Source organism: Amycolatopsis sp. NPDC051061 (assembly GCF_040682935.1).
Taxonomy (GTDB): Bacteria; Actinomycetota; Actinomycetes; order Mycobacteriales; family Pseudonocardiaceae; genus Amycolatopsis.
Map to the genome: position 1 here is coordinate 51,035 of NZ_JBFBBZ010000029.1, position 57,046 is coordinate 108,080.

At 71.4% G+C, this 57,046-nt stretch carries 50 protein-coding genes and 1 riboswitch (1 of these 51 only partly in view); of the genes, 26 read left to right on the forward strand and 24 right to left on the reverse strand.

What is annotated here, in order from left to right; translation table 11 throughout:
* Nucleotides 1–98: 98 nt before the first annotated feature.
* A complete protein-coding gene (locus tag AB0N03_RS33100) occupies nt 99–2,804 on the reverse strand; it encodes a GH92 family glycosyl hydrolase (RefSeq protein WP_364379889.1) in 2,706 nt (901 codons plus the stop codon).
* Nucleotides 2,805–3,021: 217 nt separating this feature from the next.
* Nucleotides 3,022–3,681, reverse strand: coding sequence for a YigZ family protein (locus AB0N03_RS33105; protein WP_364379892.1), 660 nt, complete (start codon nt 3,679–3,681; stop codon nt 3,022–3,024).
* Nucleotides 3,682–4,238: 557 nt separating this feature from the next.
* Between AB0N03_RS33105 and gltB the strand changes: the two genes are divergently transcribed.
* Together gltB and AB0N03_RS33115 are read left to right on the forward strand one after the other, a co-directional pair.
* Nucleotides 4,239–8,810: a glutamate synthase large subunit gene (gene gltB, locus AB0N03_RS33110; protein WP_364379895.1), complete on the forward strand. Its 4,572-nt coding sequence runs from the start codon at nt 4,239–4,241 to the stop codon at nt 8,808–8,810.
* A 65-nt stretch (nt 8,811–8,875) separates the two neighbouring features.
* Nucleotides 8,876–10,327, forward strand: coding sequence for a glutamate synthase subunit beta (locus AB0N03_RS33115; RefSeq protein ID WP_364379898.1), 1,452 nt, complete (start codon nt 8,876–8,878; stop codon nt 10,325–10,327).
* Nucleotides 10,328–10,383: 56 nt separating this feature from the next.
* Here the strand turns inward: AB0N03_RS33115 and AB0N03_RS33120 are convergent, their stop codons facing one another.
* Nucleotides 10,384–11,256, reverse strand: a complete 873-nt coding sequence (locus AB0N03_RS33120) for an SDR family oxidoreductase (protein ID WP_364379901.1) — start codon at nt 11,254–11,256, stop codon at nt 10,384–10,386.
* Nucleotides 11,257–11,337: 81 nt separating this feature from the next.
* Here AB0N03_RS33120 and AB0N03_RS33125 point away from each other — a divergent pair, with 81 nt between their 5' ends.
* A complete protein-coding gene (locus tag AB0N03_RS33125) occupies nt 11,338–11,910 on the forward strand; it encodes a helix-turn-helix domain-containing protein (protein WP_364379904.1) in 573 nt (190 codons plus the stop codon).
* A gap of 155 nt (nt 11,911–12,065) precedes the next feature.
* Here the strand turns inward: AB0N03_RS33125 and AB0N03_RS33130 are convergent, their stop codons facing one another.
* Complete coding sequence (locus tag AB0N03_RS33130; protein WP_364379907.1) at nt 12,066–13,052, reverse strand: winged helix-turn-helix domain-containing protein; 987 nt, start codon at nt 13,050–13,052, stop codon at nt 12,066–12,068.
* Between the two features lie 266 nt (nt 13,053–13,318).
* Here AB0N03_RS33130 and AB0N03_RS33135 point away from each other — a divergent pair, with 266 nt between their 5' ends.
* Nucleotides 13,319–13,951: an RICIN domain-containing protein gene (locus AB0N03_RS33135; RefSeq protein WP_364379910.1), complete on the forward strand. Its 633-nt coding sequence runs from the start codon at nt 13,319–13,321 to the stop codon at nt 13,949–13,951.
* A 228-nt stretch (nt 13,952–14,179) separates the two neighbouring features.
* The gene (locus tag AB0N03_RS33140; protein WP_364379913.1) at nt 14,180–15,577 is read left to right on the forward strand and encodes a Dyp-type peroxidase; all 1,398 of its coding nucleotides are present in this window, start codon (nt 14,180–14,182) and stop codon (nt 15,575–15,577) included.
* A gap of 126 nt (nt 15,578–15,703) precedes the next feature.
* Here AB0N03_RS33140 and AB0N03_RS33145 read toward each other — a convergent pair whose 3' ends face one another.
* Complete coding sequence (locus AB0N03_RS33145) at nt 15,704–16,603, reverse strand: ROK family protein (RefSeq protein WP_364380088.1); 900 nt, start codon at nt 16,601–16,603, stop codon at nt 15,704–15,706.
* Between the two features lie 197 nt (nt 16,604–16,800).
* On the opposite strand from AB0N03_RS33145, the gene AB0N03_RS33150 reads away from it, so the two are divergent.
* Genes AB0N03_RS33150 through AB0N03_RS33160 form a run of 3 tightly spaced genes read left to right on the forward strand, consistent with a single transcriptional unit; the run spans nt 16,801 to nt 17,986 of the window.
* Entirely contained in the window at nt 16,801–17,010 is a 210-nt protein-coding gene (locus AB0N03_RS33150; protein WP_286002977.1) for a CbtB-domain containing protein, read from the forward strand.
* Between the two features lie 18 nt (nt 17,011–17,028).
* Nucleotides 17,029–17,784, forward strand: coding sequence for a CbtA family protein (locus AB0N03_RS33155; protein WP_364379916.1), 756 nt, complete (start codon nt 17,029–17,031; stop codon nt 17,782–17,784).
* Between the two features lie 52 nt (nt 17,785–17,836).
* Nucleotides 17,837–17,986 carry a hypothetical protein gene (locus AB0N03_RS33160; RefSeq protein ID WP_364379919.1) on the forward strand — a complete coding sequence of 50 codons (150 nt, stop codon included), beginning with the start codon at nt 17,837–17,839 and terminating at the stop codon, nt 17,984–17,986.
* A 3-nt stretch (nt 17,987–17,989) separates the two neighbouring features.
* Here AB0N03_RS33160 and AB0N03_RS33165 read toward each other — a convergent pair whose 3' ends face one another.
* On the reverse strand, nt 17,990–19,471 hold the full coding sequence (locus AB0N03_RS33165; RefSeq protein WP_364379922.1) for a cobyric acid synthase: 1,482 nt from the start codon (nt 19,469–19,471) through the stop codon (nt 17,990–17,992).
* On the reverse strand, nt 19,468–20,400 hold the full coding sequence (locus AB0N03_RS33170) for a cobalamin biosynthesis protein (RefSeq protein WP_364379924.1): 933 nt from the start codon (nt 20,398–20,400) through the stop codon (nt 19,468–19,470). The genes AB0N03_RS33165 and AB0N03_RS33170 overlap by 4 nt, the downstream gene beginning before the upstream one ends.
* Before the next feature lie 36 nt (nt 20,401–20,436).
* On the opposite strand from AB0N03_RS33170, the gene AB0N03_RS33175 reads away from it, so the two are divergent.
* Genes AB0N03_RS33175 through AB0N03_RS33190 form a run of 4 tightly spaced genes read left to right on the forward strand, consistent with a single transcriptional unit; the run spans nt 20,437 to nt 23,576 of the window.
* A complete protein-coding gene (locus tag AB0N03_RS33175) occupies nt 20,437–21,078 on the forward strand; it encodes a bifunctional adenosylcobinamide kinase/adenosylcobinamide-phosphate guanylyltransferase (protein ID WP_364379927.1) in 642 nt (213 codons plus the stop codon).
* A 13-nt stretch (nt 21,079–21,091) separates the two neighbouring features.
* Nucleotides 21,092–22,105: a nicotinate-nucleotide--dimethylbenzimidazole phosphoribosyltransferase gene (cobT, locus tag AB0N03_RS33180; protein WP_364379930.1), complete on the forward strand. Its 1,014-nt coding sequence runs from the start codon at nt 21,092–21,094 to the stop codon at nt 22,103–22,105.
* Between the two features lie 23 nt (nt 22,106–22,128).
* Nucleotides 22,129–22,848: an adenosylcobinamide-GDP ribazoletransferase gene (locus tag AB0N03_RS33185; protein ID WP_364380091.1), complete on the forward strand. Its 720-nt coding sequence runs from the start codon at nt 22,129–22,131 to the stop codon at nt 22,846–22,848.
* Between the two features lie 29 nt (nt 22,849–22,877).
* Nucleotides 22,878–23,576 carry a YafY family protein gene (locus AB0N03_RS33190; RefSeq protein WP_364379933.1) on the forward strand — a complete coding sequence of 233 codons (699 nt, stop codon included), beginning with the start codon at nt 22,878–22,880 and terminating at the stop codon, nt 23,574–23,576.
* Here the strand turns inward: AB0N03_RS33190 and AB0N03_RS33195 are convergent.
* The 5 genes from AB0N03_RS33195 to AB0N03_RS33215 form a co-directional block, all read right to left on the reverse strand.
* Nucleotides 23,560–23,916 carry a VOC family protein gene (locus AB0N03_RS33195; RefSeq protein ID WP_364379936.1) on the reverse strand — a complete coding sequence of 119 codons (357 nt, stop codon included), beginning with the start codon at nt 23,914–23,916 and terminating at the stop codon, nt 23,560–23,562. The two genes, AB0N03_RS33190 and AB0N03_RS33195, sit on opposite strands and share 17 nt — an antisense overlap.
* An 84-nt stretch (nt 23,917–24,000) precedes the next feature.
* A complete protein-coding gene (gene cobC / locus AB0N03_RS33200; RefSeq protein WP_364379939.1) occupies nt 24,001–25,017 on the reverse strand; it encodes an Rv2231c family pyridoxal phosphate-dependent protein CobC in 1,017 nt (338 codons plus the stop codon).
* Complete coding sequence (locus AB0N03_RS33205; protein ID WP_364379942.1) at nt 25,010–26,341, reverse strand: cobyrinate a,c-diamide synthase; 1,332 nt, start codon at nt 26,339–26,341, stop codon at nt 25,010–25,012. The genes cobC and AB0N03_RS33205 overlap by 8 nt, the downstream gene beginning before the upstream one ends.
* Nucleotides 26,335–26,949, reverse strand: coding sequence for a cob(I)yrinic acid a,c-diamide adenosyltransferase (cobO, locus tag AB0N03_RS33210; RefSeq protein ID WP_364379945.1), 615 nt, complete (start codon nt 26,947–26,949; stop codon nt 26,335–26,337). The genes AB0N03_RS33205 and cobO overlap by 7 nt, the downstream gene beginning before the upstream one ends.
* Nucleotides 26,949–28,889, reverse strand: a complete 1,941-nt coding sequence (locus AB0N03_RS33215) for a putative cobaltochelatase (protein WP_364379948.1) — start codon at nt 28,887–28,889, stop codon at nt 26,949–26,951. The genes cobO and AB0N03_RS33215 overlap by 1 nt, the downstream gene beginning before the upstream one ends.
* A gap of 68 nt (nt 28,890–28,957) precedes the next feature.
* On the opposite strand from AB0N03_RS33215, the gene cbiE reads away from it, so the two are divergent.
* From cbiE to AB0N03_RS33245, 6 genes are read left to right on the forward strand one after another with little or no spacing between them, the layout of a single operon-like run.
* Nucleotides 28,958–30,109, forward strand: coding sequence for a precorrin-6y C5,15-methyltransferase (decarboxylating) subunit CbiE (gene cbiE, locus AB0N03_RS33220; protein WP_364379951.1), 1,152 nt, complete (start codon nt 28,958–28,960; stop codon nt 30,107–30,109).
* On the forward strand, nt 30,106–30,867 hold the full coding sequence (cobM, locus tag AB0N03_RS33225; RefSeq protein WP_364379954.1) for a precorrin-4 C(11)-methyltransferase: 762 nt from the start codon (nt 30,106–30,108) through the stop codon (nt 30,865–30,867). The genes cbiE and cobM overlap by 4 nt, the downstream gene beginning before the upstream one ends.
* On the forward strand, nt 30,864–31,889 hold the full coding sequence (locus AB0N03_RS33230) for a Gfo/Idh/MocA family oxidoreductase (protein WP_364379956.1): 1,026 nt from the start codon (nt 30,864–30,866) through the stop codon (nt 31,887–31,889). The genes cobM and AB0N03_RS33230 overlap by 4 nt, the downstream gene beginning before the upstream one ends.
* Nucleotides 31,886–32,605: a cobalt-precorrin-6A reductase gene (locus tag AB0N03_RS33235; RefSeq protein WP_364379958.1), complete on the forward strand. Its 720-nt coding sequence runs from the start codon at nt 31,886–31,888 to the stop codon at nt 32,603–32,605. The genes AB0N03_RS33230 and AB0N03_RS33235 overlap by 4 nt, the downstream gene beginning before the upstream one ends.
* Nucleotides 32,602–33,261 (forward strand): 5,6-dimethylbenzimidazole synthase, encoded by a 660-nt coding sequence (bluB, locus tag AB0N03_RS33240; RefSeq protein WP_364379961.1) that lies wholly within the window; start codon nt 32,602–32,604, stop codon nt 33,259–33,261. The genes AB0N03_RS33235 and bluB overlap by 4 nt, the downstream gene beginning before the upstream one ends.
* Nucleotides 33,262–33,279: 18 nt before the next feature.
* Nucleotides 33,280–36,372 carry an arabinosyltransferase domain-containing protein gene (locus tag AB0N03_RS33245; protein ID WP_364379964.1) on the forward strand — a complete coding sequence of 1,031 codons (3,093 nt, stop codon included), beginning with the start codon at nt 33,280–33,282 and terminating at the stop codon, nt 36,370–36,372.
* A 1-nt stretch (nt 36,373) separates the two neighbouring features.
* On the opposite strand, the gene AB0N03_RS33250 is transcribed toward AB0N03_RS33245, so the two are convergent.
* The 9 genes from AB0N03_RS33250 to AB0N03_RS33290 form a co-directional block, all read right to left on the reverse strand.
* Nucleotides 36,374–37,150, reverse strand: a complete 777-nt coding sequence (locus tag AB0N03_RS33250; RefSeq protein ID WP_364379966.1) for an ESX secretion-associated protein EspG — start codon at nt 37,148–37,150, stop codon at nt 36,374–36,376.
* The gene (locus AB0N03_RS33255; RefSeq protein WP_364379969.1) at nt 37,147–38,355 is read right to left on the reverse strand and encodes a hypothetical protein; all 1,209 of its coding nucleotides are present in this window, start codon (nt 38,353–38,355) and stop codon (nt 37,147–37,149) included. Before AB0N03_RS33255 ends, AB0N03_RS33250 begins: the two co-directional genes overlap by 4 nt.
* Before the next feature lie 91 nt (nt 38,356–38,446).
* Complete coding sequence (locus tag AB0N03_RS33260; protein WP_364379972.1) at nt 38,447–39,028, reverse strand: DUF3558 domain-containing protein; 582 nt, start codon at nt 39,026–39,028, stop codon at nt 38,447–38,449.
* Nucleotides 39,029–39,072: 44 nt separating this feature from the next.
* Nucleotides 39,073–39,558, reverse strand: a complete 486-nt coding sequence (locus AB0N03_RS33265) for a hypothetical protein (protein WP_364379975.1) — start codon at nt 39,556–39,558, stop codon at nt 39,073–39,075.
* Nucleotides 39,559–39,782: 224 nt separating this feature from the next.
* Nucleotides 39,783–40,523 (reverse strand): GNAT family N-acetyltransferase, encoded by a 741-nt coding sequence (locus AB0N03_RS33270; RefSeq protein WP_364379978.1) that lies wholly within the window; start codon nt 40,521–40,523, stop codon nt 39,783–39,785.
* Nucleotides 40,502–41,992 carry a precorrin-2 C(20)-methyltransferase gene (locus AB0N03_RS33275; RefSeq protein WP_364379981.1) on the reverse strand — a complete coding sequence of 497 codons (1,491 nt, stop codon included), beginning with the start codon at nt 41,990–41,992 and terminating at the stop codon, nt 40,502–40,504. The genes AB0N03_RS33270 and AB0N03_RS33275 overlap by 22 nt, the downstream gene beginning before the upstream one ends.
* Nucleotides 41,989–42,612 carry a precorrin-8X methylmutase gene (locus AB0N03_RS33280; protein ID WP_364379984.1) on the reverse strand — a complete coding sequence of 208 codons (624 nt, stop codon included), beginning with the start codon at nt 42,610–42,612 and terminating at the stop codon, nt 41,989–41,991. The genes AB0N03_RS33275 and AB0N03_RS33280 overlap by 4 nt, the downstream gene beginning before the upstream one ends.
* Nucleotides 42,609–43,685, reverse strand: a complete 1,077-nt coding sequence (locus AB0N03_RS33285; RefSeq protein WP_364379987.1) for a precorrin-3B synthase — start codon at nt 43,683–43,685, stop codon at nt 42,609–42,611. Before AB0N03_RS33285 ends, AB0N03_RS33280 begins: the two co-directional genes overlap by 4 nt.
* 4 nt (nt 43,686–43,689) lie before the next feature.
* Nucleotides 43,690–44,004: a DUF6191 domain-containing protein gene (locus AB0N03_RS33290; protein WP_364379990.1), complete on the reverse strand. Its 315-nt coding sequence runs from the start codon at nt 44,002–44,004 to the stop codon at nt 43,690–43,692.
* Nucleotides 44,005–44,243: 239 nt separating this feature from the next.
* Here AB0N03_RS33290 and AB0N03_RS33295 point away from each other — a divergent pair, with 239 nt between their 5' ends.
* The 3 genes from AB0N03_RS33295 to AB0N03_RS33305 are packed head-to-tail and all read left to right on the forward strand — an operon-like array spanning nt 44,244 to nt 46,255.
* Complete coding sequence (locus AB0N03_RS33295) at nt 44,244–45,170, forward strand: ABC transporter ATP-binding protein (protein WP_364379993.1); 927 nt, start codon at nt 44,244–44,246, stop codon at nt 45,168–45,170.
* Complete coding sequence (locus tag AB0N03_RS33300) at nt 45,167–46,018, forward strand: ABC transporter permease (RefSeq protein WP_364379996.1); 852 nt, start codon at nt 45,167–45,169, stop codon at nt 46,016–46,018. The genes AB0N03_RS33295 and AB0N03_RS33300 overlap by 4 nt, the downstream gene beginning before the upstream one ends.
* A 3-nt stretch (nt 46,019–46,021) precedes the next feature.
* Nucleotides 46,022–46,255 (forward strand): helix-turn-helix transcriptional regulator, encoded by a 234-nt coding sequence (locus AB0N03_RS33305; RefSeq protein WP_155541712.1) that lies wholly within the window; start codon nt 46,022–46,024, stop codon nt 46,253–46,255.
* On the opposite strand, the gene AB0N03_RS33310 is transcribed toward AB0N03_RS33305, so the two are convergent.
* Genes AB0N03_RS33310 through AB0N03_RS33320 form a run of 3 tightly spaced genes read right to left on the reverse strand, consistent with a single transcriptional unit; the run spans nt 46,252 to nt 48,005 of the window.
* Nucleotides 46,252–46,977 (reverse strand): hypothetical protein, encoded by a 726-nt coding sequence (locus tag AB0N03_RS33310; protein ID WP_364379999.1) that lies wholly within the window; start codon nt 46,975–46,977, stop codon nt 46,252–46,254. The two genes, AB0N03_RS33305 and AB0N03_RS33310, sit on opposite strands and share 4 nt — an antisense overlap.
* 4 nt (nt 46,978–46,981) lie before the next feature.
* Nucleotides 46,982–47,152 (reverse strand): DUF397 domain-containing protein, encoded by a 171-nt coding sequence (locus AB0N03_RS33315; protein WP_364380002.1) that lies wholly within the window; start codon nt 47,150–47,152, stop codon nt 46,982–46,984.
* Complete coding sequence (locus AB0N03_RS33320; RefSeq protein ID WP_364380004.1) at nt 47,145–48,005, reverse strand: helix-turn-helix transcriptional regulator; 861 nt, start codon at nt 48,003–48,005, stop codon at nt 47,145–47,147. The genes AB0N03_RS33315 and AB0N03_RS33320 overlap by 8 nt, the downstream gene beginning before the upstream one ends.
* 161 nt (nt 48,006–48,166) lie before the next feature.
* A riboswitch (cobalamin riboswitch) is annotated at nt 48,167–48,240 on the forward strand.
* A gap of 49 nt (nt 48,241–48,289) precedes the next feature.
* Between AB0N03_RS33320 and cobN the strand changes: the two genes are divergently transcribed.
* The 5 genes from cobN to AB0N03_RS33345 all read left to right on the forward strand — a co-directional run.
* Complete coding sequence (gene cobN, locus AB0N03_RS33325; RefSeq protein ID WP_364380007.1) at nt 48,290–51,853, forward strand: cobaltochelatase subunit CobN; 3,564 nt, start codon at nt 48,290–48,292, stop codon at nt 51,851–51,853.
* Nucleotides 51,854–51,897: 44 nt separating this feature from the next.
* On the forward strand, nt 51,898–53,721 hold the full coding sequence (locus AB0N03_RS33330) for a glycosyltransferase family 39 protein (RefSeq protein ID WP_364380010.1): 1,824 nt from the start codon (nt 51,898–51,900) through the stop codon (nt 53,719–53,721).
* Nucleotides 53,722–53,756: 35 nt separating this feature from the next.
* Complete coding sequence (locus AB0N03_RS33335) at nt 53,757–54,413, forward strand: response regulator transcription factor (protein ID WP_364380013.1); 657 nt, start codon at nt 53,757–53,759, stop codon at nt 54,411–54,413.
* Nucleotides 54,410–55,495, forward strand: a complete 1,086-nt coding sequence (locus AB0N03_RS33340) for an ATP-binding protein (protein WP_364380016.1) — start codon at nt 54,410–54,412, stop codon at nt 55,493–55,495. The genes AB0N03_RS33335 and AB0N03_RS33340 overlap by 4 nt, the downstream gene beginning before the upstream one ends.
* A gap of 349 nt (nt 55,496–55,844) precedes the next feature.
* Nucleotides 55,845–57,046, forward strand: partial view of a chitinase gene (locus tag AB0N03_RS33345; protein WP_364380019.1) — the 5' portion only. 7 nt of this gene lie beyond the right edge of the window; the window shows 1,202 of its 1,209 coding nt (coding positions 1–1,202); it begins with the start codon at nt 55,845–55,847; its stop codon lies beyond the right edge, outside the window.

Consider the following 57,046-nt stretch of genomic DNA (forward strand, 5'->3'; position numbering starts at 1 on the left):
GGCCTGGTCCGGCCACCCCCCCGAGCGCTCGGGGGGGGGGGTGAGTGTGGCCGTTGCGGCGCCTATTCCCCCCGCCCAACCCCCCCACGACCGGTGGGTCAGCGGTAGACCTCGAACTCGTAGATCCGGGCCGCGCCGTTGCCGTCGTTGGCCGGGGTGGTGAGGTTCAGCTTCACGTACCGGGCCGATCGGGTCGTGATCGGGCTGTACGTGCGGCTGGCCCGGGAACCGGACACCGAAGCGACCGTCGTCCAGGTCGTGCCGTCGGTCGACGTCTGGATCGTGAAGGCGCCGGTGTTCCAGCCGGTCGTCTCACCGCCGAGGCCGGCGTGCTTGACCACGAACGACGACACGTTCTGCGCCGACCCGAGGTCGACCTGCAGGAACTTGGTCGCCGCGGTCGAGCAGAACTTGCTGTTGTTCGCCAGGCTGCCGTCGACCGCGTTGGCCGCACCCTCGGCCGAGTTGCACGCCGCCGAGCCCGTGGCCGCCTTGCCCTGCGCCAGGTTCGTGCCCAGGTCCGGCGCCGCGGGCGGCGGCGTGAACCCGTCGTTGTACGACGGCGGGACGTCCGACGCGCTCGTGCCCCAGGCACTCGGCGACGAGCCCATCGTGTAGTTCAGCGTCGACGCGCCCGCGATGTCGCCGTAGCGGATCCACGACTTGGTCGTCGAAGTCCCGTTGACGCTGAGGCTCTGCACGTACTGCGCACCTTGGCCCGCACCGCTGCCGTTGATCTGGATCGTGCCGCTCGGGCGGACGATCGAGACCGACGGGAACAGCGGGCCGTGCAGGGCCAGCACGTCCGCACCCGGCGTCGCCGGGTACATGCCCAGGGCGGCGAAGACGTACCACGCCGACGTCGCGCCGAGGTCGTCGTTGCCGGGCTCGCCGCCCGCGCCGGTGGTGAACGACTCGTTCATCACGCGCCGCACCGCCGAACTGGTGCCCTGCGGGTGGGCGGCGTAGTTGTACGCCCACGGCACGCCGTGCTCGGGCTCGTTGCCGATGTAGAAGTACGGCTGGGTCAGGCCGCCGTTGAGCTGCGTGAAGTGGTGGTCCAGCCGCTGGACGGCGGTCTTGGCGCCGCCCATCAGGTTGATCAGGCCCTGGTAGTTGTAGGGCACCATCCACGTGTACTGCGAGGGGTTGCCCTCGGTGTAGCCGCTGTTGCTCGACGGCACGACCGGCCAGGCCCACGTGCCGGTGCTGCCGCGCGGCTGGATGTAGCCCGAGTCGGGGCCGAACACGTTCTGCCACCACTGGGCGCGCTGCATGTAGGTGTTGTACTTCGTCGTGTCGCCGACGGCCTTCGCGAACTGCGCGACCGCGAAGTCCGACGCCGAGTACTCGAGCGAGTCCGATGGGTCCTCGGTGACGTAGTGGCGGCTGACGTACCCGGACTGGCGCCCACGGATCGACTGGCCCTGCGCGGTGCCGCCGTTGGAGCTCTTGTCCATCAACGTGAGCGCCGTCGCGGTGTCGAAGCCGCGGACCCCGAAGGCGTACATGCTGCCGACGACGATCGGCCCGGGGTCACCGGTCATCACGAAGTGCTCGTTGTTGTTGTGCGACCACTTGGGCAGCAAGCCGCCTTGCTGGCCGTCCAGCACCATCGACTTCGCTATGTCACTCGCTTCGGCCGGCGCGACCAGCCCGATCAGCGCGGCCCACGACCGGTAGATGTCCCAGCCGGAGTAGTTCTGGTAGACGGTGTGCGTCGCGGTGTGGATCGCCTGGTCGAACCCGCGGTACTGGCCGTTGGTGTCGCTGGCGATGTTCGGGTTCTGGAACACGTGGTACAGCGCCGTGTAGAACTTCTGCAGGTCCGCGGCCGCGCCCCCGGTCACCTGGACGCGGTTGAGGATCGTGTTCCAGCTCGTGTCGGCCGCGGCGCGGGTCGCGGCGAAGTCGAAGCCGGGGTTCTCGGCGGCGAGGTTCGCCTGCGCGTTGGCCAGGCTGACGAACGAGATGCCGACCTTCGCCTGCACGGTCGTGTTGCTCGAGGTGTCGAAGGTGACGTAGCCGCCCGCGTTCGTGCCGCTGGTGTTCGCGGACCCCGCGTTCACCGTGCCGCCGAGCCAGGTGCCGAACCCGCTGGGCGCGCGGTCGAACTGGATCACGTAGAAGATCTGGTACGTCTTCGACGAGCCGCAGAAACCGCCGCCGGTCGCCGAGCCGGTGAGCTGGCTGCCGCTGATGCCGATGGATCCGGTGCGGTTGCCGGTCGCGCTGCGGCCGGGGTTGACCAGCAGCCGCGCGGACGTCGTGTTCGGGTAGGTGAGCTTCATCGAGCCGGACCGCTTGGTCGCGGAAAGTTCGACGGTCGTGTTGTAGTTGTCGAGCTTGTTCTTGTAGTAGCCGGGCGCGGCCGATTCGTTCGCCTTGGTGTAGCGGCCGGCGTACCCGGTCCAGCCGGTGCCCGGCGACGTGCCGATGGCGCCGGTGATCGGCAGCAGGCCGAGGTCCTCGTTGTTGGGGCAGCCGGCGCCGTTGAAGTGGGTGAGGCTGAATTCTTCGATGCTGGTGTCGCTGTAGCGGTAGCCCGACGGCGACCCGGACGGGGTGTCCGGGCTGAACTGCGTCATCCCGAACGGAACGGAGGCACCCGGGTAGGTGCTGCCGCCGGCGCCACCGGGCACGGGGTTCGGGGAGTTGCTGTTGTCCGTGCCGATGAAGGGATTCACGTACTGCGTAAGGGCTGACGTCGCCGCGCCGGCTTGTGTCGTGGTGACGAGCCCCGCGCCCGCGAGAAGCACCGCGAGTGCGGCTCCGCGCAACCGTCTGGCGAATGGTCCGGACATGGAACCTTCCCTCCTTGTCGCGCGCTTCCGCCGGGCGACAACGTTGTCGGACAAGCGTTTCTGACAACGTTGTCAATTCGGTGAGAGCCGCGTCGACGACGTTGTGGCGATCGAAGTGGTACCGGAACTCGGTGGCACGACATGGTGCCACGGGCGGACTCGTTCGCGGAAGCACCAAAAGTCCGTTGTGCGCCAACCGGTTCCGGTACCAGACCACTCAGTGCCCTTGGTCCACCCCGGGCCGCGTTCCGCCGGAGGTCACCCAGTGATCGCCGAGTTCGGTTGTCGTGGCTTCGCCGTTCGTCAGGTTCGCCAGCCGGCCCTCGAAAGCCGGAACCTCGTCCGGCGCCAGCCCGATCTCGAAGCGGGCCGATTCGTCGAAGCGGGTCGCGTGCACCAAGTACGACGACGCCCTCAAGTCGTTCTCGAGCCGGCCCGCGCGGTCGTAACTCACCGCCACCTCCACGAGCCTGAGACGCCGGTGTTCTAGTACACCAACCACTTCCAGCGCGTCCGAAACGGACTGACCGTACGCGCGGATCAGTCCGCCCGCCCCGAGCAGCACTCCCCCGAAGTAGCGCGTCACCACCGCGACCGTCTCGGTGATCGAACGGCGCCGCAGCACTTCCAGCATCGGCGTGCCCGCCGTACCCGCCGGCTCACCGTCGTCACTGGACCGCCTAGTACGCCCATCAGGCCCCAAAACGAACGCGTGGCAGTGGTGCCGCGCCCCCGGTTCGGCGCGCCTGCGGGCCGCGATGAACTCGCGCGCGGCCTCTTCCGACGTCACCGGAGCCAGCGCGCAGAGGAACCGGGAGCGCTTGATCTCGATCTCGCAGCCGCCGGAACGAGCCACGGAGAGATAACGATCAGTCATCGGACGAGTCCGCCATGCACTCAGCTTGCCACCCCGCCGACGTACCACGACACGTGCCCCAGACCACTTGGGACAGACGTTTCCGCAGGTCACGAGCCTCGTAGCCCGACGGGTGGGAGCCCCAGCCCGGCATATGGGACTACCCTGGGGCGCGTCAACGCAAGCGTGGCATTTCCCACCCGGGGACAACGACGTATGTCGATAACAGCGAATTCACACTATCGTCATAAGACCCGGCGAACCCGGGAGTAACACCGCGCGCTCGAGCTGACCCCCCACCACAGTGGTCCACCCGTGCGCGCACGCAGGACCGACATGTTCGGCTGCCCAGTGTTGTGCGGCCTCCCAGATGACCCGCGTCCGGTTTCCGGCGTCAGCAAACGAGCACTGTGAGGCTCGGCCGACGCTTCGCGGCATCTTGCACTTCGACAACGCCGACAACAGCAACTGTTCTCGACTGACCATCGCGGTACCGGACCACTTCGTTAACCGGTTCAGCTCGAACCACTCGACGGAGTGAGTACCGGTCGCGCCAACGCCTTGGGAGGCGGCCAGCCGTGACCCACCGTGCCCGTTCCCTGCCCCGCGCGGGGCAGCAGCTCAGCAACGCCGAGGCCGAGGGCCTCTACCGGAGCGACTACGAACACGACGCCTGCGGTGTCGCCTTCGTCGCCGATCTGACCGGGCGTCGAGATCATGCGATCGTCGCCAAGGCCCTGGTCGCGTTGCGCAACCTGGAACACCGTGGAGCGCGGGGTGCTGAACCGGACACCGGCGACGGCGCCGGACTGCTGATCCAGATCCCGGACGAGTTCTACCGCGAGGTCGTGGACTTCGAGCTCCCCGAGCCCGGCACCTACGCCGTCGGCACGGCTTTCCTGCCGCAGGACGAAAAGCGCCGCGGCCGGGCCATGACGACCATCGAGCGCATCGCCGCCGAGGAGGACATGCGCGTCCTCGGCTGGCGCGAACTGCCGGTGCACACCGAGCACTGCGGGCCCACCGCCGCCGAGACCATGCCGCACTTCACGCAGCTGTTCCTCACCGCGCGCCGCCCGAAGCCGGAGCACTCGGACCCGCTGCACATCGAGCGCAGCGCGTTCTGCGTCCGCAAGCGCGCCGAGCACGAGCTCGTCGAAGAGGACGTCTACTTCCCGAGCCTCTCCTCGCGCACGATCGTCTACAAAGGAATGCTCACCGAGGGCCAGGTCGAGCGGTTCTTCGCCGACCTGACTGACGAGCGCGTCACCAGCGCCATCGGCCTCGTGCACTCCCGCTTCTCCACCAACACCTTCCCGTCGTGGCCGCTGGCGCACCCGTACCGGTACGTCGCGCACAACGGCGAGATCAACACCTTGCGCGGCAACCGCAACTGGATGGACGCCCGCGAAGCCCTCCTCGAAACCGACCTGGTCCCGGGCGACCTCAAGCGGATCTACCCGGTGATCACGCGCGGCGCCAGCGACTCGGCGAGCTTCGACGAGGTCCTGGAACTGCTGCACCTCGGCGGCCGGTCGCTGCCCCACGCGGTTCTCATGATGATCCCGGAAGCCTGGGAAAACCACCAGGAAATGGACCCGGCGCGACGCGCCTTCTACGAGTTCCACTCGACGCTGATGGAGCCGTGGGACGGCCCGGCGCTCGTCGCCTTCACCGACGGCAGCCAGATCGGGGCGGTCCTCGACCGCAACGGCCTGCGCCCCGGGCGCTACTGGGTGACCGACGACGGCCTCGTCGTGCTCGCCTCCGAGGTCGGCGTGCTCGACATCGACCCCGCCACGATCGTCCGCAAGGGACGCCTCGAGCCCGGCCGGATGTTCCTCGTCGACACCGTCGAGGGCCGGATCGTCGAGGACGACGAGGTCAAGACCGGGCTGGCCACCGCGCACCCGTACGACGAGTGGGTCGAGGCCGGCCTGCTGAACCTCGAAGACCTGCCCGAGCGCGACCGCGAGGTGCCGCTGCACGCCGCGCTCGTCCGCCGTCAGCAGGCGTTCGGCTACACCGAGGAAGAGCTCGAGGCCATCCTCGAGCCGATGGCCCGCACCGGCGCGGAGCCGATCGGCTCGATGGGCAACGACTCGCCGATCGCGACGCTGTCCAGCCGCCCGCGGCTGATCTTCGACTACTTCATCCAGCTGTTCGCCCAGGTGACGAACCCGCCGTTGGACGCCATCCGCGAGGAGCTCGTCACCGCGCTCGGCACCCAGATCGGCGCCGAGCCGAACCTGCTCGTCGGCAACGCGGCGTCCTGCCGCCGGATCGCGCTGCCGTTTCCGGTGCTCGACAACGACCAGCTCGCCAAGCTGGTGCACGTCAACGACGACGGCGACCTGCCGGAGTTCCAGGCGGTCACCGTGCTCGGCCGCTACAACGTCCACGGCGGCGGCGAAGCGCTGGTCCAGCGCCTCGACGAGATCCGCGCCGAGGTGTCGGAGGCGATCGAGGACGGCGCGCGGCTGATCGTGCTGTCCGATCGCGGCGTCGACGAGAACCACGCGCCGATCCCCTCGCTGCTGCTCACCGGCGCGGTGCACCACCACCTCGTCCGCGAGAAGACGCGCACGCAGGTCGGCCTCATCGTCGAGGCCGGGGACGCGCGCGAGGTGCACCACGTCGCGCTGCTGATCGGCTACGGCGTCGCCGCGGTGAACCCGTACCTGGCGATGGCGACCGTCGAGGAGATGGCCCACCAGGGCCTGATCCCGGGCGTGACGCCGAAGGAAGCGACGTACAACCTGATCAAGGCGCTGGGCAAGGGCGTCCGCAAGACGATGTCCAAGATGGGCGTCTCGACCGTCGCGTCCTACACCGGCGCGCAGATCTTCGAGGCGATCGGGCTCGGCGAAGAGGTCATCGACAACTGCTTCACCGGCACGACGTCCCGCCTCGGCGGCGTCGGGTTCGAGACGCTCGCCGACGAGGTCGCGAAGCGGCACGAGCACGCCTTCCCGGCCGACGGCGTCCGGCCCGCCCACCGCGAGCTGGAGACCGGCGCGGACTACCAGTGGCGCCGCGAAGGTGAGCCGCACCTGTTCAACCCGCAGACGGTGTTCAAGCTGCAGCACTCCACGCGGTCCGGGAAGTACGAGGTCTTCAAGGAGTACACGAAGGCCGTCGACGACCAGTCCGAGAAGCTGCTGACGCTGCGCGGGCTGTTCGACTTCAAGTACGGCAAGCGTGCGCCGGTGCCGATCGAGGAGGTCGAACCGGTCTCGGAGATCGTCAAGCGGTTCGCCACCGGCGCGATCTCCTACGGCTCGATCTCCATGGAGATGCACCAGACCCTCGCCATCGCGATGAACCGCCTCGGCGGCAAGTCCAACACCGGTGAGGGCGGCGAAGACGCGGAGCGGCTCTACGACCCGGAGCGCCGAAGCGCCGTCAAGCAGGTCGCGTCCGGCCGGTTCGGCGTCACGAGCGAGTACCTCGTCAACGCCGACGACATCCAGATCAAGATGGCGCAGGGCGCGAAGCCCGGCGAGGGCGGGCAGCTGCCCGGCGCGAAGGTGTACCCGTGGATCGCGAAGACGCGGTACTCGACGCCGGGCGTCGGGCTCATCTCCCCGCCGCCGCACCACGACATCTACTCGATCGAGGATCTCGCCCAGCTGATCCACGACCTCAAGAACGCCAACCCGAAGGCCCGCATCCACGTGAAGCTGGTGTCCGAGGTCGGCGTCGGCACGGTCGCGGCGGGCGTCTCCAAGGCGCACGCCGACGTCGTGCTCATCTCGGGCCACGACGGCGGGACGGGCGCGTCGCCGCTGTCGTCCATCAAGCACGCGGGCGGCCCGTGGGAGCTCGGCCTGGCCGAGACGCAGCAGACGCTGCTGGCCAATCGGCTGCGCGACCGGATCGTCGTGCAGACCGACGGTCAGCTCAAGACCGGGCGTGACGTGATCGTCGCGGCGCTGCTCGGCGCCGAGGAGTTCGGCTTCGCGACCGCGCCGCTGGTGGTGTCGGGCTGCATCATGATGCGCGTCTGTCACCTCGACACGTGCCCGGTGGGCGTCGCGACGCAGAACCCGAAGCTGCGCGAGAAGTTCAGCGGCAAGGCCGAGTACGTCGTCAACTTCTTCGAGTTCATCGCCCAGGAAGTGCGCGAGTACCTGGCGGAGCTGGGCTTCCGGTCGATCGCCGAGGCCGTCGGCCACGCCGAGTTCCTCGACAAGCGCAAGGCCGTCGACCACTGGAAGGCAGCCGGGCTGGACCTCTCGCCGATCTTCCACGTGCCCGCGATAGCCCCGGCCGGGCTGCGGCTGCAGCAGACGGTGCAGGACCACGGGCTCGAGAAGGCCCTCGACAACACGCTGATCCAGCTGGCCGAGGGTGCGTTGAACTCGGGTGACAAGGTGCGGCTGGAGCTGCCGGTCCGCAACGTGAACCGGACCGTCGGCACGATGCTCGGCTCGGAGCTGACCCGGCGGTGGGGTGGCGAGGGCCTGCCCGACGACACCATCGACGTCACCTTCACCGGGACCGCCGGCCAGTCGTTCGGCGCGTTCGTGCCGAAGGGCATCACGCTGCGGCTCTACGGCGACGGCAACGACTACGTCGGCAAGGGCCTCTCCGGCGGCCGGCTGATCGTGCGCCCGGCGAAGGACGCGCGGATCCCCGCCGAGGACCACATCATCGCCGGCAACGTGATCGCCTACGGCGCGACCAGCGGCGAGATCTTCATCCGCGGCAAGGTCGGCGAGCGGTTCTGCGTGCGCAACTCGGGCGCGCTGGCCGTCGTCGAAGGCGTCGGCGACCACGGCGGCGAGTACATGACCGGCGGCCGGATGGTCGTGCTCGGCCCGGTCGGGCGCAACTTCGCGGCCGGCATGTCCGGCGGCGTCGCCTACGTGCTGGACCTGCCCGCGCACCGCGTCAACCCGGAGATGGTCGATCTCGACCCGCTCGACTCCGAGGACGCGGACTTCCTGCGCGAGACGCTGGAAAAGCACTACGACGAAACGGAATCCGCCGTCGCGCGGGAGCTGCTGGCCGACTGGGACGCGGGCGTCGACCGCTTCGGGAAGGTCATGCCGAAGGACTACAAGCGCGTGCTCGCGGCCCAGGTTCAGGCCGAGCGTGATGGGCGCGATGTGAACGAGGCGATCATGGAGGCAGCTCATGGCTGAAAATCGCGCAGCCAGTCATGAGTGCCGACCGGGTGCGGGTGTCCCGCAAGAAACGGAGGCCGCACATGGCTGACCCCAAGGGCTTTCTGACCACCACCCGCGAAGAGCCGAAGCGCCGTCCGGTCGACCTCCGGCTGATGGACTGGCGAGAGGTCTACGAGGACTTCGCGTCCACGAAGCTGGAGAAGCAGGCCGGCCGCTGCATGGACTGCGGGATCCCGTTCTGCCACCAGGGCTGCCCGCTCGGGAACCTCATCCCGGAGTGGAACACGCTGGTATGGCGGGAAGACTGGCAGCAGGCCATCGAACGGCTGCACGCGACCAACAACTTCCCGGAGTTCACCGGCACGCTGTGCCCGGCGCCGTGCGAAACCGCGTGCGTGCTCGGGATCAACGACGACCCGGTGTCGATCAAGCGCGTCGAGATCTCCATCGTCGACCGCGCCTTCGAAGAGGGCTGGGTGACGCCGCAGCCGCCGTCTTCGAAGACGGGCAAGAAGGTCGCGGTCGTCGGGTCGGGCCCGTCGGGACTCGCCGCGGCGCAGCAGCTCACGCGTGCGGGCCACAGCGTCGTGGTCCTCGAGCGGGCCGACAAGATCGGCGGGCTGCTGCGCTACGGCATCCCCGAGTTCAAGATGGAGAAGCACCGCCTGGACCGCCGGCTCGGCCAGATGGAGGCCGAGGGCACGGAGTTCCGCACGTCGGTGAACGTCGGCGTCGACGTCACCGCGGCCGAGCTGCAGTCGTCCTATGACGCGGTCGTGCTCGCGGGCGGGGCCACCGACTGGCGCGACCTGCCGATCCCCGGCCGTGAGCTGGCCGGCATCCACCAGGCGATGGAGTTCCTGCCGCCGGCCAACCGGGTCGCTTCCGGCGACCTCGACGAATCTCCGTTCTCTGCCAAGGGCCTCGACGTCGTCGTGATCGGCGGCGGCGACACCGGCGCGGACTGCGTCGGGACGTCGCACCGCCAAGGCGCGCGTTCGGTGACGCAGCTGGAGATCATGCCCAAGCCGCCGGAGGCTCGTTCCGACGCCCACCCGTGGCCGACCTACCCGATGATCTACCGGGTGTCCTCGGCGCACGAAGAGGGCGGCGAGCGGCTGTACGCGGTGAACACGCAGGAGTTCCTGGGCGACGACTCCGGCCGGGTCCGGGCTCTGAAGCTGGTCGAGGTGCGCAACGAGGGCGGCAAGTTCGTCCCGGTCGAAGGGTCGGAGCGCGAGCTGCCGGCGCAGCTCGTCCTGCTCGCGATGGGCTTCCTCGGGCCGCAGAAGAAGGGCCTGCTCGAGGACCTCGGCGTCGAGCTGGACCCGCGCGGCAACGTGGCGCGCGACAAGGCGTTCAAGACGAGCCTGGACAACGTGTTCGTGGCCGGCGACATGGGCCGCGGCCAGTCGCTGATCGTGTGGGCGATCGCGGAGGGCCGCAGCGCCGCGGCCGGCGTGGACGCCTACCTGACCGGGCGTGAGGTCCTGCCCCGCCCGATCGCGCCGACGGACCGGCCGATCGCGTAAGACCCGGCGCCGGCGGAAGTGTCACTGTCGCCACCTCCGCCGGCGCTGTACCACCTTCAGTCGTAGTAACCCTTTTCGAGGTCGTCGAGTAGTCCCGGGTGCGCCGGCTGCCAGCCGAGCAGCTCCCGGGTTTTTTCCGCCGACGCCGGCTGGTCGATCGCCAGGAGCGCGCCGAGGAAACCGAGCTCGTCGGCCTCGACGGACGTGACCGGCAGGCCGAGCCGGCGCCCGGCCACCTCCGCGACGTCGCGGATGGCCACGCCCTCGTCGCCGACCGCGTGCAGCACCGAACCCGCGGGCGCCTGCTCCAGCGCCAGGCGGAACAGGTGCGCCGCGTCCAGGACGTGCACCGCCGGCCAGCGGGCCGTCCCGTCGCCGACGTAGGCCGCGATCCCCTTCTGCCGTCCCGCGCCGATGAGACGCGCGATGAGGCCGTGGACGTCCCCTTCGCCGTGCACGGACCGCGGGAGCCGGACGAGGGACGCGCGGACGCCGCGTTCCGTGGACTTCAGGACGGCGCGGGCGATGTCCGCCCGGCCGGCCACCGGGCCCCCGAAGACGGCGTCGTCCTGCTCGGTCGCCGCCCGCCCGGGCACGAACGGCGTCCCGGAAGCGGCGATGAACGGCTTGCCTTCGAGCACGGCCGTCATGGCGTCGACGGCGGCCGCGTCGGTCCGGATCGCGGCGTCCATCCGGCTGAAGTCGTGCCCGAAGGCGAGGTGGACGACGCCGTCGGCGTTCGCGGCGCCGGTCTTGAGGGTTTCGAGGTCGGCCAGGTCGCCGCGGAGCACCTCGGCGCCCATTTTCCCGACGGCCGCCGCGGAGGCGTCCGACCGGGCGAGGCCGACGACCTGGTGGCCGGCGTCGAGCAGCTCGGGTACGAGGGCCGAGCCGATCCAGCCGTTCGCCCCAGTGACGAAGACACGCATGAGAACCTCCCTGTGATGACACCTGGTGCCATTAACCTAGCACGTATGACGACACCAGGTGTCATCGCTTAAGCTGGGGACATGAGCCGCTGGGAGCCGAACGCACGCGAGCGGCTGGTGCGCGCCGCGGTGGAGTCGTTCCTCGAACGCGGCTACGACGAGGTGACGGTCGCGGAGATCACCGAGCGCGCGGGCCTGACGAAGCGGACGTTCTTCCGGCACTTCGCCGACAAGCGCGAAGTGCTGTTCGCGGGCCAGGACATCCTGAGCCGCACGTTCGCGGAGGCGATCGCCGCGGCACCGGCGTCGGCGACCCCGATCGAGGCGATCGCGGCGGCGCTGACGGCCACCGAAGCGTCGTTCGGCCCGGACCGGCGCGAGTGGGCGCTGAAGGTCCAGGCGGTGGTCGCGGACCACAGCGACCTCCGCGAGCGCGAGCTGCTCAAGCGGGCGAAGCTCCGGGCCGCGATGGCCGATGCGCTGCGTGCGCGAGGCGTCCCCGACCCGGCGGCGAGCCTGGCCGCGGAGATCGGCGGGCTGGCGTTCACGACGGGCTTCGCGCGGTGGGTGGCCCCGGCGAACGAACGGGGCTTCGGAGAGGTGGCCCGGGAAGCCTTGGCAGAGCTGGTCGAGGCGACCGCGAAACTCGGCTGAGCTCCCCCCGCGGCGACGTCATGAAAGGGTCGTTCATGACGCTGGACGACAGGAAAGAGTCGTTCATGACGTCGCCACGCCACACCCGACTCCGCGCGCGGCCGCGACTTTGCCGGGACCCTGGCGTCCGGCGCGCTGAAAGAGTCGTTCACGCCTTAACCCTCCAGGAGAGCGCTTCCCAGCGGCGTGAGCGAGTGCAGCACGGTGTTCCGCTCCCGGTGCGTGATGATCAGCCCGGCGCGCCGCAGCACGGTGGTGTGCTTGCTGACCGCCGACGGCGTGACCCCCAGCCGCGCCGCCAGCTCGGACGTCGAACACCCGACCGCCAGTACCGTCAGCGCCGCCGCGCGGGTCGGGCCCAGCAGGTCCGCCAGTTCCCGGCCCGACGCCTTGCGCGTGCCGCGCCCGAAGCCCGCCGGTGGCGCGGCCTGGCGGACGCACGGGTAGTGCAGCCGCGGCGTGCCGCCCGGGGCCGGGGGAACCAGGGCCGGGCACACCGAGAAGTACGTCGGCACCAGCAGCAGGCCGGTGCCCTCCGACGGCACCGTGCCCGGGATCCGGTCCTCGGTCTCCAGGACCGGCGCCTCCCAGCGCACCAGCGGGCGGAGGCCGGTCAGGAGCGCGTCGACGCCGCCGTGGAGCAGCAGCTGCGTGCGCATCCCGAGGTCGGCGTCCACCTGGCCGGACACCGTGTCCCAGCCCGGGGCGAGCGCGAGCTCGTGGTAGTCGCGCATGGCCTGGACCAGTCGCGGCAGGCCCGCGGTGTCGCCGTCCGCGAGCGCGGCGGCCCACGACGGCAGGTCGTGCCCGGCCGGCGCGGTGCGCAACGCCGTCTTCAGGCTCAGCGGTTCCGTGTTCAGCACCGCCGCCAGTCCGGACTCCAGTTCGTAGCGCCCCGCCGCGGGCAGGAGGAACCCCGGGATCGGCGCATCCGGGCGGCAGAGCCACATCAGCACCGCCGCCGAGTCGGGCAGGCTCTGCCACACGCGGTAGCGCCACCGGTTGAACGCCGCCGAAGGCGCGGCGCGGCCGCCGTCGCGCCGTTGCAGGACCTGCAGGCTCGCGGCGAGCTCGCCCATCGGATCGGCCGCGGCGGCGAGCCCGACGCGGACGAGGTCCCGCATCGTCAGTTCGATGCGCACGGTCTCCCCCCGGTGTCTGCCCGTCTATCGGCGCCGGTTCCGTTCCGTTACACGGCTGACGTGCGTTTTGGCCCCTCGCGGAAATGACCTCGACGACGGCGGAAGCGCACTGAATGATGGTTTCGGAGACCGCATTCGGGGGTTTGACGGTCTCCGCGAGGGGGATTCGCCGGCACGTCCACGCGCCGGGTCCGCAGTGGCCCGGGGCCGGTTCGTGCCTGCCTTCTTCCTTCGTGACCACGGGTGGACCGACGAAAAGGGGAACGATGACGAAGATGAAGCGGCTCATGGTGACGGTCGCCGCGGCGGCCGGGCTGTTCGGCCTGGTGGCCGTCCCGCAGGCCGGCGCGGCGCCGGCCGACGGCAAGGGGACGACGGTCGCGTCGATCGGCGACCTCAAGCTGCGGCCGTCCAAGGTGGCCGGTGCGGCGAAGCAGCGCTCCACCAACGGGATGGCCGCGGAGGCCGTCGACCCGGGCCCGTACCTGCTGGAGTCCGCGGGCTTCGGGCGCTGCTGGGACGCCGACACGAACACCATCAACGCCAACGGCACGAAGATGCAGCTGTGGGACTGCAACGAGTACGCGCCGAACCAGGCGTTCTGGCTCACGCAGAACCCCGAGGGCTACTACCGGTTCCAGAACTACCAGAGCGGCCGGTACCTGGACGCCGACTCGAACACGATCGGCAAGAACGGCACCAAGGTCCAGCTCTGGGACTTCATGGCCGGCGGCAAGAACCAGTGGTGGACCCTCACCTCGATCCCCGAGGGTTACCTGCGGCTGCAGACCCCGGCCAGCCCGCGCTACCTGACCGCCGAGGGCACGGTCGGCGCCAACGGCACGCGGCTGCAGCTGTGGGACTTCATCGCGGGCGGCACGACGCAGTGGTGGTTCTGATCCGGTGATCCGGTGACGGCGGAACGCGGGCCCGGTCCGGGCCCGCGTTTCGCTTTCCGTGGACGATTCGGTGTTCAACTTAATCTTTCGTGTGAATCGCGGGAATCGGTGGCACGCGGGGTGCCGGCCCGGCAACCTGGGTTCAGGGGACACGGCCGGCGAGGGGGGACCTCGGCCGGCCGTGCACCGCCGTCCGGCGGTGAATCCACACGGGAGGGGAGCCCGAAGATGAGTGTCGATCTGTCCACCACGCTGTCCTGGACCACGGCGACCGGGGACGCCGCGGCGATGCTCGGCGAACTGCAGCCGAACATCCTCAAGGCCCACGTCCGCGACCACCTTTCCGCGCTGTTGCTGACTTTCGGCGACGCGGCGGAGGCGCGGGCGTTCCTGGTTTCGGTCACCGGGAAGATGAAGTCCGCCAAGGCCCACCTCGACGAGGTCGGCGCGTTCAAGGACGGCGGCGCGGCGGGCACGCCGTACGTCGGCGTCGGGCTCACGGCGGCCGGCTACCACACTCTCGGCGTCGAGAACTTCCCGCAGGACGAAGCGTTCCTGCGCGGGATGGCGGCGCCGGACACGCGGCGGAAGCTGAACGACCCGCCACGCTCGACGTTCGATCCGGGCTACCACGGGGAAATCCACGCCGTCGTGCTCGTCGGGGACGCCACAGACAAGGCGATGACCGCGCGGCGCAACGAAATCCTCGATCTGTTGCCGGATTCCGCCGCCGTGCTGGCGGAAGAGACCGGCCTCGGCCGCGTCAACGCGCGCGGCGAGGGCATCGAGCACTTCGGGTACGTCGACGGTCGGAGCCAGCCGCTGTTCCTGACCGAGGACGTCGACGCGGAGAAGAACAACACCGACGGCATCAACGTGTGGAACCCGGCGGCGCCGCTGTCCCAGGTATTGGTGCCGGACACCGCGGCACCCGATCCGGCCGTGCACTTCGGCAGCTACTTCGTCTTCCGCAAGCTGGAACAGAACGTGCGGCGGTTCAAGCAGGCCGAATCGGACTTGGCGGACACGCTCGGCCTGACCGGTGCGGACCGGGAGCGCGCCGGCGCGATGATCATCGGCCGGTTCGAGGACGGCACGCCGTTGACGACCCAGCGCGAAGACGGCGCGGAAAGCCCGGTGTCGAACAACTTCACCTACGACAGCGACCGCGCGGCGCTGAAGTGCCCGTTCCAGGCGCACATCCGCAAGACGAACCCCCGCGGGTCCGGCGGCGCCGAGGAGCCACCCGGCGAGCGCCTGCACCTGATGGCGCGCCGAGGGGTCACCTACGGCGAGCGGCCGGACGACCCGAACGCCGACGTCCCGCCCGCGGCGCGCCCGAGCGGCGGGGTCGGGCTGTTGTTCATGGCGTTCAACTCGGTGCTGGGCAACCAGTTCGAGTTCACGCAGGCGGTCTGGGCGGACAACCCGGGCTTCCCGATCGTCGACGGCGTCACGCCGGGGCTGGACCCGGTGATCGGGCAGGGCGAGCGCGGAACGTCGGACTACACCGTCGAGTGGGGCGGATCGGCGCAGCGCACGGCCGGCCCGGTGCCGCAGTCGGTGACCTTGCGGGGCGGTGAGTACTTCTTCATGCCATCGCTGGCTTTCCTGCGCACCCTCTGATCACCTTCGCCATCCCCGGCCCGAAGTCGGGCCGGGGGTGGTCAGCGCCGCCAAACGTCGCGAATGACTCATTCGGGACCTCCGACGCCCCCAATGACTCATTCGCGACACCCGACCCCGCGCGCGTCAAGCCGGGCCCAGCAGGTCCAAGGCCAGCAACCCCGCCCCCAGCCGTCCGGCCTCGTCGCCCAGCTTCGCGATCCGCAACTCCGGCATCCGCTGAAAAGTCAGGTGCGAAGCCAGCCACTCCCGAACCGGCTCCAGCACATAGTCCGCCGCCGTGAACAACCCGCCCCCGAGGATGATCACCTCCGGGCCCAGCAGCGTCAGCAACGTCCGGATCCCGTGGCCCAGGCCGTCGAGCGCGTCCTGGACCACCGCCACCGCCACCTCGTCACCGTGGCGGGCCAGCTCGACCACCTCGCGGGCGCCGTCGGCCGCGCGGCCCGTGCGCTCGGTGTAGCGGCGGGCGATCGCCGACGCCGACGAGATCGCCTCCAGGCAGCCGATCGCGCCGCAGCCGCACTTGCCCGGGTGGCCGACGTCGATGTGCCCGACCTCGCCCGCCTGCCCGTGCGCGCGGTGGATCCGGCCGTCGAGCAGCAGCGCCGCCGCGATCCCGGTGCCGACCGGGATGAACGCCGCGTTCGTCGCGCCCTGTCCCGCGCCCACGCGGAACTCGGCGATGCCGCCCGCGGTGACGTCGTGCCCGAACGCCACCGGCAGCCCGAGCCGCCCTTCCAGCAGCTCGCCGAAGTGGACCTCGCGCCAGTCGAGGTTGGCCGAGAAGTGGCAGACGCGGGTCTCCTCGTCGACGATCCCGGGCACCACGACGCCAACGGCGGCGGGTGAGTCCGTCCCCGCCTGCTCCGCCAGCGCGGCCACGATGTCCCCGACCTGCGCGGCCAGCGCCGTGCCGTCCGCGCTGCGCGCCGTCTCCGCGCGCAGCGTCGCCCGGGGCTGCAGCTGCTCGTCCAGCAGTGCCGCCTTGATCGTCGTCCCGCCCACATCGAGGGCCGCCACCATTCGAGTCACCGCGGCATTGTCACATTGACGCGGCCCAAACGGCGGACCTACGCTCAACCGGCCAGACGAGGAGATTCCGGAACGCGGTGCAAGTCCGCGCGGTCGCGCCACTGTGACCCCCGCCCCGGGGGAAGCCAGACCCGGATCCCTTCGTGCAGACCCCGATGAGGCCGCGAAAGCCCGAGGAGGCCACGCTCATGTCCCACACGGCAGCTCCCGCCGTCCCGCTCCCGATCCGCATCCCGATCCGTGAGATCGTGCCGTGGGCGGTGTTCGTGGTGCTCCTGGCCCTGATCGCGCTGTACTTCGTGAGCGCCGAGCAGGGCGCGACCGCGGTGTTCGCGAACATGTACGTCCACGAGTTCGTGCACGACGGCCGGCACCTGCTGGCCTTCCCCTGCCACTGATCGGCGGCACGACCTCAAATGATGAAGACCCTGCTGGTCCGCGGCATGCTCGCGGGCCTGATCGCCGGCGTGCTCGCGTTCGGGTTCGCCTACGCCTTCGGTGAGCCGTCGGTCAACACCGCCATCGGGCTCGAGGAGTCCGGCGGCCACGCCCATTCCCACGATGCGGGCGCCGCGCCCGTTGAAGAACACGAGGAAGAGCTCGTCCCGCGGGACATCCAGAGCACCGTCGGGCTGCTCACCGGCGTCGTCGTCTACGGCGTCGCGATCGGCGGCCTGCTCTCGCTCGCCTTCGCGTTCGCCCAGGGCCGCCTCGGCAGCCTTCGCCCCCGCGTGACGGCGTTGCTGCTCACCGGCGGCGCGTTCGCCGTCGTGTTCCTGGTCCCGTTCCTGAAGTACCCGGCCAACCCGCCGGCGGTGGGCCAGCCCGGCACGATCGGCTCGCGCACCGAGCTGTACTTCGGGTTCGTCGCGGTGTCGCTGCTGGTGGGCATCTTCGCGACGGTGCTCGGCCGCAAGCTCGCGGACCGCTTCGGCGCCTGGAACGGCTTCCTCCTGGCCGCGGCGGGCTACCTCGTCGTGATCGGCGTGGTGGCCTGGCTGATGCCGGTGGTCGACGAGGTCCCGGCGGACTTCCCGGCCTCGACGCTCTGGAGCTTCCGCACGGCTTCGGTCGGCACCCAGGTGGTGCTGTGGCTGGCGCTGGGCCTGGCCTTCGGCGCTTTCGCGGAGAAGTCGCTGACCAAGAAGGCCGTGGCCACCGCCGGTTCGTGATCTCGGTCCCTCAGGATTTCCCCGCCGGGTCGGGGATTCCGGAGGGGGACCCTTGTTCGACGAAACGCGCTCGACGCTGTCCAGCCACGACCGGACGACCGTCCGCGGCCCCGTCGAGTCCCCCGGGACCGACGGGGCCCGGGAGGCGGTCTGCACCTTGCGGCAGGTCAGCGGGAAGCTCACCGGGCCCGTCCTCCCCTGACGGCTAAGGCGCGCCGGGCGGGACGAACGGCAGGCCCATCGGCGCGCCCCGGTCCAGCAGGGTGCGCAGCGCCGCCGTGTCCAGGTGCTCACCGACGGCGTCGGCCAGCTTCTCCAGCATCTCTTCGCGCAGGTCGGCGAAGCCGGGAGCGTCCGGCGCCGGGGTCCACTCGACGCCGGCCTGGGCCGCCGCTTCGATGAGCCATGCACGGCGGAAGGCGTCGTTCTCGAAGGCGCCGTGCCACATCGTGCCCCAGACCGCGTCCTGGTGTACGCCGTCCAAAAAGGACTCCTGCCCCGGCGGCGCCGTCACCGAGCCGTGGTGGATCTCGTACGCGTCGACGCGGTTGCCCCGCCAGTCCCCCGCCGGGCGGGCGAGCACCTTCTCCGCGGCGAACGTCACCCGCGCCGGCAGCAGACCCAGGCCCGGCACCTCGCCGGCCCCGGACTCGACGTCGTCCACAATGGACTCGGCCAGCATCTGGTAGCCGCCGCAGATGCCGAGCACCGGCCGGCCCGCCGCGGCGCGGGCGGCCACCGCCGTGTCGAGGCCGCGGTCGCGCAGCCAGGCCAGGTCGTCCACGGTGGCGCGCGAGCCGGGCAGCACCACGACGTCCGCCGTCGCGACGGTGTCGGGGTCGGCCGTGAGCGTCACGGTGACGCCGGGTTCGGCGGCGAGGGCGTCGACGTCGGTGGCGTTGGACGCGCGCGGGAAGCGCACGACGGCGACCCGCAGCCCGCGGCCGTGGGCCTCGCGGCGCCAGCCCGCGGCGGCGAGGGCGTCCTCGGAGTCGATCCAGACGCGGTCGAGCCACGGGAGCACGCCCAGCACCGGCCGGCCGGTCACCTTTTCGAGGCTGTCCAGGCCGGGGCGCAGCAGGCCGACGTCGCCGCGGAACTTGTTGACCACCCAGCCCGCGACGAGCGCCTGGTCCTCGGCCGAAAGCAGGGCGAGGGTGCCGAACATGGCGGCCAGCACGCCCCCGCGGTCGATGTCGCCGACGACGAGCACAGGCAGCCCGAACCGCCGCGCGAGCCCCAGGTTGACGTAGTCGCCGCCACGCAGGTTGATCTCGGCGGGACTGCCGGCGCCTTCGCAGACGACGACGTCGTAGCGGGAGGCGAGGTCTTCGTAGGCGGCGAAGGCGATCTCGGCGAGCCCGGCGCGGCCGGTGGCGTACTCGCCGGCTTCGAGGGTCCCGAAGGGCTTCCCGAGCGCGACGACGTGACTGCGCCGATCACTGCCGGGCTTGAGCAGAACGGGGTTCATGGCGGCCTCGGGCTCGACCCGGGCGGCGCGGGCCTGAACCCACTGGGCGCGCCCGATCTCGGCACCGTCGGCGCAGACCATGGAGTTGTTGGACATGTTCTGGGCTTTGAAGGGGGCGACGCGGACGCCTTGGCGAGCGAGCCACCGGCAGACTCCGGCGGTGACGAGGCTCTTCCCGGCGTCGGAGGTCGTGCCGGCGATCAGGAGGCCGCTCACCGGGCGGCGCCCGCGGCGACCACGGCCGCCGCCGCTCCCACCAGCCGGGACAACCGCACCGCCCGTCTCAAGTCGACCGGCTCCGGATCGCGTCCCTCGCCGAGCCGGGCCCGGCTCTCCACCTCGCCGCCGTAGCTGTTCGTCCCGCCGAGCCGGATGTCCAGCGCCCCCGCGAACGCCGCCTCGACCTGCCCCGCGTTCGGGCTCGGGTGCCGTCCGCCGTCGCGCCGCCAGACCCGCCACGCACTCCGCGCGCGGCCTCCCGCCAGCGGCGCGCACAGCGCCGTGAGCGCCGCTCCGATCCGCGACGGCACCAGATTGGCCACGTCGTCGGCCCGCGCCGCGGCCCAGCCGAAGTTCCGGTACCGCGGTGACCGGTAGCCGACCATCGCGTCGAGCGTGTTCAGCGCGCGGTAGCCGAGCAACCCCGGCATCCCGGCGACCGCGCCCCAGAACAACGGCGCGACCACGGCGTCCGAGGTGTTCTCGGCGATCGACTCGGTCGCCGCGCGGGTCAGCTCGGCGGAGTCGAGCGTCGTCGCGTCGCGCGCGCAGAGGTGCGAGAGCCGTGTACGCGCCGAAGGTACTTCGCCTGCTTCGAGCAGGCGGGCCATTTCGGCGCCTTCGGCGGCGAGACCGCGTCCGCCGAGCACTACCCAGGTACACACAGCAGTGAGCGAGAAGCGCGCGAAGGGGCGTCGCCGCGTCGCCGCCTGAAGCGCGACGCCAAGGCCGACAACTCCGAAGGCGCACAACCCGGCGTACGCCGCTCCGCGCGGCTTCGAGTCCGCCCACAGGACGCGTTCGAGGCGCGCGGCCGCCGATCCGAAGATCGCCACCGGGTGCCCCCGTCGGGGGTCGCCGAACAGGGTGTCGACGACGTATCCGGTAACGAGTCCGGCCGCGGTTGTCCCTAGACGGAGTGGCACGTGGCGCACGGTAGCGCGTGCACCACAATGCCGGGTATGACTGTGCCCAACGCCGCCTCCGCGGGGAAGAAAACGTCGGCGGGGCTGACCCACCGGCTCGCCGGGTATCTCGAGGCCCTGGCAGGCGCCCTTCGCCGGTACGGACGCGACGAAAGCAAGGTGCTGGTCCTCGGTGGCGTCCGCTCGGGGAAGTCGCGGCACGCCGAACGGCTCGTCGCCCGCTACCCGCACCTCGTCTACGTCGCGCCCGGTCTCCCCGCCGGCGGCGACGACGCCGAATGGGCCGCGCGGGTGGCCGCGCACCAGGCACGGCGGCCGTCGCACTGGAAGACCGTCGAGACCACGGACCTGGCGGGCACCCTCCGCAAGGCGACCGAGCCGCTGCTGATCGACTGCCTCGGCACCTGGCTGTCCCGCGTGCTGGACGACGTCGGCGCGTGGCGGCAGCAGCCGGGCTGGGAGCACCGGCTGGACGACCGGCTCGAGGACTTCCTGGCCGCGTGGGCCGCGGCGCGGGTGCCGGTGGTCGCGGTCAGCAACGAGGTCGGCAGCGGTGTGGTGCCCGCGACGTCGTCCGGCCGGCTGTTCCGTGATGTGCTGGGGGCACTGAACAACCGGGTGTCCGCCGACGCCGACCGGGTCGTGCTGGTCGTCGCGGGCCGGGCGCTCGACCTGTAGCCAGGAGGCGCCCGTGTTCGACGTTCCCGTGCCCGACCCCGCCGCCCGCGCCGCCGCGCTCGAGCGGCTCGACGGCCTGGTCAAGCCGCTCGGCGCGCTCGGCAGGCTGGAGGAGATCGCCGCCTGGCTGGCCGCGGCGCACGGGAGCGTGCCGCCGCGTCCGCTGGACGACGTCCGCGTGGTCGTCTTCGCCGGCGACCACGGCGTGTCGGCGCTGTCGGCGTACCCGCGCGAGGTGACGGCGGCGATGGTGCGGGTGTTCCTGGCCGGCAAGAGCGGCGTGAACGTGCTGGCGGCGCAGGTCGGCGCCCGGGTCCGGGTGGCCGACCTGGGGGTCGACTGGGACGGCGCGGACGTGCCGGCCGCCGTCACGGCCCACAAGATCCGCCGCGGCTCGGGCTCGATCGACGTCGAGGATGCTTTGGAGCCGGGTGAGGCGCAGGCGGCGTTCGAGGCGGGCCGCGCGATCGCCCGCGAGGAAGGCGACGCCGACCTGCTGATCCCGGGCGACATGGGGATCGGCAACACGGCGATGTGCGCGGCACTGGTGGCGGCCTCGCTGGGCCTGCCGGCCGCCGAGGTGGTCGGCACGGGAACGGGCGTCGACGCGTCCGGGCTGGAGCGCAAGACGGCGGCGGTCGCGGCGGCGCTGGCGCGGACTTCGGGCCGGGTCGAGGACCCTTTCTCGCGGTTGACGGCGTTGGGCAGCGCGTGTGTGGCGGCGACGGCGGGGTTCCTGGTGGAGGCGGCGTTGCTGCGGATCCCGGTGCTGCTGGACGGGGTGTTCTCGGGCGCGGCGGCCCTGGTCGCGCGGGACATCGCGCCGGGGGCGGAGCGGTGGTGGCTGGCCGGGCACCGGTCGACGGAACCGTCGCAGGCGTTCGCGCTGAAGGCGCTGGGTCTGGAGCCGATCCTGGACTTCGGGCTGCGGCTCGGGGAAGGGAGCGGAGCGGTCCAGGCGGTCCCGACGCTGCGAGCGGCGCGGGCGATCATCGCGGACATGGGCCTGCTGGCGGACCTGGCTTGAGCCGCTGGGCCGACTCCGTGCGGATGGCCGTCGGGACGCTGACCACCGTCCCCGTCCCGGCGCCGCGCGTCATCGACCGGCGCGTTGCCGGGGGCGCCATGATGCTCGCCCCTCTTGCCGCGATCCCGCTCGCCGCGGCTGCCGGGCTCATCGTGGCCGCCGGCATCGCCCTCGGCCTCCCGGCGATCGCCACGGCGGCCCTCGCCCTCGGGGCCGTCGCCCTCGGGAGCCGGGGCCTGCACCTCGACGGGCTCGCCGACACCGCCGACGGCCTCGGGGCCTCCTACGACCGCGCCAAGGCCCTCGACGTCATGCGCCGCGGCGACTCCGGCCCCACCGGCGTCGCCACCCTCGTCTTCGTCCTGCTCGTCCAGGTCGGCGCGCTCACCGGCGCCGACCACCCGATCAGCGCAGTCGTCGCGAGTGTGCTCATCGGACGCTGCACGCTCTCGATGTCCTGCGCGCGCGGGGTCCCGTCCGCGCGGCCGGAAGGGCTCGGCGCCACCGTCGCCGGCTCGGTCCCGAGAACCGTCGCGATCGCGATCGCCGCCGGCGCCGCCACCGTGGCCGCCCTGATCCCCGGGATGGACTGGTGGCGGGGCCCCCTGTCCGTCGCGATCGCCTACGCCGTGGCCGCGGCCCTCCTCGCCAGGTGCACCCGGCGTCTCGGCGGCGTCACCGGCGACGTCCTCGGCGCCGGGGTCGAGGTCGCCGTCGCCGCCTCGCTGCTCGCGCTCGCGTAACTGTCGTACCTCCTTCCTACAGTGAACGTGTGAACCGGACCGACCGTCTCTACGCCCTCGTCGAAGAACTGCGCGCCATCGCGCCCCGGCCGCGCAGTGCGCGCTGGCTCGCCGACCGTTTCGAGGTCAGCGCGCGCACGATCGAGCGTGACATCGGCGCCCTGCAGCAATCGGGCGTGCCGATCTACGCCGAGCCCGGCCGCACCGGCGGCTACTGCCTCGACAAGGCGCACACGCTGCCGCCGGTCAACCTGACGCCCGGTGAGGCCGTCGCCATGGCACTCGCGCTGAAACACCTCGACGGCACGCCGTTCCGCACCGAGGCCGCGTCGGCATTGCGCAAGCTCGTCGCGGCCATGCACCACGACGACGCCGCCGCGGCCCAGGACCTGGCCGCCCGCGTCCACGTGCTCGGCAAGAGCTCGCCCCCGCCGATACCCCGGGAGGTCGCCCACGCGCTCGCCGCCGGCCGCGTCCTGCGCATCGGCTACGGCGACCGCCAAGGCGCCGTGACGCGGCGGGAGGTCGAACCGCTCGGGTACGTCGGCAAGCCGACGCACTGGTACCTGATCGCGTGGTGCCGGCTGCGCGGGGAAATCCGCGCCTTCCGCACCGACCGGATCACGTCGGTGACGGTCACCGCCGAAGTGCCCCCGCTCCGCCTGCTGCGGCGCGAGGACCTCGACATCCCCTACGGCGTGGTCGAGCAGCTCAGCTTGGCGGGGTGAACACCGAGAAGTGGTTGCCGGCCGGGTCGAGCAGGTGCGCGAAGGTCACGCCGACCGGATTGACCGCCGGCGGCCGCTGTACTCGCCCGCCGGCGGCCTCGACCTTCCGGCAGGCGGCGTCGACGTCCTCGACGAGCACGCTGAAGATCGCGTAGTTCTCCGTTCCGGTGAACAGCCCGCCGCGGGAGCCGCCGGTGTCGATGACCCGGTAGGCCGGGCTGGTGCTGGCCGTTTCGTCCTGGCCGGTCCGCCAGCCGAAGACCTCGCCGTAGAACCGTTCGGCGACCGCCGGCTCGTCGGTGCCGATCTCGAACCAGGCGACGTCGTTGAAGCGGGGCATGGCGGTCCTTTCTCCGTCACACCGGGCGTTTCCCGGCGACGAAGACCACTTTCCCGGGCTCCGGCGACAACCCCCTGTCGGTGTTTACCAGATTTTTCGGAGCGCGCTCGTGAACGCGTCCGTCACCCCGCGGTCGCGGACCGCCAACCGCAAGTGGTCCGGGCCCAGACCGGGGAACGTGTCTCCCCTCCGCACCGCGTAACCCGCATCGCGCAGCCGGGCCCGCACCGAAGCGCCGTCCGGGACCCGCACCAGCACGAACGGGCCGCGCGGGTCGCCCAGCACCGCGACACCGGCCTCCGTCAGGCCGGACACCAGGTACTCGCGGTCGGCCTCCGCCGCGATCGCCAGCTTTTCCGCTTCCTCCACAGCGGACGGACGGCAGCACGCCACCGTCGCCACCCCGGCCAAAGTGGACACCGACCACGGCACCTGCACCGCCCGCAGCCGCTCGATGACGTCCGTCGCGGCGAGCACGTACCCCGCCCGCAACCCGGCCAGGCCCCACGTCTTCGTCAGGCTGCGCAGCACGACGACGCCCGGGACACCCGCGGCCAGGCTTTCGCTTTCGCCGGGGACCGCGTCCAGGAACGCCTCGTCGACCACGAGCAGGCGCCCGGGCCGCGTCAGCGAACGCAGCGACGCCGCCGGGTGCAGCACCGACGTCGGGTTCGTCGGGTTGCCCACGAACACCAGGTCGGCGTCGTCCGGGACCAGCGCCGGATCGAGCACGAAACCGTCCTCTTCGGACAGGATCACCCGCGAGACGGCGTGGCCGGCGGCCCGCAGTGCCGCCTCCGGCTCGGTGAACTGCGGGTGCACGACCACCGCGTGGCGCGGCCGGAGCGCCGAAGCCAGCAGCGTGAACGCTTCTGCCGCACCCGCCGTGACCAGGACTTCCGACGGAGGACGGCCGTGGCGCGCGGCCACCGCGCGCTCGGCGTCCACAGTGGACGGATAAGCCGCCAGGGAGTCCAAAGCGGACGCCAGCTCCTGCCGCAACCACTCGGGCGGCCGCGGCAGCCGGACGTTCACGGCGAGATCGACCAGCCCCGGCCCGACCTCCCGGTCGCCGTGGTGGTGGAGGTCGTAGTCACGCACAGGCCCGGACCCGGCTCGCGAAACGCTGCGCCAGCTCGGGATACCCGGCCCAGTGGACGTGCAGGTAGGACGCGTGCAGCGTCGGCGACGCGAAGCCGTCCAGCTGCCGGTCCCAGCCCCACGCCGCCGAAGCGCCGTGCGACGGCGTGACCTCGGTGCGGTGGAACTCGTGCCCGGTGACGCGCTGCCCGGCCGTGGCCAGGACGTTGTCCTCGACGGCGACCGCGCGCCGGTAGCCGAGCTTGCCGCGCGCGGTCATCTTCGCGTCCGCGGGCACCGCGCCGACCATCGGCTGGCCGTCCAGCGACTGGCACAGGTACAGCAGGCCCGCGCATTCCGCACTGACCGGCATCCCCCGCGAAACCGCCGAAGCCACCTCGGCACGCAACGCCGTGTTCGCCGACAGCTCCGCCGCGTGGACCTCGGGGAACCCGCCGCCGAAGTACAGCCCGGCGCACCCGTCGGGCAAGGCCTGGTCCCGCAACGGATCGACGTCGACCACGTCGACGCCACAGGCGGCCAGCAGTTCGATGTTCTCGGTGTAGCGGAAGGTGAACGCCGGCCCGCCCGCGGCGGCGACGGTGACCCGGGGACCGTCCACACCGGACGGCGACCACGCCGGAGAAGAAAGCCGCGAAGCCCCGGACGCGATCCGGACGATCGCTTCGAGATCGACGCCGTCACGCACCCACGCGGCCAGTGACGGCAGCACGCGCTGCGCCTCTGATGCCCGCTCCGCCGCCGGGACGAGCCCGAGGTGCCGGCTCGGCGCGTGAATCTCTTCGTTGCGGTACAACGCTCCCAGCAGCGGGACGCCGGTGGCCTCCAGCGCGGCCGCGATCTCGTCGAGGTGCCGCTGCGAGCCCAGCTTGTTGAGGATGACCCCGGCCAGCCGCACCCGCGTGTCGTAGGAAGCGAACCCGAGCACGGTCGCGGCGACACTGCGCGACGCCGCCGACGCGTCCACCACCAGCACGACCGGCGCGTCCAGAAGCCTGGCGACGTGCGCGGTCGAGGCGTAGCCCTCGGTGCCCAAAGCGCCGTCGAACAGGCCCATCACGCCTTCGATGACGGCGATGCCGGCGCCGGCGGAACCGTGGCGCAGCAAGGGGATCAGCTGGTCTTCGCCCTGCAAGAACGGGTCGAGGTTGCGCGCCGGGCGTCCAGTCGCGAGGGCGTGGTAGCTCGGGTCGATGAAATCCGGCCCGACCTTGTGCCCGGAGACGCGGTGCCCGGCCTCGCGCAGCGCCGCCATCAGCCCGGCGGCGATCGTGGTCTTGCCGTGCGCCGAACCGGGCGCGGCGACGACCACGCGCGCTACCACTCGATCCCCCGCTGGCCCTTCTGGCCCGCGTCCATCGGGTGCTTGACCTTGGTCATCTCGGCGACGAGGTCTGCGGCCTCGATCAGCTCCGGCGGCGCATACCGGCCGGTGATGACGACGTGCTGGTGCCCGGGCCGCGAGACCAAAGTGGACACGACGTCGTCCACTTCGAGCCAGCCCCACTTGAGCAGGTAGGAAAACTCGTCGAGGACGTAGAAGCCGTGCGTCTCGGCGGCGAGCCGGCGCTTGATCTCCGCCCACCCTTCACGCGCGTTTTCGGCGTGGTCCTCGTCGGTCCCGGACTTGCGGGCCCAGCTCCAGCCCTCGCCCATCTTGTGCCACTCGACCGGCCCGCCCTCGCCGGTGTCGTCGTGCAGCTTGCCCAGCGCGCGGAACGCGGCTTCCTCGCCGACACGCCACTTCGCCGACTTGACGAACTGGAACACCCCGATCGACCAGCCCTGGTTCCAGGCCCGCAGCGCCATCCCGAACGCGGCCGTCGACTTGCCCTTCATCTCGCCGGTGTGCACGGCGAGCAGCGGCCGGTTGCGGCGCTGGCGGGTGGTGAGCCCATCCTGCGGGACGACTTCCGGTTTCCCCTGCGGCATCAGGCAGCCCTTCCGGTCCGGGCGCGGACGGCGCTCGTGAGGGACTCGGCGGCGACCTCGCCGAGGGGCACGTGTTCCGCGCCGAGGTGGGCGGCCAGGTCGGCGGCGAGGCCGAGCCGCATCTTGCCGCTTTCGCAGTCCATGACGACGGCGGTGACCCCGGTGAGCAGCCCGGCCGCGGCCTGGGCGCGCGCGACGGCGTCGGGGCCGCTGGTGGCGCGGCCGTCGGTGACGACGACCAGCAGCGGACGGCGCCGCGGGTCGCGGATCTCCTCGACGCGCAGCACCCGCGCGGCCTCCAGGAGGCCTTCCGCGAGCGGTGTCCGGCCGCCGGTCGGCAGGCCTTCGAGGCGGGACGCGGCGGCGTCGACGCTGATGGTCGGCGGCAGCACGAGTTCGGCGGCATTGCCGCGGAAGGTGACGAGCCCGACCTTGTCGCGGCGCTGGTAGGCGTCGAGCAGCAGCGACAGCACCGCCGACTTGACCTCGCGCATCCGCGCCTTCGCGCCCATCGAGCCGGACGCGTCGACGCAGAACAGCACGAGGTTGCCTTCGCGGCCTTCGCGGAGTGCGAAGCGGAGGTCCTGCCGGCGCAGCTTCAACCCGGCGCCGTCTCGGCCGCGGGCTTTCTGGTGCGGCGCCGCGGCTTTCACGGTCGCGATCAGGTGCGGCCGGCCGTCCTGCACGCTCGGGGGCTGGACGCCGATGGTGCGGCCGCTGTCGGTGATCGCGCGCGAGCGGCGTCCGCGCTCGCCTTCGCCCATGCCCTTGACGCGGAACACGCGGGCCTTGAACGTCTCGCCGGCGCCGACAGTCTTCTGCTGCCCGCCACTCTGCTGTTGCTGCGGCGCGTCTCCCTGCGGGACATTCTGCGGCGCTTCCTCGGGCGTCGAACCCGAGCCGGGACCGTCGTCCTCGGGACCCGGCGCCGGGGGCTGGGCGTCCTGAAGGGCCTGCTCCAGCTGCTCTTCGTAGATTCCGGGCGCGTCGAACGGGTTCCGGCGGCGCCGGTGCGGCAACGCGAGCCGCGCGGCGACGCGGACGTCGTCGGTGGTCACCTCGTCGCGGCCGGTCCAAGCCGCGTGCGCGACCGCGGTGCGCGCGGTGACGATGTCGGCGCGCATGCCGTCGACCTCGAAAGACGCGCACACCTCGGCGATCTGGCGCAGTGCGTCGTCGGGGAGTTTCACCGCCGGCAGAAGCCGTTGCGCCGCTTCGATGTCCGCGGCGAGCTGGGCGTCCTCGGCCGCGTACTCCGCCGCGAAGCCGTCAGGGTCCGCTTCGTAGGCGAGGCGGCGCCGGACGACCTCGACGCGCTGCTTGGGGTCGCGGCTGGAGGCGACTTCGACGGTCAGCCCGAACCGGTCGAGCAGCTGCGGCCGCAGCTCGCCTTCCTCGGGGTTCATGGTGCCGATCAGCACGAACCGGGCCGCGTGCGACACGGAGACGCCCTCGCGCTCCACGGTCGCGCGGCCCATCGCGGCGGCGTCGAGCAGGGTGTCGACGAGGTGGTCGTGGAGCAAGTTGACCTCGTCGACGTAGAGCAGTCCGCGGTGCGCGGCGGCCAGGAGGCCCGGCTGGTAGTCCGTGACGCCTTCGCCCAGCGCGCGTTCGAGGTTCAGCGAGCCGACGACGCGGTCTTCGGCCGCGCCGACGGGCAGCTCGACCAGCTTCGCGGGGCGCCGGTGGCTGCTCGCGCGGTCGTGCGGGCCGTCCGGGCAGAGGGGGTCGGGAGCCGCGGGATCGCAGGAAAAGCGGCAGCCGTCCACGACGTCGACGCCCGGCAGCAGGCCCGCCAGCGCGCGGACCATGGTCGACTTCGCCGTGCCCTTCTCGCCGCGCACCAGCACGCCGCCGACCGCGGGGGAGATCGAGGAGAGGACCAGCGCCAGGCGCAGGTCCGGCAGCCCGACGACGGCGGTGAACGGGTACGGCTTCAACAGCACTCCTCCAGGTCGGCGACCGGCCGATCATCGCACAGCGCCCGGCTCGCTTAGGGTGGGAAATCGTGCGCGAAAAATCACGGTTGACGGTGGTGGGAATCGGGGCTGACGGCTGGTCCGGCTTGTCGGAGCAGGCGCAGGCCTTGGTGCTCGGCGCCGACGTCGTGCTGGGTGCGCCGCGGCAGCTGGCGTACCTGCCACCGGACGTCCCGTGCGAGCCGTGGCCGTCGCCGTTGCTGCCGGGGCTCGACGCCGTCATCGCGGAGCACGTGGGGGAACGGATTTGCGTCCTGGCCAGCGGCGATCCGTTTTTGTCGGGGGTCGGCACTACTTTGGTGGCACATGGATACGAGGTCGAGGCGCTGCCCGCGGTCTCGTCGGTGACTCTGGCCCGGGCGCGGCTGGGCTGGTCCGCCGAGGAGACCGAGGTGGTGACGCTCGTCGGCCGGTCGTCGGCCCGCGTCGCCCGGGTGCTGGCGCCGGGGCGGCGGGTGCTCGTCCTGGGGGGCGACGCGGCGGCGTTGCGCTCCCTGCTGACCGTGCGCGGGTACGGCGAGAGCGAGCTGTTCGCGCTGGAGAACCTGGGCGGGCCGGACGAGCGCATCACCGACGGCTGGGCCGGCGAACCCGGGCCGCTGACGGTGTTCGCGCTGACGTGCGAGGGTCCGGCGCTGCCCTTGATCGGCATCCCGGACGACGTGTATTCCCACGACGGCCAGCTGACGAAGCGCGACCTGCGGATGTCGGCGCTGGCGCGGCTCGCGCCGAGCCCCGGCGAGCTGCTGTGGGACGTCGGCGCGGGCGCGGGCAGCGTCGGGATCGAGTGGTCGCGGCTGCACGTGCTGAACCGCGCCATCGCGATCGAGCAGAACCCGGACCGCGCCGAGCGGATCGGCCGGAACGCATTGGACCTGGGCGTGCCGGAGCTGCAGGTGGTGACGGGGCCGGCCCCGGAGTCGTTGACGGCGCTCCCACCCCCGGACGCGATCTTCATCGGCGGCGGCTTGACGGCCCCGGGCTTGCTGGACGCGTGCTTGGCCACGGGCGCGCGGCTGGTGGCGCACGGGGTGACGCTGGAGGCGGAGCGGATTCTCGGTGACGTGTACGCGGAGCGGGGCGGCGAGCTGCTGCGGGTCGCGGTCGAGCGCGCGGCGCCGCTCGGCGGGTTCACCGGCTGGACCCCGGCCCGGACGGTCACGCAGTGGAGCAGCCGATGACCGTGCACTTCGTCGGCGCCGGGCCGGGGGCCGCGGACCTCATCACCGTGCGGGGCCGGGACCTGCTCGCCCGGTGCGCCGTCTGCCTCTACCCCGGCAGCATGACCCCGCCCGACCTGCTCGCGTACTGCCGGCCCGAGGCGACACTGATCGACACCGCCGACCTCAGCCTCGAAGAAATCGTCGGAAAGCTCGTCGAGGCGCACGAGAACGGCCACGAAGTCGTCCGGCTCTGCTCCGGTGACCCCTCCCTCTACAGCGCCGTCGCCGAGCAGGCCCGGCGGCTCGACGCCAAGAACGTTCCCTACGACGTCGTGCCCGGCGTACCCGCCTTCGCCGCTTCGGCCGCCGCGCTGAAACGGGAGCTCACCGTGCCCGAAGTCGGGCAGAGCCTGGTGATCACCCGCGTCCAGGCTCGCTCCACCAAGATGCCGCCCAAGGAAACCCTCGCCGCCTTCGCCGCCACCGAGGCGACGCTCGCGCTGCACCTCGCGATCAACCACGTCCGGCGCGTGACCGACGAACTCACTCCGCACTACGGCGCCGACTGCCCCGTCGCCGTGGTCGCGCTGGCGTCCCAGCCCGGGGAGACCGTCGTGCGGGGCGTGCTCGGTGAACTGCCGGACCTGGTCCGCGAAGCCGGGATGACCCGGGCGGCCACCATCTTCGTCGGCCGGGTGCTCGCCGCCGCGGGCTTTCCGGACAGCTTCCTCTATTCCAGTGCCCGCGACCGGGCGAACCAACCGGAGTCGTTGTGACGGAACTGCACAGTGCCGATTTGCGCTGGGGCCTGCTGGCCGCCGGGACCATCGCCGCCCACTTCGCCGCGGGCGTCGACGAGAGCAAGCACGGCACGCTCGCCGCCGTCGCCGCGCGCAACGGTGACCGCGCCCGGGAATTCGCCACCCGCTTCGAGATCCCCAAGGCCTACGGCAGCTACGAAGACCTCCTCGCCGACCCGGACGTCGACGCCGTGTACGTCTCGACGCCGCACGCGCTGCACAAGGAATGGGCCATCGCCGCGGCCGAAGCCGGCAAGCACGTGCTCTGCGAGAAGCCGCTGACGCTCACCGCCGCCGACGCCGAAGAGGTGATCGCCGCCGCTCGCGAGCACGACGTCTTCCTCATGGAGGCGTTCATGTACCGCCTGCACCCGCAGACGCGGCGGCTCGTCGAGCTGATCGCGAGCGGCGCGATCGGCGAAGTCCGCGCCGTCGACACGACGTTCTCCTTCGACAGCAACCCCGAGGAGACCGCCCGCCTGTCCGACCCCGCGCTCGGCGGTGGCGGGATCCTCGACGTCGGCTGCTACTGCACCTCGCTGGCCCGGCTGGTCGCGCAGGCCGCGACCGGCCAGGACGTCGTGGAGCCCACCGAGGTCAGCGGCATGGCTCACCTGAGCCCGCACGGCGTCGACGAGTACGCCACCGGCCTCCTCCGGCTGCCCGGCGACATCCTCGCGACGATCTCCTGCGGCATCCGGCTGACCCGCGAGGACGGCATCCGCGTGTTCGGCACGCGCGGGCAGCTGTACGTGCCCCAGCCCGCGTGGATCCACCCGCTGCGGAAGCCGGGCATCTCCCGGATCGTCCTGACGCCGGCCGATGGCGAGCCGGAGGTCATCGAGGTCGAAGCGACCCAGGGCGTCTTCGCGCGCGAAGCGGACCACGTCGCCGCGCACGTCGAAGACCGGCAGGCGCCCGAGCTGACCTGGGCCGAGACGCTCGCCAACCTGCGCACCCTGGACCGATGGCGCGAAGCCGTCGGGTACGGAAAGTGATCCTCATCCTCGGCGGCACGGGTGAAGCGCGGAAGCTCGCCGAAGAGCTCGTAAGAAGCGAAGTGCACGTCATGTCTTCGCTGGCCGGACGCGTCGCGCGGCCGCGGCTCCCGGTCGGCGAAGTACGCGTAGGCGGCTTCGGCGGCCCGGAAGGTCTCGCGGCCTGGCTGCGCGAGAACGACGTGAAAGCCGTCGTGGACGCGACGCACCCCTTCGCCGAGCGCATCGGCGCGAACGCGGCGAAAGCCGCCGAAACCACGCGCACTCCCCTGCTGAGGCTCGCCCGGCCGGGCTGGGAACCGGGCGAAGAAGACGTCTGGCACTGGGCCGACGACCTCGAAGCCGCCGCGAAGAAACTTCCCGGCCTGGGTGAGCGCGTCTTCCTCACCAGCGGCCGCCAGGGCCTGCCGGCCTTCGCGCACCTCGACGACCTGTGGTTCCTGATCCGCTGCGTCGACCCGCCCGAACCGCCGCTGCCCCGCCACCACGAGCTGATCCTCGCCCGCGGGCCGTACGAGGTGGCCGCCGAGCGCGAGCTGCTCGAGCGGGTGGACGTCCTGGTCACCAAGGACTCCGGCGGCACGCAGACCAGCGCGAAGCTGACCGCGGCGCGCGAACTGGGCAAACCCGTCCTCCTGGTCCGGCGGCCGGCGAGACCGAGCACGGAAACCGCCGGAACCGTGGCCGAAGCCGTCGAATGGGTCCTGAACCGATGATCGAAGAGTTCTACGAAGTCCTGCGCAAACGCCGGGACGTCCGCGGCGAGTTCACCGGCGAGCCGGTTCCCGAAGCCACCTTGCTGAGGATCCTCGAAGCCGCGCACGCCGCGCCGAGCGTCGGGCTCACCCAGCCCTGGGACTTCGTGCTGGTCGACGACCACGCGACGCGCGAGACGTTCGCGAAGCACGTCCACGAGGAGCGCGAGGTCTTCGCGGACCAGCTCGCCGAAGACCGCGCGAGCACCTTCGCGAACATCAAGATCGAGGGCATCCTCGAGTCGAGCCTCGGCATCGTCGTCACCTACGACCCGGCCCGCGGCGCGCCCGACGTCCTCGGCCGGCACGCCATCGCCGACGCCGGCCTCTACTCCGTGTGCCTGGCGATCCAGAACCTCTGGCTCGCCGCGACCGCCGAGGGCCTCGGCGTCGGCTGGGTCAGCTTCTACCGGGAGCCGTTCCTCGGCGAGCTGCTCGGCGTCCCGGCCGGCATCCGGCCGGTCGCCTGGCTCTGCGTCGGGCCGGTGAGCAAGCTCGAATCCGTGCCGGACCTGGAGCGCCACGGCTGGCGCAGCCGCCGTCCCCTGACGGCGGCTTTACACCACGGGCGCTTCACGCCGCGTGACCCGGGGGTTGCGTCAGCCGCCGACGTCTGACCCGTTAGCGTTGCGCCGATGCGTCTGATTGCCGTAGCGCTGGGGTTGCTCTCGGCCTTGTGCGCGCTGGCTTTCCCCTTCCTGCCGGTGGTGCAGGACACGGCGGAGGTCGTCTGGCCGACCGGCAGCGACACCCGCTCCGTCAACGCGCCCTTGACCGGGTACTGGGCCCAGGACCTGCGCGCCGAGCTGCCGTGCGCGGCCATCCGCTCGGTGGACGCCCGCAGCAGCGGCCCGGGCCTGCTGTTCGCCACCGTGCCGGACGGCCGCACCGACCCGAACGCCGGCAAGGGCGTCGGCCTGCAGCTGCGCATCGACAACGGCGTGCTGTTCGCCTCCAGCCAGGGCCAGCAGATCGCGCAGCAACCGCTGCCCGCCGAAAAGTGCGACGTCGAGCTGGACGTCGACGCGACGCAGATGACGCTCGCCGTGGCCGGGACGCCGATCTTCCACGCGGGAGGCGACGTCCGGCCCCGCGTGGTCGGCATCTACTCCTCGATCAACTCGAGCAAGGACCCGATCGCCGGCCTGCACGTCTCGGTCGTGCCGGACACGCGCTACCAGACGTCGCCGACCGCGCTGAAGATCGGCGTCGGCGTGCTCGCCGTGCTGTCGCTGATCGGCTCCCTGGTCGCGGTCTGGCGCCGCGACTCCGGCTCCGCGAGACGCGCGCCGCGCTGGGCGCCGGTCGGCTGGTGGCGGCTGACGCTGCGGGACGCCACGGTGATCGCCGCGCTCGGTGCGTGGGTCTTCATCGGGCCGGTGACCTCGGACGACGGCTACATCCTGACGATGGCCCGGGTCACCGAGCAGACCGGGTTCCTCACGAACTACCACCGCTGGTTCGGGGTCGCCGAGGCGCCGTTCGGCTGGTTCTACCACGTGTTCGAGCTGATGGCGCACGTCAGCGTGGTGCCACCGTGGATCCGGCTCCCGTCGTTCCTGCTCGGCGTCCTGAGCTGGCTGCTGATCAGCCGCGAGGTCATGCCGCGCCTCGGCGCCCAGGTGCGCACCAGCCGCCCGGCCAGCTGGGCGGCGGCGACGGTGTTCCTGGTCTGGTGGATGCCCTACAACAACGGCGTCCGGCCCGAACCGGTCGCCGCGCTCGGCTCGCTGCTGGCGATCTGCGCCGTCGAACGCACCCTGGTGACGCGGCGGCTGCTGCCGCTGTGCCTCGGCCTGACCGCGGCCGGGTTCACCCTGGCCGCGACCCCGACCGGGCTGATCGCGGTGGCACCGTACCTGGTCGCCGCGCGCCCGCTGTTCAAGCTGATCCGCCAGCGCGCCAACGAGAACGGCTGGCTGCCCGTGCTCGCGCCGGTCGCCGCGGCCGGGCTGCTGGTGCTGGTCGTGGTGTTCGCCGACCAGACCTTCGCCACGGTCGAGGAGGCGACCCGGATCCGCACGCAGGTCGGCCCGAACCTGTCGTGGTTCCAGGAGCTCGCGCGGTACCAGCTGCTGTTCGCCGACCTGCCGGACGGCTCGGCGCCGCGCCGGTTCCCGGTGCTGCTGATCGTGCTGTGCACCGCCACCTGCCTGGTGATGCTGCTGCGCCGCGGCCGCATCCAGGGCGCGTCGCTCGGCCCCGCGCGCCGCCTGATCGGCACGACGGCGCTGTTCTTCCTGCTCCTGGCGCTGACGCCGACGAAGTGGACGCACCACTTCGGCGCGTTCGCCGCGGTCGGGGCGTCGATGGCGGCGCTGACCGCGCTCGCGACCAGTTCGACCGTGCTGCGGTCCAAACGCAACCGCGCCGCGTTCCTCGCCGGGCTGCTGGTCGTCGGCGCGCTGGCGGCGACCGGGCCCAACACGTACTGGTTCGTCTCGCGCCTCGGCGTCCAGTGGACGAACGTGGCGCCGTCGATCGGCGGCATCGGCCTGTCCACGATCCTGCTGGTCGCGGCCGCGATCGCGGGGATCTACGCGTTCGTGGAGAACGTCCGCGCGCACCGGCCCGGCGCCTCGCCACCGGTGCAGGAGGGCAGGCTGCGCGCGCTGCGGCTCGGGTCGCTGTCGCTGGTGGTGGTCTGCGGCCTCGTGGCGGCGGGCGAGTTCGCCACGATGGCGTGGGCGATCCACAACCAGGCCGGCAGCTACAGCCTGGGCGCGGCGAACGTCGGGCACCTGTTCGGCAAGAGCTGCAACCTGTCCGACCACGTGATGGTGGAGCGCGACGCGGCGACGAGCATCCTGCACCCGCAGTCCGAGCAGCGGACGGTCGCGGAGAAGCCCAAGGAACCGGACTCCCCGCTGCCGAACCCCGACCAGGACAACGGCCGCGTCCAGACCGGCTTCCACACCCGCTCGGTCGACGACAAGGACCCGCTGGCCGAGCCGCCGCACGGGTTCACGCCGGAGACCGTGCCGATGTGGTCGAGCTACCTGGACCCGGAGACGCGCGCGGGCCGCCTGCGCAGCGACTGGTACGCGCTGACGGAGAAGCCGGCGGACGGCCAGATCGTGGTGGCGACGGCCGGCGCGGCCCGCCGCCCGACGTCGGTGAGCCTCGACTACGGCGTCAACACCCCGGAGGGCGTGAAGGTCGTCCGCAGCCAGTTCGCGCTCCCGCCGGGCTCGGGTACGGGCGGCTGGAACGACACGCGCATCAACCTGCGCGACCTGCCCCCGGAGACGAACGCGGTCCGCATCAATATCGTCGACAACGACCTGACGGAGGACGGCTGGATCGCGGCGTCGGCCCCGCGCGTCCCGACGTTCACGACGCTGACGGACAAGATCGGCTCGAAGCCGGTGTACGTCGACTGGCCGGCGTCGTTCGTGTACCCGTGCGTCCAGCCGGTGACGTCCCACGACGGGATTTCCCAGGTGCCGGAGTACCGCATCACGGCGGGCGGCCTGGCGGACGAGGCGGAGTGGGCGTCGTCGACGAACGGCGGGCCGATCGGGTGGCTGGAGGAGCTGGCCGAGGAGCCCGAGGTGCCGAGCTACCTGATCGGGCAGCCGAGCCAGTCGTGGGGCCAGCTGCTGCAGATCGAGCCGTTCACCGAAGGCATCGCGCCGACGGTGGTGCACGGGGAGAAGACCGTGCCCGGGTGGTGGTCCCCGGGCCCGGGCCCGAGCCAGCCGAACGGCAAGGACCCGACCCGCTAGCTCAAGTGGCACCGAGCCGCAACGTGCCGGCAGTGTCGTTCAAGGTCCTCACGATTTCGCGGGGCGTGCCCGGCGTCAGGACAATCCGGGCGTCTCCCGTGACGTACGTCAGCACTCGCCCCTGGTCGGCGATGTCGATCGCGCTTATCGGCGAACTCCGCACCCGATCCCGGTCGTCGACTCGGATCGCGGTGTAGAGCTGGTGCACGGCGTCCCGAGGCCGCGACAGCACAGTGTCGAGATGGTCGAGGTCCCGCCTGTCGACCGGCCCGTCGAGCGGGCCTCTTCGCGCGCTCTCGGGATCGTCGTAGAAGCTTTGCGCCACGGTCACGGCACGAACGGGTGCGCCGTCGACTTGCGGCAAAGCTTCCACCAACGAGGTAGCCGGCCATTTCACCGGGATCGGTTGCAGAACAACGGTGTCCCGGTCCGCCCATGCGCGGATGGCCGAGTCGCCCCGCACCGCGACAAGTAATCCGCCATGCGACTCGTCGCGAAAGTTCGACCACCCGTAGAACTCGATGTCCGCCTCGGCGATGACTCGAAGGGTGTCACGCCACAACGGATTCACCCGCCCGCCGCGAGCCAAGCCGTGTTCCGACAACCAGCCGAAGGTCGAACCCGCCAACTGTCGACGTGCGGTGTCGTCCATCCAGAAGTGTTTACCAGTACCGAAAACCGCCGGAACCTCACCCAGGTCGAGCATGTCCCAGGCGGTCAGAAACGCCAGCCGCGGCACGATCACTTCTGCGTCGATCACGCTCACCGAACGACTCATGCGCCGATGGTCGGCGGCACGGGCGGTAAACCCGTTACCGGGTCCAGCTCTTCGCGGTCGTCTTCGGTGAACAAGGTGTCGTCGTCCCGGACGTACTTGCGGTGGTGTTCGCGGTCTTCCTCGGCCTTTCCGCGACCGCCGTGGGCCAGGCCGCCGGGCGAACCGTTCAGCTTGCCACCGGTCCGCCCGGCACCAGCCGAACCACCTCGAACGGGCTCTTCGACCAGGCCACCGCGCACTCCGGACCGGCGACCATCACCGGGGACGCCGCCCGAACCGGGGCCACTGCCGCCAGGCCCTCCGGGATAACCGGATCCTCCCACCGGATACGGCGCCGGACTCGTTGTGTTCGGGACGCCCGATCCGGGTAACGGGCCGGGCGGCAGGTTCGCGATCGAACCGAGGCTCGGCGGAGTGACAGCGGGCGGGACGTAGCCCGCTGTCGTCGTGTCATCGCCGGACACCTCGCGTGAAGGCAACCCGCCGGTGTCGTGACCGCCGGGAACCGTGATCGGAGGTGCCACCGACGAGACCGCCGGCGGCGGCACCGTGGACGGCGGCGAAGTGACCTGCTGATGCTGGTGGGGCTGCTCGCTGGGATGCCCGGTCTTGCCGTGCACGCTCGGCGGGGTCGCCGGTTCTTTCGTGAGCGTGATGTCGCCGCCGTCGAACATGCCCAGCTCGCCGTAGTCGCTCTGCAGTGCGCTGCCGTGCTGCTCAGTCGACGCTGCGTAGGTCCTGTACAGTTCGAGGTTGCGCTGCGCGTCGGCGTTGTACTTGTTCACCGCGTCTTCGGTGTCGGTGTCCCACGGAGCCGCCCGGTCCCAGAACCCCGCCTCCGGCGGCGTCGACGGCAACGGGACCATGTTGTTCCTGGTGTAGTCGTAGCTCTCCGCCACCGACGACACGTTGCCCGCGTTCACATCCAGGGTCGCGCTGGTCGAATCCAGCACGCGCCCGACCTTGGTCACGTGCGCGTTCGCCGCGTCCGCGGACTGCCCGGTCCACGCCGACTCGAACACCCGAGACACGTCCATCACCCGGTCTGAGAGGGCACGAGTCCGGCCCGCCAGCGACTTCGCCGTGGCGGCACCGTCGTGCCACTGCCGGCTGGAGCCGGCCAAGATCTTCGGTGTCTCCTGCTCGATCGGCTGAACCCCCACGACTCCGCCGTTCGGGGAAATCAGGTTCCGGGTCCAGTCCATTGCCGCGTGCACCCCACGCCCGATCTCGCTCTCCACCGCGTGAACGGCGTGACCCACCGCGTTCCGGGCGTCATCCCACAGGCTCACGACGCTACGACCCCGCCTTCTGCTTGAGCGTGGTCACCACAGCGGACACGACCTTTTTCGTCGTCTCGCACGGGTCGGCCTTGTCGATCTTGCTCAGGCTGAGATAGCCGCCGACGTCGATCAACGCGTCGTCGGCCAGACCGACGAAGATCTGACAGTGATCGTGCTCGGACACGTGCGTTACCGCGGGCAAGCCGTCGATGGTCGACTCCTGCCACACCTTCGACTGCGGCTTGGAGTTCTGATAGGCGCCACTGAGTCCCTGGTGGGTAGTCGTATCGAAGGCGACGCTGATCTTCGCGGCCGAGGTCGTATCGGTGTTCGTCCACGAGCAGAACGGACCGAGACCGCCAATGGTGTCGGGCTTCGTCCGCACCGGCGAGCCGAGAGCCGCTTTGACCTGATCCGGGGTCAGAGCGTCCGCGCAGGGATCACCGGACAGCACCGAGGGGGGAAGCGGATCGGAGACCTTCGGCGCACCGGCATACGGCAACGCAGAGGAAGCCTCCGACGAGATGCTTTCCGAACCGGACGCGCTTCCGGCCGGACCGGGGGTGCCTCCGCCGGTGCACGCCGTCAGCGCCAAAGCCGTGAACCCCGCGATAGCCGCACCGAATGAGCGAGGCCCCATCACATGTACCCCCCGTCCTCGGGTGCCGCTTGGTCGACGGCCTCCTTGTTGTCCTGCTCGGTCGCCTGAACTTTACCGAGAGCTTTATTGAGCTTGTCCTGCAACGTGGTGAGGTAGTCGATCAACGCCCGCATCTGATTGCTTGCCGCGTCAAACGCCGCGGCAGCGGTATCCCATGGCGACGCGGCGACGATGAACGACGCGGACCGATCCGTGAGCTTTTTGTTGTACCCGGTACTCACGCTGTCCTCAGCCGGCGGCTTCAAGATCGTCAAGGTATCCGTTTGCGACCGGATGTCCCGCAGTTCGCCGAGTACGCTGTTCACCTCGGTGAGCATCGCGTCTGCCTGCTGACGATCCAGGGTGAACCCCGCGCGCCCACCCGCGGCCCGGCTCGTCGCCTCCTGCACACCCAGCTTGTTCGCTTCCTGGCGGTAGTGCAGCTCCGCCGCGGCGTACGTGCCCAGCCCGCTCGGATCAGTCACCGTCTCCCGGCCCCCTCTATTCAGACGCGGATATCACCGTAGCGGATCGTTTACGCGCAGTTGAGCGTTACGGACCAGTAGGCCATACATCGCGCGACCGGGTGAATTCTGCGGAAATCGCTCGACAGGAGGATTACGTGCGCCTCAAGATCAGCGTTTCCATTCATCCTTTTTCGGCAGCGCGTCACGCCGGAAAGGCCCGTTCGTGCGTCCGCGCAGACTCGCTAGGGCTTCGTCCACGCCGTGCGGCGGTGCAGCTGGAACCCGGCCCGCCCCAGGTTGGCCGCGCTCGGGGACTGCGGGCGGGCCGTCGCCACCGCCAACGTGCAGCCCTCCGCCGCCGCCACCTCGAGGCGGCGGCGCAGCAGCTCCGGCTGGGCTCCACGGCCACGGTGCGCAGGCAACGTCGAAGCCGCTCCGAGCACCGCGACGTCGTCGTGGATCGTCATGCCCGCGGCCGCGATCGGCGTCTCGCCCTCGCGCGCCAGGAACCGGCGCATGATCGGGAGCCGGTGTTCCGCGGCCATGAACGCGGCGACCGCCCCGTGCACCTCGAACCCGGCCAGCAAGACCCGCACGAAGGTGTCTTCGTCGACCTGGCCCGGAAGCGTCGCAGAAGCAGGCGAGAGCCTCTTGACGGCCAAGACGCGCTCGCCCGCCGGCACCAAGCCCGGCACCGGCAGCCCGGCCGGCGCCACCACCGTCGGCGTGACGCCGGCCCAACCGGGCGAGTGCGCGAAGCCGGCGACGCCGGGCAGCGTCTCCCGCGTCACTCCGGTCACCGTCGACAGGTACCCCAGCGCGGGATCGGTCGCCAGCACCGCCAGCAACCCCGCCTCGCCCCACGTCCGGAAGCGACCGGGCACCCCCGCGGCCGACGCGGCCTCGCACGCCATCGCCGTCCGGCGGTGCAGGGCCGGCTCCGCCCGGCGCACGTCGGACGTCAATAGCTGCGCGGAGTCCACACCACCCCGTCCTCCGCGCGAGTCTTCGACGAACCGACGATCAGCAGGCACCGCATGTCCACTGTGGACGGATCGAGGTCACCCAGCGTCGTGACGCGGATGTCCTCCTCCGGGCCGCCGACGTCCCGCGCCACCACGACCGGGGTCTCCGGAGCGCGGTGCCGCAGCAGCACGTCCCGAGCGGACGCCAGCTGCGTCGTCCGGGAGCGCGACGCCGGGTTGTACAGCGCCAGCACCAGATCCGCCGCGCCCGCCGCGTCGAGGCGCTTCTCGATGATCTCCCACGGCTTCAACCGATCCGACAACGACAGCACGCAGTAGTCGTGCCCCAGCGGCGCGCCGACGCGGGACGCGGCCGCCTGCGCCGCCGTCACCCCCGGGACGATCCGCACCCGGACGCCCGCGCCGTGGCCGGAAGACACCTGCTCCAGCACCGCCGACGCCATCGCGAACACCCCCGGGTCACCCGAGGAAACCACGGCGACCCGCGCGCCCGACACGGCCAGCGACAACGCCTCGCGAGCCCGGTCGGCCTCCACGCGGTTGCCCGACGCGTGCCGCTGCTGCCCCGCCTTCTGCGGCACCCGCGCGACATAAGGCCCGTACCCGACGATGTGCTCGGCCGCCGAAAGCTCCGCCGCGGCCTCGGGCGTCAGCCACTCCGGCCCCGCCGGGCCGAGACCGACGACGACCACTTCGCCACCCGCGGCCGGCGAAGGAGATTCAGCAGGAGCAGGCGAAACCCGGGACGCGTAAGCCGGCGAAGGCAGCAGTGCCAGCGAGAAGTACGGCACGGAAGCGGGATCCACCTCAGCCAGGGGCTCGATCCGCTGCTGTCCCCAGGTCGCGCGCTCAACGAAAATGGCGTCGTCGAGCTTCCCGGCCTCTTCGAAGGCCTCGCGCACCGAGCCGAACGTGCGGCCCAGCTTCAGCACGGCCGCCGCGTCCGTGTCCGCCAGCCGCCGCGCCAGTTCGGGCGCCGGGAGCGTGCCCGGGAGCACGGTCAAGACCTCGTCGCGCTGCACCAGCGGCCGGCCGAGCACCGACGACGCCGCGCTCACCGACGTCACGCCGGGCACGACGACCGCGTCGAACCGCCCGGAAAGCCGTTCGTGCATGTACATGTACGAGCCGTAGAAGAACGGGTCGCCTTCGCAGAGCAGGACGACGTCGCGCCCCGCGTCGAGGTGCTCGGCGAGCCGCTTCGCGCTCAGCTCGTAGAAGTCCGCGATCGCGCCCTCGTACCCGCCGGGGTGGTCGGTCGTCTCGGTCGTGACCGGGTAGACGAGCTTCTCCTCGATCTGCCCGTCGCGCAGGTACGGCTCCGCAACCGACCGCGCGATGCTCCGCCCGTGCCGCGCGCAGTGGTAGGCGATCACCGACGCCTCGGAGATCAGCCGCGCCGCCTTGACCGTCATCAGTTCCGGATCGCCGGGGCCGAGCCCGACGCCGTAGAGCGTCCCGGTCATTCTTCGGCGCTCGCGAGGGCGTTGATCGCGGCGACGGCCATCGCGCTGCCGCCACGACGGCCGTGCACCACCAGGTAGGGCGCCGGGGCCCGCTTGGCGAGCTCCACTTTGGACTCCACCGCGCCGACGAACCCGACCGGCACGCCGATGATCGCGGCGGGCGCGCCGACGCCTTCGCCGAGGATCTCCAGCAGGCGGAACAACGCGGTCGGCGCGTTGCCGATCGCCACGACCGAACCGGGCAGCTTCTCGCGCCACAGTTCCAGGGCCGCCGCCGAGCGCGTCGTGCCCATCCGCTCGGCGAGCGACGGGACCCGGGGGTCCGAGAGCGTGCAGACGACTTCGTTGTCCGCGGGCAGGCGACGCCGGGTGACGCCGCTGGCGATCATCCGCGCGTCGCACAGGATCGGCGCGCCCGCTTCGAGGGCGGCGCGGCCGGATTCGACGACGTCGAGCGTGTAGCGCAGGTCGTCGACCAGATCGACCATGCCGCAGGCGTGGATCATCCGGACCGCCAGGCCCGCCACGTCGTCGGGCAGGATCGCCAGGTCCGCCTCCTCGCGGATCGTGGCGAACGAGTGCCGGTAGATCTCGGCACCGTCCCGCAGGTAGTCGATCACAGCTTCCCTTTCAGCTCGTCGAGCGGCACCCACCGGCCGTCGATGCGATAGCCGCCCGCTTCGGCGACGACGTCCACATGGGACTGCGACGGCTTCCCGCACCGCCGCTCACAGCCCGAGAAGTGTGCGCGCAGCCCCGGCCGGAAGACGGCGTCGGCGCGGACGTCGGCGCGCGACTTCGCGCAGCCGGGCCGGCCGATGCACGCGCTCGTGCCGAGCGGCACGCCACCGAAGCCCAGCCGCTCGAAGACGTCGGCGGGCGCGTCCGGCAGGACCAGCGACTTCCACGGCGTGACCAGCGCGGGGCCGAACTCCGCCAGCGCCCGGGCCTGAGCGGCGCTCAGCTGCCCGAAGCGCGGCACCACTCCCGCCGCGAGACCGCCGTCGTCACGCTCGATCAACCCCACCGGGACTTCGACGCCGGCGCGGGGAACCGGCGTCCCGCGCCAGGCCGGGTCGTCGAGTTCGGCGACGCGCCAGGCGGACCCGCGCACGCGGAGGAACTCCAGCGCGACTTCGACCAAGACCGGGACGGCATCGACGCGAGCCACGCGACGGCCGGTGTCGCCGCCCGCGAGCAGCAGGGTTCCGACATCCGGAGCAAGAGCACGCCAGCAGACGTCGGCGCCCTCTCCGGCGACGTCGCCGCGTCCGTCGTCGAAGGCGAAGAGGAACCGTCCCGGCAGTTCGGCGAGCTCCGGGGTCGCACAGAGAACGGCGTCGAGCGAAGCGGCCAGGCCCCGGACGTCGGCGAGCCCGCCACGCACTCCGCTCGACGGCGACGCGAGGACGTTGCGCACTCGTTCGTGCGACGGCGAAGGCAGCAGGCCGGCGTCGGTCAGCCGCGCCGCGAGGCCGGGCCGGGCGACGCCGCGCAGCTGGACGTTGCCGCGCGAGGTGAGGTGGAGGTCGCCGTCGCCGCACTCTTCGGCGCAGGCGGCCAGCGCGCGCAGCTGCGCCGCGGAAATCGTGCCGCCGGGCAGGCGCACGCGGGCCAACGGGCCGTCGGCGGCGTCGTGGGGAGCGAAAACACCCGGGCACGCGTCGGCTCGCGCACGTGCTGGGGTCGGCATGGGGTCACTGTAGCTGGCGGTTTTCCGGCTCCGGCGGGTCCGATCGGGGACGGATTCGCGCGACTCCCCGGTCCAGGTCCACGTCACGCCGGGGTGGCGCGCCTTCGGCGTCCTGCTCGACGAGCATCGACATCGTTTCCCGGTGTTCCAGCTCACGCCGCTTGGTGCCGTAGAGGAACGCGGTCGTCTCCTCGATGTACGTCGCGGACAGGCGCGCCTTGAAGCGCGAGCCGTTCTTGCGCGGCCGCAGCTCGATCGCGGCCATGACCAGCAAGATCACGACGCCGCCCGGCAGAGCCAGCCCCAGCCAAGTACCCATGCCCGGCGAACCGGATGACCGCGGGTCAAGTTCCCGGTTCGGCGAAGTTTCTCGAACCGGCTCCACCCGGCAGCGCCGCCGAGCCGTTGTGAACGACTCGTTCACCTCGTCAGACGACATGAACGACTCGTTCATGTCGTCGCCGACCGGGCACTCCCCCGATTCCGCCACAGCAGGAGTCTGATCAAATGTAGTAGGTGTGCTACATTCGATCGCACCAGTTCGATGGGGGTTCGACGATGAGAGATCCAGCGGTTCCCGTGGTCCGCGTGCGCGGGCTGCGGATGCGTTACGGCACGAACGACGTGCTCCACGGCGTCGAGTTCGAGGCCCACCGGGGCGAGGTCGTGTGCCTGCTCGGGCCGAACGGCGCGGGCAAGACGACGACGATCGAGATCCTCGAAGGCTTCCGGATGCGTTCGGCCGGCGAGGTCGACGTCCTGGGGGCCGACCCGGCGCACGGTGGTGAGGACTGGCGGGCGCGGCTGGGGGTCGTGCTCCAGTCCTGGCGCGACCACGGGAAGTGGCGCGTCCGGGAGCTGCTCGCGCACCTCGGCCGGTACTACGCGCCCTACTCGACCCAGGCGCACCCGCGGCCGTGGGACGCCGACGAGCTGATCGCGGCCGTCGGGCTCACCGAGCACGCGCAGAAGAAGCTGAAGAACCTTTCCGGCGGCCAGCGGCGGCGCCTCGACGTCGCGATCGGCATCGTCGGGCGGCCCGAGCTGCTGTTCCTCGACGAGCCGACCGCGGGCTTCGACCCGGAGGCGCGGCGGGAGTTCCACGATCTGGTGCACCGGCTCTCCGACGAGCTCGACACCACGATCCTCCTCACCACGCACGACCTCGACGAGGCCGAGAAGCTGGCCGACCGGATCCTCATCCTCAACGGCGGGCGCATCATCGCCGACGGCTCGGCCGACGCGCTGTCCCGGCAGATCGCCGGCGAGGCCGAGGTCCGCTGGACCCTCGACGGCCAGCGCTTCGTCCACTCGACGACCGAAGCGACGAAGTACGTGTACGACCTGTTCAAGCAGCACGGCGAAGGCGTCTCGGACCTCGAGGTGCGACGGGCGTCGCTGGAGGACACCTACATGACGCTGGTCCACCGCGCCGAAGCCGGCGGCGAAACCGAGATCGGCCTCCAGGAAGCGGGTGCGCGATGAACGCCAGGACGGCCGCCTTGCGGGCCGGGATGGAGCGTGGCTGGATCGAGTTCAAGCAGACGTGGACGAACCGCGACGACGTGTTCGGCCAGTTCGTCTTCGTCGCGCTCTTCCTCGGCACGCTGTTCTTCATGCGGAACGCGACCCTGCCCGGCACCGGGTTCTCGCTCGGCGCGGCCACCGTGCCCGGCGTGCTCGGCGCCGGGATCGTGTTCAACGGGCTGAACAGCACGGCGGGCTACCTCGCCGTCGACCGCGAGGACGGCACGCTGCTGCGCGCCAAGGCGACGCCGAACGGCATGCTCGGCTACCTGGTCGGGAAGACGGTGGCGGTGGCGATGGCGCAGGTCACCGGGATCCTGCTGGTGCTGATCCCGTGCCTGTTCGTGTTCGACGCACTCGCCCCGGACGGCGTCTGGTCGTACCTGCACCTGCTGTGGGTGCTGGCGCTCGGGCTGGTCGCGACCCTGCCGCTCGGGGCGGCGCTGGGGTCGCTCACCAGCAGCCCGCGCTCCATCGCGCTGATCACGCTGCCGATCATGGGCCTGGGCGCGATCTCGGGGATCTTCTACCCGGTCACCGCGCTGCCGGTGTGGGTGCAGGACATCGCGCAGGTGTTCCCGATGTACTGGCTGGGTATCGGAATGCGCTCGGCGCTGCTGCCCGACAGCGCGGTGGTCGTCGAGATCGGGCAGTCGTGGCGGCCGCTGCCGACCCTCGCGGTGCTGCTCGCGTGGTCCGTGATCGGATTGGCCCTGGCGCCGGTGCTGCTCCGCCGCATGGCGCGGCGGGAAGCGGGTTCGTCGCTGGCGGAGCGCCGGGAGAAGGCCATGCAGCGTGTGGGGTGAGTCATGAGCGAGGTCGTCTACAACCGGATCGCGATGCTGCGCGCGGAACGGTCGATCTCGCGGCGCCAGCTGGCGGAGGCGCTGGGCGTGCACTACCAGACGATCGGCTACCTGGAGCGCGGCGAGTACAGCCCGAGCTTGTTCGTGGCACTGCGGATCGCGGAGTTCTTCGAGGTCCCGCTGGAGGTCTTGTTCTCGACCAAGCCGTTCCCGCGGCTGGGAGAGCAGTCCGCCTAGGGCTTGGTGAGGTCGGCCTCGGCGAGCGCCCGGACGACGTCGTCGCGGCGCGTCTCCCGGACCGTCCGGTTCAGCTCGACGTGCAGGAACGGCGTGCCGCCGGCGGCCTGGCTCTGGACGTTCGTCGTCCCGGCCAGGCCCCGGCACGGCTCGGCCCAGGCCCGCCGGACCCGGAACCCGGCCTCGGCGAGCCGGTCGGCCGCGCGGCGGGCGGCGTCACCGGCCTCGGCGGCCCCGCCCGAGAGGACGACGTCGGCCGCGGGCAGGGTTCGGTCCTTGAAGCCGTGCAGCTGGACCTGCGGCAGGCCGCGCCGGGCGAGCAGCGTGGTGACGGCGTGGAAGACGGTCCCGGTGTCGTGCGCGGGGTCTTCGCGGCGGCGGTGGGCACCGCCGACCGCGAGGATCGCGCCCGGGGTTCGCCGGAAGAGCCCGAGGCCGAGCAGTTCGGTGCGCAGGTCGGAGGAAGCGTGCGGCACCTCGACCACCAGCGACGGCGGCGCCGAGCGGTCGACGGCGTACAGGCCCCAGGCGCGCGCGGAGCCCGGCTCCTGCACGACGAAGCCGTCTTCGACGGAAAACCCCAGCTCAGCGAGGCGGTGGGGGGCACCGTCGAGCAGCGCGGCGAACCCCGTCTCCGCGGTCGCCAGCTCGGCCGCGGTCGGGGTGCGGTAGGACTGCCGGGTCGACTGTGCGGCGGTGAAGGCGCGAAGGAGGGAATCCAAGCGGTCAGGCGAGCTTCCGCCCGAGGGCGCGCCACTGCTCAGAGGTGAAGGTCAGGGTGCCACCGGGCCGGTCTTTGGTGTCCCGGACCAGCACCTCGGTGGGCGAGGAGGCCACCTCGACGCAGTCGCCGTTGCCACCCGAATAGCTGCTGGTCCGCCAGGTCAGCTCATCCATGCTGGTCCTCTCCGAGGTCGAACTGCTCGAGAGCAACTCTACTGATCAGCTCCCTGGATTGTCCCTCGCTGAGCGCAGTTCCAGCCAGGCTCCCGATGATTCGCCGGTAGGCCCTGATTTCCTCGTCCTCCTCCAGGAAGGCGGCCGTGGTCTCGCTTTCCAGGTAGACCACCGGCTTGATCTCGGCGAACTCCATGAAGATGAACGAACCGACGATTCCCGCGTGTGCCCCGACCGACGTGGGAACCACGCGAAGCGAGATCCGCGGCCGCACTGACATCCGCAGCAGGTGATGCAGCTGGTCGGACATCACCTCCGCACCACCGACCGGCAGTCGCAGCACGAACTCGTGCACGAAGTAGGTGAAACCGGCCGGCCGGTTGAAGATCGCCGACCGGGCCACCCGAGCCGCTACCCGCTCGTCCACCTCCTCGGCGGGCACGTTCACGATGCGGCTGATCACCGCCCGGGCGTAGTCGGCGGTCTGCAAGGCCCCGGGCAGCAGATTCCCGGCGAAAGCGGAGATCGCGGTGGCCTTGTCCTCGTGGTCGAGCAGCGTGCGCAGCTGAAGCGGCAGGTGCGAACCGTGCTGCTGGTACCACCCCGGCCGGTTCGCCTCCCGGCACAACGCCAGCAACCGCCGCTGCTCGGCACCCCGCACCTTGCAGATCCCCAGCAAGAGCGCGACCTGCGTCTCGCGGATGGCCCGCCGCCCGTTGAGCATCTTGGACACGTCCGGCGGCGTCCACCCCAGCTGGTCCGCCACCTCCTTGCCACTGAGCCCGGCCGCCGCCAGCACCCGGCGCAGCCCCTCACCCAGCTCGCGGCTCTTCACGGTGGTCACGTACTCCATGCCGTCCACGCTAAAACCCGCAGGTCAGGACGTCGGCCAGCAACACGGCCGCGCCACCGGAACGGGCCATCGATTGCCCCCGGCGCAACCCGGCCAACGTCACCTTGACGCCGTCTCCCGCGCACCGGAGAGTGAGGGCGATACCCACGCGTCGGCAGGTGGAGGAACCCGGTGAGAGTCCGGGGCGGTCCCGCCACTGTCACCGGAGACGTCGTCTCCGGGAAGCCAGGAACTCCGGCCGGCGCGACCGTCGACCCGGGGCGCGGACCCCGAGGAGGAACCTCGTGATCCTGCTTCTGTCCACTTCGGACACAGACCTGCTCAGCGCCCGTTCGGCCGAGGGCGAGTACCGCCTGGCGAACCCCGCGCGGATCGACGTCGCCGAGCTGCCGGGTCTGCTCGACGGTGTGCGCATCGTGGTCGTGCGCATCCTCGGCACCCCGCGGACCTGGCAGGAAGGCCTCGACACGCTGCGGGCGTCGGGCGCGCACGTCGTCGTCCTGGGCGGGGAGCAGACGCCGGACGCCGAGCTGATGAAGCTCTCGACCGTGCCGGCCGGCATCGCCGCCGAGGCCCACGCCTACCTCGCGCAGGGCGGCCCGGCGAACCTCACCCAGCTGCACCGGTTCCTCTCCGACACGCTCCTGCTCACCGGCGACGGCTTCGAGCCGCCCGCGCAACAACCCGCGTGGGGCATCTTGGAGCGGTCTTCGCCGGCCACGGGCCCGGTCATCGGGATCCTGTACTACCGGGCGCATCACCTGTCCGGGAACACGAACTTCGTCCACACGCTCGCCGACGAGATCGAAGCCGCGGGCGGGCGCGCGTTGCCGATCTACTGTGCTTCGCTGCGTACGCGCGAGCCGGAGATGATGGCCGAGCTGGGCAAGGTCGACGCGCTGCTCGTCACGGTGCTCGCGGCGGGCGGCACGCGGCCGGCCGAGGCAGGCGCCGGGGGCGACGACGAGGCGTGGGACGTCGCCGAGATGGCCGCGCTCGACGTCCCGATCCTGCAGGCGCTCTGCCTGACCAGCGACCACGAGACGTGGGCGGCCAGCGACGACGGGCTTTCGCCGCTCGACGCCGGGAACCAGATGGCCGTCCCGGAGTTCGACGGGCGGCTGATCACGGTGCCGTTCTCGTTCAAGGAGCTGGACGCCGACGGCCTCCCCCGGTACGTGCCGGACGCCGAACGCGCGTCCCGCGTCGCTCGCATCGCGCTGGCGCACGCTCGCCTGCGGCACACGCCTCCCGCTTCTCGGCGGATCGCGCTGATGTTATCCGCGTACCCGACGAAGCACTCTCGCGTCGGCAACGCGGTCGGGCTGGACACGCCGGCGTCGGCGATCGAGCTGCTGCGGCGGATGCGCGAACAGGGTTACGACCTGGGCGCGGACGCGTTCCCGGGCGTCGACCCGACCGGCACCGACCAGCCCGACGGCGATGTGCTGATCCACGCGCTGATCGCCGCCGGCGGCCAGGACCCGGAGTGGCTGACCGAGGAACAGCTTTCCGGGAACCCGATCCGGGTGCCCGCGGCGCAGTACCGTTCGTGGTTCGACGCGTTGCCGGACGAGTTGCGCGCGGGCGTCGAGGAGCACTGGGGTCCGGCGCCGGGCGAGCTGTACGTCGACAACGGCGACATCGTGCTGGCGTCGCTGCAAAGCGGCAACGTCATCATCATGATCCAGCCGCCGCGCGGGTTCGGCGAGAACCCCGTCGCGATCTACCACAACCCGGACCTGCCGCCGAGCCACCACTACCTGGCCGCGTACCGGTGGCTGGAGGAGGAGTTCGGGGCACACGCCGTCGTCCACCTGGGCAAGCACGGGTCCCTCGAATGGCTGCCGGGCAAGACGGCCGGGCTTTCGGCGTCGTGCGCGCCGGACGCCGTGCTGGGGAACCTGCCGCTGGTGTACCCGTTCCTGATCAACGACCCGGGCGAGGGCGCGCAGGCGAAGCGGCGGGCGCACGCGACGATCGTCGACCACCTGATCCCGCCGATGGCGCGCGCGGAGTCCTACGGCGACATGGCGCGGCTCGAGCAGCTCATGGACGAGCACGCGAACATCGCGGCGATGGACCCGGCGAAGCTGCCGGCGATCCGCGCCCAGATCTGGACGCTGATCCAGGCGGCGAAGCTGGACCACGACCTCGGCATCGACGAGCGTCCGCACGACGCGGAGTTCGACGACTTCCTGCTGCACATCGACGGCTGGCTGTGCGAGGTCAAGGACGCCCAGATCCGCGACGGGCTGCACATCCTCGGCGCAGCGCCGGTCGGCGAGGCGCGCGTCAACCTCGTGCTGGCGATGCTGCGGGCGTCCCAGATGTGGGGTGGTCGCGAAGGTGCGGTACCGGGGCTGCGGTCGGCGTTGGGACTGAAGGAAGACGCGCCGATGTCCGATGTGGACGCCGTCGAGAAGACGGCGCGGGAGCTCGTCCAGACGATGGAGATGCGCGGCTGGGACGCCACGGCGGTCGAGTCGGTGGCGCCGGACTCCGCGGTCGCCCGCGTTCTTTCGTTCGCGGCCACCGAGATCGTCCCGCGGCTCGCGGGGACGTCCGGCGAACTCGACGCCGTGCTGCACGCGCTGGACGGCGGGTACATCCCGGCGGGGCCGAGCGGGTCGCCGTTGCGCGGGCTGGTGAACGTACTCCCGACCGGACGCAACTTCTACACGGTCGATCCGAAGGCGATTCCGAGCCGGCTGGCTTGGGAAACGGGACAGGCGCTGGCGGATTCTCTTTTGAAGCGCTATCGCGAGGACAACGGCGACTGGCCGCGCTCGGTCGGGCTGTCGGTGTGGGGGACGTCAGCGATGCGGACGTCCGGCGACGACGCGGCGGAAGTCTTGGCGCTGCTGGGAGTCCAGCCGGTGTGGGACGAGGCTTCCCGGCGGGTCATGGGCATCGAAGCGATCTCGCTGGCCGAACTGGGCCGGCCTCGGATCGACGTCACGATCCGGATCAGCGGCTTCTTCCGGGACGCCTTCCCGCACGTGATCGCCTTGATGGACGACGCGGTGCGGCTGGTGGCCGCTCTGGACGAACCGTTGTCGGAGAACTTCGTCCGGGCGCACGTTTCTTCCGACCTGGCTGCTCACGGCGATTCCCGCCGGGCGACGACGCGGATCTTCGGCTCGAAGCCGGGCGCGTACGGCGCGGGCCTCCTGCCGTTGATGGACAGCGGGAACTGGCGCGACGACAAGGACCTGGCGGAGGTGTACGCGGTCTGGGGCGGGTTCGCGTACGGCCGCGACCTGGACGGCCGCCCGGCGCGCGAGGACATGGAGAACTCGTACAAGCGCATCGTGGTGGCGGCGAAGAACACGGACACGCGCGAGCACGACATCGCGGATTCGGACGACTACTTCCAGTACCACGGCGGGATGATCGCCACCGTCCGCGCGTTGACGGGCACGGCCCCGGCGTCCTATGTGGGCGACAGCACGTCACCTGATTCGGTCCGGACAAGGACTTTGGGCGAGGAGACGGCTCGGGTGTTCCGGGCCCGGGTGGTGAACCCCCGCTGGCTGGCGGCGATGCGGCGGCACGGGTACAAGGGCGCGTTCGAGCTGGCGGCCACAGTGGACTACTTGTTCGGCTTCGACGCCACGGCCGGCGTGGTCGGCGACTGGATGTACGAGAAGCTGACCGAGTCGTACGTGCTGGACGAGGTGAACCAGCAGTTCTTGCGGCAGGCCAATCCGTGGGCGTTGCGGGGGATCGTGGAGCGGTTGAACGAGGCCGCGGACCGTGGGCTGTGGGAGGAGCCGGACCCCTCGCTGCTCGAGAAGATGCGTGAGGTCTACCTGTCACTGGAGGGTGACCTCGAGGCGGAGTAACTCGGAAACGCCCGGGAAACGCGGGCCGGAGTTGGGTGGCGGGCATGATCACCGCCGCTCCCCCGAAGACGCGCTCCTGGGCGCTTCCGCTCATCTGCCTCGGCGCCGCCGTGCTCTACCTCTGGAAGATCGGCGACGGCCAGCTCGGCAACACCTACTACTCGGCCGCCGTCAAGTCGATGACCGGCGGCTTCACCAACTTCCTCTTCGGCTCCTTCGACCCCTACGGCGTCGTCACGGTCGACAAACCGCCGATGGCCCTGTGGCCGCAGGCGATCTCCGTCCTGATCTTCGGCTACCACGGCTGGGCGCTGCTGCTGCCCCAGGTCCTCGAAGGCGTCGCCGCGGTCTTCCTGCTCCACCGCACCGTCCGGCGGTGGGCCGGTGAGAACGTCGCCCTGCTGGCCGCGACAATCCTCGCGCTGACGCCCGTCACCGTGATCATCAACCGCGACAACAACCCGGACACACTGCTCGTCCTGTTCCTGGTCGCCGCCGCGTACGCGCTCACCCGCGCGCTCGAAGACGGCTGGAAATGGCTGTGGTGGTGCGCTTTCTTCGTCGGCTGCGGATTCCTGACGAAGATGCTGCAGGCGTGGATCATCGTCCCGGCCCTGGTGGCCGCCTACCTCGCCGGGACGACCGGGCCGCTCAAGCGCCGGCTGCTGGATATTCTCGGCGCCGGCGCGGTCCTGGTCGTCTCGTCGTTCTGGTGGATCGCGCTCCACGACTGGTGGCCCGGCGCCAAGCCGTACACGGGCGGCAGCGAAGACGGCTCCGCGTGGGACCTCGTCTTCGGCTACAACGGCTTCGGCCGCCTCTCGGGCAACGGCGAGGGCGGCGGCATGATGATCATGCGCAACGGGCAGCAGACGATGTCGTCGTTCGGCGGCGACCCCGGGCCGGGCCGGATGTTCAACGACCTCGTGGGCGGCCAGATCTCGTGGCTGCTGCCGCTCGCGTTGCTCGTCCTGATCGTCATCGGACGCCGCTGGCGCGACGCCGGCTGGCTGCTGTGGGGCGGCTGGCTGCTCGTGACGACCGCGGTCTTCAGCTTCGCCGGCGGCATCTGGCACCCGTACTACACGACGGCGATGGCGCCCGCCGTCGCCGCGGTCTCCGCCGCCGGGCTCGCGCTGCTGTGGCGGCAGCACCGGCGGACCCTGCTCCCCGCGGTCATCGCGGTGAGCTCGGTGTGGGCGTTCGTCTTGACGTCGCGCGACACGACGTTCTACGGCTGGACGCGCTGGGCGGTGCTCGGGACGGCCGTGGCCGCGCTCGCCTGGCTGGTGGTGGCGCCTCGTCGACGCGCACTCGTCGCAGCGCTGGTGCCGCTGCTGCTCACGCCCGCCGTGTGGTCGCTCGACGCCGCGCAGAGCACGTCGGCCGGGACGCTGCCCGCCGCGGGACCGGCGAGCGGTCCCGGTGCGCCGCCGCCACCGTTGTCAGCCGGTGGACCCCAGCCCCGGCTGGTGCTCTCCGGCGGGGACGGCACCACCACGCTGTCGGACGAGCAACGGCGCATCCTCGACTACGCCCGCCGGAACGGCACCGAGATCACGCTGGCGGTGAACGCCGAAGCGGGTGCGGTCGCGCCGTTCCTCATCGACTCGGACGCGACCGTGATCGGCATGGGCGGCTTCGGCGGCCGTGACGACGCGCCGTCGGTCACGCAGCTCGACCGCTGGCTCGCCGAGGGCAAGCTCCGGTTCGTGCTGAGCGGCGCGGGGACCCGGCCCGGGCCGGCGCGGAGTCCGGCGCAGGATGAACGTCAACGCTGGATCGAGGGGCACTGCACGGTCGTTGATCCCGGCGCGTACGGCGGCTCCGGGCCGATGCGGGCCGACACGCTCTACCGGTGCCGCTAACGGCGAGGAAACACCGCCGCGGCGATCATGGCGGCATGCGGGTCCTGGTGGTGGAGGACGAGCCGATGCTCGCGGACGCGATCGCGGAGTGGCTGCGCGACGAGTCGCACGCGGTCGACATCGCCCACGACGGCGGCGCCGCGCTCGACCGGATCGCCGTCCACGACTACGACGTCGTCGTGCTCGACCGGGACCTGCCGGTCGTGCACGGCGACGACGTCTGCCGGCGGGTGGTCGCCTCCGAGGCGGCGACCCGGGTGCTGATGCTCACCGCGGCCGTCGAAGTCATCGACCGCGTCGACGGGTTGTCCCTCGGCGCCGACGACTACCTGACGAAGCCGTTCGCCTTCCCCGAACTGGCCGCGCGCATCCAGTCGCTGGGGCGCCGCTGCCGCCCGGCCGCGCCGCCGATCCTGCGGCGTTCCGGCGTCACGCTCGATCCGGCGCGGCACGAGGTGTTCCGTGACGGGCGGTACCTCCCGCTGTCCAAAAAGGAGTTCGCCGTGCTGGTCGAGCTGCTGCGCGCGGACGGCGCCGCCGTGTCCGCGGAGCACCTGCTGGAGAAGGTGTGGGACGAGCACGCGGACCCGTTCACCTGCGCGGTCCGGCTCACGATCCTCAAGCTGCGCCGCAAGCTCGGTGACCCGCCCCTGGTGGAGACGGTCACCGGGGTCGGCTACCGGCTCCGATGAGCCTCCGGCTGCGGCTGACCGTGCTGTACGGCGGCCTGTTCCTGCTGGCGGGCGGGGCGTTGCTGGGCGTCACGTACCTGCTGTTCACGCGGCAGGTCGGGCGGCGGGTCACGTTCGTCGCGGGCACCGCGCCGGTCGGCCTCCCCCTGCTGCCTTCGCCGGAGTCCCTCGACGAGCAGGCGCGGCAGGTGCGCGAAGCGGCGGCGACGTCGCTGCTGACCCAGGGGGCGATCGCGCTCGGCGCGGTGGCAGTGCTGGCGGCGGGTCTGGGCTGGCTGGTGGCGGCCCGCGCGCTGGCGCCGTTGCGCCAGGTGACGGACACGGCGCGCCGCATCGCGGCGGCGGCCGACCCGGGCGGCCACGTGCGGATCGCGTTGCGCGGGCCGGACGACGAGGTGAAGAACCTCGCCGACGCGTTCGACGTGATGGTCGAGCGGCTCGACCGCTCGTTCGACGCGCAACGCCGCTTCGTCGCGAACGCGTCGCACGAGCTGCGCACGCCGCTGACGTTGAACCGTTCGCTGGTCGAGGTGGCGATGCACCGCCGCACGGCCTCCGACGACGTCCGGCAGCTCGGCGGCAAGCTGCTGCGGATCAACGCGAGGCACGAGCGGCTGATCAGCGGGTTGCTGCTGCTGGCCCGCTCGGAGAGCGCGCTGACCGAGCGCGGCCCGGTGGACCTGGCGGCGGTGGTGGCGCACGTGGCGCCGCCGGGAGTGCTTCAGGATCTCGGCGAAGCGACGGCCCTGGGCGACGCGCTGATGCTGGAGAGGTTGGCGCACAACCTGGTGGAGAACGGCATCCGCCACAACGTCGAGGGTGGTTGGGTGCGGGTGACGACCCGGATGTTGCCGTCGGGCTGGGCGGAGCTGGCGGTGGCCAACAGCGGCCCGGTGATCCCGCCGTCGGAGGTGCCGGCGCTGTTCGACCCATTTCATCGGCGGGCTCGGGTGGCGGCGGAGGGGGCGGGGCTGGGGTTGTCGATCGTCCGCTCGGTGGCGCACGCGCATGGTGGTGAGGTGGTCGCGACGGCTCGGCCGGAGGGTGGGCTGGCGGTGGTCGTGTCGCTGCCGGGGGCTTGAGGTTCGCTGAGGCGCATCCTCGCCGCCGGCTGCTCGCTTGCCCGATTCTCCGCCGAGTCGGACCCTCGCCGCCGGCTGCTGGCTTGCCCGATTCTCCGCCGCCTTTTGCCCGTCCGAGCCGTCGAACCCCTTTCGGCGCGCGCGGATCCAGCCGCCGCCGTACTCTCCTGCGCTCGGCGCCGTTTTGCTCCGGCCCGGGTCACCCGCACGGCGCCATTGCCGGACAAATATCGGACACTGCGGCGCTTTTCGCCCGCCGATCGCCCCTACCCGACGTTCGCGTCTTGACTTGGTCAATGGTCTAGTCCAATAGTTTGTCCACCCTCGATCCCCACCGGGAGGACAGATCATGCGCAGAAGCAGACTGGCCGCCATCGGGCTCGCCGCCGCCACCTTCATCGGTACAGCTGTGAGTCTCGTGATCGGCGCACCCTCCGCGACAGCGGCGCTCGGCAACAACTGGTACGCCGCCGCGCCGTATCTGATGCCCGTGAGCAACAACCCGCCGGACCCGATCACCGTCATGAACGCGACCGGGCTCAAGGCCTTCCAGCTCGCGTTCATCCTGGCGCCCAACGGCGGCGGCTGCAGCCCGACCTGGGACGGCACCTCGGCCGTCTCGTCCGACACCACCGTCGCGAACGTGATCTCGCGGATCCGCGGCGCGGGCGGCGACGTCTCGGTGTCCGTCGGCGGCTACGGCGGCACGAAGCTCGGCCAGACCTGCGGGAACGTCGCCGCGACCGCCGCCGCGTACCAGCAGGTCATCAGCAAGTACTCGCTCAAGGCGATCGACTTCGACCTCGAAGAGCCGGAGTACGAAAACACCGCCGCCATCGCGAACGAGCTCGGCGCGGCGAAGACGTTGCAGGCCAACAACCCCGGCCTGTTCGTGTCGGTGACCATGCCGGGCACCGCGGCCGGCACCGGCTGGTTCGGCACGCAGCTGCTCGACCAGGCGAAGTCGATCGGCTTCACGCCCAACAACTTCTCGATCATGCCGTTCGACGGCGGCTTCAACGGCGGCTCGTCGCAGGTGTCCGCGCTGGAAGGCCTGCACGGCCTGCTGATGTCGCACATGGGCTGGGACAGCGCGACCGCGTACTCGCACGAGGGCTTCTCCGGCATGAACGGCAAGTCGGACGCCTCCGAGATGTTCTACACGGCCGACTTCCAGACGGTCTACGACTACGCGACCGGCCACGGCCTCGGCCGCTTCACGTTCTGGTCGGTCAACCGCGACCGCGCGTGCGTCGGGACGACCGACAACGGCGTCTGCAGCAACGTCCCGCAGAACGACTGGGACTTCACGAAGTTCAGCGTCCGGTTCGCCGGCGCGACCCCGCCGCAGACGACGCCGACCCAGCCGACCACGACCCCGACCACCCCGGGCGGCGGTTCCTGCACCGCGGCGGAGTGGGACCGGGCGAAGGTCTACGTCAAGGACAACGTCGTTTCGCACAACAGCCACAAGTTCACGGCCAAGTGGTGGACGCAGGGCGAGGAGCCCGGCACCACCGGCGAATGGGGCGTGTGGCAGGACAATGGCGC

Coding starts and splice junctions, on each gene's coding strand:
- AB0N03_RS33100 (WP_364379889.1), bottom strand. CDS start 2,804: ATGTCCGGACCATTCGCCAGACGGTTGCGCGGAGCCGCACTCGCGGTG.
- AB0N03_RS33105 (WP_364379892.1), bottom strand. CDS start 3,681: ATGACTGATCGTTATCTCTCCGTGGCTCGTTCCGGCGGCTGCGAGATC.
- AB0N03_RS33115 (WP_364379898.1), top strand. CDS start 8,876: ATGGCTGACCCCAAGGGCTTTCTGACCACCACCCGCGAAGAGCCGAAG.
- AB0N03_RS33120 (WP_364379901.1), bottom strand. CDS start 11,256: ATGCGTGTCTTCGTCACTGGGGCGAACGGCTGGATCGGCTCGGCCCTC.
- AB0N03_RS33125 (WP_364379904.1), top strand. CDS start 11,338: ATGAGCCGCTGGGAGCCGAACGCACGCGAGCGGCTGGTGCGCGCCGCG.
- AB0N03_RS33135 (WP_364379910.1), top strand. CDS start 13,319: ATGACGAAGATGAAGCGGCTCATGGTGACGGTCGCCGCGGCGGCCGGG.
- AB0N03_RS33140 (WP_364379913.1), top strand. CDS start 14,180: ATGAGTGTCGATCTGTCCACCACGCTGTCCTGGACCACGGCGACCGGG.
- AB0N03_RS33145 (WP_364380088.1), bottom strand. CDS start 16,603: ATGGTGGCGGCCCTCGATGTGGGCGGGACGACGATCAAGGCGGCACTG.
- AB0N03_RS33150 (WP_286002977.1), top strand. CDS start 16,801: ATGTCCCACACGGCAGCTCCCGCCGTCCCGCTCCCGATCCGCATCCCG.
- AB0N03_RS33155 (WP_364379916.1), top strand. CDS start 17,029: ATGATGAAGACCCTGCTGGTCCGCGGCATGCTCGCGGGCCTGATCGCC.
- AB0N03_RS33175 (WP_364379927.1), top strand. CDS start 20,437: ATGACTGTGCCCAACGCCGCCTCCGCGGGGAAGAAAACGTCGGCGGGG.
- AB0N03_RS33185 (WP_364380091.1), top strand. CDS start 22,129: ATGGCCGTCGGGACGCTGACCACCGTCCCCGTCCCGGCGCCGCGCGTC.
- AB0N03_RS33195 (WP_364379936.1), bottom strand. CDS start 23,916: ATGCCCCGCTTCAACGACGTCGCCTGGTTCGAGATCGGCACCGACGAG.
- cobO (WP_364379945.1), bottom strand. CDS start 26,949: ATGCCGCAGGGGAAACCGGAAGTCGTCCCGCAGGATGGGCTCACCACC.
- cobM (WP_364379954.1), top strand. CDS start 30,106: ATGACCGTGCACTTCGTCGGCGCCGGGCCGGGGGCCGCGGACCTCATC.
- bluB (WP_364379961.1), top strand. CDS start 32,602: ATGATCGAAGAGTTCTACGAAGTCCTGCGCAAACGCCGGGACGTCCGC.
- AB0N03_RS33245 (WP_364379964.1), top strand. CDS start 33,280: ATGCGTCTGATTGCCGTAGCGCTGGGGTTGCTCTCGGCCTTGTGCGCG.
- AB0N03_RS33250 (WP_364379966.1), bottom strand. CDS start 37,150: ATGAGTCGTTCGGTGAGCGTGATCGACGCAGAAGTGATCGTGCCGCGG.
- AB0N03_RS33255 (WP_364379969.1), bottom strand. CDS start 38,355: ATGGACTGGACCCGGAACCTGATTTCCCCGAACGGCGGAGTCGTGGGG.
- AB0N03_RS33275 (WP_364379981.1), bottom strand. CDS start 41,992: ATGACCGGGACGCTCTACGGCGTCGGGCTCGGCCCCGGCGATCCGGAA.
- AB0N03_RS33285 (WP_364379987.1), bottom strand. CDS start 43,685: ATGCCGACCCCAGCACGTGCGCGAGCCGACGCGTGCCCGGGTGTTTTC.
- AB0N03_RS33290 (WP_364379990.1), bottom strand. CDS start 44,004: ATGGGTACTTGGCTGGGGCTGGCTCTGCCGGGCGGCGTCGTGATCTTG.
- AB0N03_RS33295 (WP_364379993.1), top strand. CDS start 44,244: ATGAGAGATCCAGCGGTTCCCGTGGTCCGCGTGCGCGGGCTGCGGATG.
- AB0N03_RS33300 (WP_364379996.1), top strand. CDS start 45,167: ATGAACGCCAGGACGGCCGCCTTGCGGGCCGGGATGGAGCGTGGCTGG.
- AB0N03_RS33305 (WP_155541712.1), top strand. CDS start 46,022: ATGAGCGAGGTCGTCTACAACCGGATCGCGATGCTGCGCGCGGAACGG.
- AB0N03_RS33315 (WP_364380002.1), bottom strand. CDS start 47,152: ATGGATGAGCTGACCTGGCGGACCAGCAGCTATTCGGGTGGCAACGGC.
- AB0N03_RS33320 (WP_364380004.1), bottom strand. CDS start 48,005: ATGGAGTACGTGACCACCGTGAAGAGCCGCGAGCTGGGTGAGGGGCTG.
- AB0N03_RS33330 (WP_364380010.1), top strand. CDS start 51,898: ATGATCACCGCCGCTCCCCCGAAGACGCGCTCCTGGGCGCTTCCGCTC.
- AB0N03_RS33335 (WP_364380013.1), top strand. CDS start 53,757: ATGCGGGTCCTGGTGGTGGAGGACGAGCCGATGCTCGCGGACGCGATC.
- AB0N03_RS33340 (WP_364380016.1), top strand. CDS start 54,410: ATGAGCCTCCGGCTGCGGCTGACCGTGCTGTACGGCGGCCTGTTCCTG.